Genomic DNA, 55951 nt, shown 5'->3' with positions numbered 1-55951 from the left:
GCAGTGCCCGCATTGTCTGCAAAAAATATTCCGGCCAGCAAAACATAGACGGGCAAACGCGCAGAACAACTCATAAAGGGATTGATCAATATGGTGATCAATCGCGCTCGTGGTTCTTCAATGGTACGTGTTGCCATAATCGCAGGAACATTACAGCCAAAGCCCATGACCAGTGGCACAAAGGCCTTGCCGTGCAAACCGACTTTACTCATAACCCTGTCCGTCAGGAATGCAGCACGCGCCATGTAGCCACTTTGCTCCAATATCGCTATAAACAGAAACAGCAGTACAACATTGGGCAAAAACACCAGTACACCGCCAACACCCGCCAATAATCCATCGGTAATTACTGATCGAAACAGCGTATCCGGCAAAATAAATGTGATGCCGTCGGCTACCAAAGAGACGCCTTGTTCAATCCAGTCCGCTGGATAAGCCCCCAAAGTGAAGGTCGCCTCAAAAATCAGCCATAGCGACAAAAAGAACAGCGGCAATCCAAGCCAGCGATTCAGCGTTATACCGTCCAACCAGCTATCAATCCAACTAATATCTACATGCGCTTCGTCTATCTCATGGCATAAACCATGAATATAACCATAGCGACCGGCGGTAATGAGCTCAGTAGCCGTTTCATCATGGCGTTCAGCAAGCATCTTTAATGCGTCAGCCAGTGTTTGTTGCTCCACATTAGTTAATTCAAAGCCAACATCACCTTCTGCTTCCAGGCTTTGTACCGCTTGCCAACGCGGCAAACCAGCATCCGTCAGTTGCTTAATCGCTTGTTCTATATGAGGTTCATAATCAATATGTAATGCACTGCAGGTGGATAGCAGCGACGCCATATGCTGATGACTGGCTAACAGTGAGGCCACCAGCTGATCAAGCAGCGGGACCACAGCGCTGGATTTTCGCCCATCACTGGCCAACACCGGAACGCCTAGTTGCCGACAAAGTAACCGCAGATCAGGCACCCGACGTAACCGGGCGGCTTCATCCATCATATTTAACGCCAATAACGTGGGCAATCCCTGCTCCAGCAATTGAGTCGTAAGCGCAAGATGGCGTGACAGATTGCTGGCATCTAGCACATTCAGAACAAAATCCGGCGGGCTGTTAAGTAGATAATCCCGTGCCACCCGCTCTTCTACACGATTCTGACTTAACGAGTAGAGACCTGGTAAATCCACAAAGGTAAGCGTCACGCCCTGATGTGCGCGTTGTCCTTGCTTTATATCAACCGTGACGCCCGCCATATTACCGGTGCGCTGACGAGCACCCGTTAACTGATTGAACAGCGAAGTTTTACCACAATTAGGATTACCCACCAGCGCGACCGTAAAATCTGTTTTACTCATCCTCCGTCACCTTAATGCAGGCCGCATCTTCATTACGCAGGCAGATCTGCTGTCGACCCAAGCGATAGACTCTTGGATTCCCCCAAGGGGAAACGGCCGAGAGCTGAATAGGTTGGCCGCGTAAAATGCCCAATGTTGCCAAACGTTGTCGCAGTGCATCCGATCCTGAAATATCCAGAATTTTACGCTGCTCTCCACGTTTCAAAGAATCAAGAGTCACACTAATACACCTTGTATCAAAAGCTAATGAGAATGATTATCCTCTTTATTACCTTACCAATATATGACAAATATCAACAAATGTTCATTCATTTAACCTTCTGTCATCAAGCTCATTTAGGACAAAACCCTTTCAGTGATTTATCATGCGTACTTGATTATGTGCACTGATGATGCGTACTGATTACTTTGATGAGGATATAGGCATTGCACGTGAACCACAGAAGTACACCTAACCTTGGCGCGGCCATGAAGCAGCGCCGGAAAGCGCTGGGATTAAATCTTTCACAGCTGGCCGAACTCTCTAATGTTTCCCGTTCAATGTTATCGGAAATAGAACGTGGCAATGCCAACCCCACATTCACTAATTTGTGGAATATTACACAAGCGCTGGGTGTCAGTATTGACGAGCTAGCGCATAGCAGCGCCGAAAATCAGCCCCCTGCTATAGAGCGTCAGGATGCTATCAATACGCCAAGAATGCACAGTGAAGATAAAGGATGTGAGTTAGTCGCATTAAATCCGGTCGCCACCGCCACTGAATTTGAGTGGTACCAACTCATCATCCAACCCGGTAGCCAGCTAGAGTCCGATGCGCATGTTCGGGATACACAGGAACATCTTTCCGTTATTGAAGGGCAGATGACCGTTATATTACATGACGACGTCAGTACAACTGCGGCGATGGGAGATACACTGCGTTACCCTGCAGATATTAAACATTGCATAAAAAACCCAGGGGATAAGCCGGCCCGGGCTTTTTTAGTCGTACATAAAGTGAGCGTTTAATTATTCAGGCCAGTCGAGAATGACCTTGCCGGATGCGCCCGAACGCATCACATCAAAGCCCTGTTGAAAATCTTCCACAGCAAAGTGATGCGTAATAATTGGTGTGAGATCCAGGCCTGATTGAATAACGCTGGCCATTTTGTACCACGTCTCAAACATTTCACGCCCATAGATACCTTTCAAGACTAAGCCCTTAAAGATCACCTTCGACCAGTCGATCGACATTTCACCAGAAGGAATACCCAGCATAGCGATCTTACCGCCATGATTGATCACCTCCAACATATTACGAAAGGCAGCCGGCGCACCTGACATCTCTAATCCGACATCGAAACCTTCCGTCATCTGCAGCTCTGTCATCTTCTCTTGCAGAGACTGCTCCATCACATTCACGGTATGTACCACACCCAGTTTTTTGGCCAACGACAAACGATAGTCGTTCACATCCGTCAGCACCACATGCCGTGCGCCAACATGACGCGCGACGGCCGCGGCCATAATACCGATCGGACCTGCACCGGTAATCAGCACATCTTCACCCACCAGATCAAAAGACAATGCGGTATGCAAGGCATTACCAAACGGATCAAAAATCGCCGCCAGATCATCAGATATATTATCAGGGATTTTAAACGCATTAACCGCCGGTAATGCCAGAAATTCGGCAAAAGCACCGGGACGATTGACACCTACGCCTTGCGTATTGCGGCATAGATGGCGGCGTCCTGCCCGACAGTTACGACAATGACCACAGGTAATATGCCCTTCGCCCGAGACACGGTCGCCAATCGAAAAACCTTCAACCTCACAGCCAATTTCTACAACCGTACCCACATACTCATGTCCGACAGTCATCGGCACAGGAATGGTTTTTTGCGCCCATTCGTCCCAGTTATAAATATGTACATCGGTCCCGCAAATCGCTGTTTTACGGATTTTTATTAACAGATCGTTATGTCCCACGGCCGGCTTGTCTGTCTCGTGTAACCAGATACCTTCCTGTGGATAAAGTTTTGCCAGTGCTTTCATCTCTTTGCTCCTCAGATAATACCCAGTTCGCGACCAATCCGTGTGAAAGCGCTAATCGCCTGATCCAGTTGCTCGCGGGTATGAGCCGCTGACATCTGCGTACGAATTCTCGCCTGACCTTTTGGCACAACCGGAAATGAAAAACCGATCACATAAATCCCTTCGGCAAGCAATCGATTCGACAGCTCAGCAGCCAACGCTGCATCACCAATCATCACAGGAATAATGGCGTGTCCACTGCCCGACAAAGTAAATCCGGCCTGCTCCATTTGTGTTCTGAAATAACAGGAATTTTCATTAAGCTGTGCGCGTAGTTCATCACCCTGCTCGACTAATTCCAGCGCTTTTAATGTCGCCTGCACAATAGAGGGTGCGACTGAATTAGAAAACAAGTAAGGACGTGAACGCTGACGCAACCATTCCACCACCTCTTGTTTAGCGGCTGTATACCCGCCAGAAGCACCACCCAGTGCTTTTCCCAGCGTACCGGTGATGATATCGACACGACCCATCACCTGACAAAATTCATGACTACCCCGTCCATGTTCACCCACAAAACCTACCGCATGTGAATCGTCTACCATTACCAGTGCGTTATATTTATCGGCCAGATCACAGATCCCCTGCAAATTGGCAATCACGCCATCCATAGAAAATACGCCATCGGTTGCAATCAATCGCACCCGCGCATCCTGCGAATCTCGCAAGCACTGCTCCAGTTCAGCCAGATCATTATTAGCGTACCGCAAACGACGCGCTTTACTCAGGCGCACGCCGTCAATAATACTGGCATGGTTCAGCGCATCACTTATGATAACGTCGCCTTCACCCAGTAAGGTTTCAAAAAGTCCGCCATTGGCATCAAAACAGGAGGAATACAGGATGGCGTCTTCCATCCCTAAAAAACGACTCAGTGCGGCTTCCAATTGCTTATGAATATCCTGAGTCCCGCAGATAAAACGTACCGACGACATACCAAAACCATGCTCATCTAACCCCTGCTTGGCTGCCGCAATCAACTCAGAATTGTTTGCCAATCCGAGATAATTATTGGCACAGAAGTTAATAACATCACTGCCATCCCGAAGCCGGATTTGCGGCGACTGGGCAGAGATAATTTCCCGTTCAGCTTTAAATAAGCCCTCTGCTTTTAGCTGTTCAGTTTGCTGTGCCAATTGCTGTAAAAAGTCTGAACGATTCATACCCACCTCCTGAATTCTTGTTTATAGGAATTAAATCCAATATATCAGATCAAAGAAACAGATAAACCTTAATTAGGATTTATTTCTACTAAACAGGATTTTTATCAACTCTAATCATTAGCTAGCATCTGCTTAACATCCTCACCATACAAGCTAACCCTACAATGCCGCCAATGCTGCTTTTTGTCAGCAGGATCACAGCCTAGATATGAAAAAGCTAACAATACAGATTCTGGGAGCGGTGGGGCGTTTTTACAGAGGTAATTACGGGGTTGCAAACGTCACCTAGTGATTTCCAGAACAGAAAAAGTCAGTTTGTTTGCCGGGATTGGTGATACAGACAAAGACAACAGCATGGGTTACTTAGCGAGGATACGAACCTGGTACTAAAATGACTTAAATCTGATTTTATCCGGATTCAATTAAATGCTTTTTTAATATTATCTGCTTTGCGGCCGGTAATCATCTGACGAATTAAATTACGCTCGCCGAATTTGCTAAACCATACAACAACCGGGATATGCACTGCCACCAGCAGCATGGATACATTGGCGAAGATTTCGTGCACTTCCTCAACCCATTCCTCACCCCACAAGGCATCCGTGGTCATCATCCAACCGCTAATACCGGTTAACGCCATCATTACTATCAAACAGATGATCATGGCTCCACCTAATGGATTGTGACCCTCATACAGCGGCTCTTTGCCGGCAAGCATGGCACTTATATGATGACGCACTTTGGAAGGTGTCGGAAAAAAGCTGCGAAAACGGGCATTATCTGGTCCGATAAAGCCCCACACCAAACGCAATGCAAGTGCAGCCAGCACATAGTAACCGACCCATTCATGCAGGTCATCGCCCTCTTCCAGAACCCAATAATTGAGGAGAAAGGCAGTGGAAAGACTCCAATGAAAAATACGGATCAATGGATCCCAAATAACTGGCTGCTTATTCATGTCTTCATCCTTTAACCTAGCAGGCTATTCGTCTTCGCTCTATTTTATTTTTACGATTTCAGCTGTCTCCGGGTGGAAGTAGATTTCAACCTTATTATCATTGTTGTTGCTGTCATAACCATAGATCTCATAGCAACCGCCTGTGGTTTTTTTAAATTTTTTAATACGGTAACCCTGCGCTTCGATTTTCTGTTTCATGACGTCTTCCGCGATCCAATTTGCATTTTCACCGTCAGTACATTTAGGGCCAGCCAATGCCACAGAAGAAGCAGAAAATAATAATGCGGCAATGATCAATTTTTTCATGATTTGAACTCCAGTTGATTACTTGAGTTCATTGTGCCGTTGAAACCTTAAGAGAATATTATGTGAATTATAATGATTAGCGATTTTTCCACTGCAAACGTGCCGTTAAGCCGCCGTTACAGGTATCAAGCAGCAATAACTGGCAAGATTGTAGCGAAGCGATCTGGTTTACAATAGACAATCCCAGCCCAGCACCTCCGCTATCGGCTTTATTTTCACGATAAAAGCGCTGCACTACTTTCTCGCGCGCCGCAGCAGGAATTCCCGGGCCATGATCACAAACGTCAATGACAGCCCCTTCTTCATTTTCATAAACATGAACTTCAACTAAATCACCCGAGTGAGTGTAACGAATCGCATTTTCCACCAGATTACGCACCGATATAGCTAACAGGGTAGGTTCAGAGTGGAGCAATACCTGTGGCGTGCAATTGAGTGCTAATTCAATTTGTTTAGCATCGGCGGCTATCACCAGCTCAGCAATCAAATCTTCCAAGATCGGTTCAGGATCAATGAGCGCTGGTTTGAATACTCCTTTATGTGGCTCTAAACGTGCCAGCTGCAGGAGTTGTGAAACTACCCGCTCCATCCGCATAATGGCTTCAGCTATCGGTGTGTATTGCGCCGTCGGCAACTTAGCAAGGTCCAGATACACCCGTAAAGCGGCTAACGGGGTGCGTAACTCATGCGCGGCATCGTCAGTAAAACGACGTTCCCGTGCCAGCGTAGCGACGACGCGAGAAAAAAGATGGTTCATCGCTTCCACCATGCCCGCTAACTCTACTGGTAAATTAGCGACGTTAATGGCTTCAAGATCGTCACTATCGCGCCGATCAAGCGCCTTTCGGATTTCAAGTAGCGGTCTTAATCCACGTTTTATAATGAGCCACATCGCCAGCAGTAACAGGGGTAATACGATAAGGATGGGCATCATCACCTTATGGCTAATATCATTAGCCAGATCCTCACGCACCTCTATTTTCTGTCCGGTTCGAATCCATAATTGATGCGACTCATCAAACAGTGTGTAGATACGCCAGGCTTCGTACTCACTAACGACCTCTTGGAACCCTATTGTTATTGGCGCGGATACTTGAAAATCAGCCGGGGTACTTAGCAACAGGCGCGCTGCCCCCCACGCCTGAAAGGCCAACTTACGCTCATAGGGATGCCCTGTACTAAGATTACCAACACCCTCTTTTCTTTCATCCATCAATAAGGATTCCTGCAGTTCATCTAGGGTGTTTTGCTCTTGGTGATCAACAACCAAACCATGAAAAATACGTGCAGACTGAACTAACGAAGCATCAAACACTTCCTCAATCTCATGTGAGGTATACCATGATGTCGAGATCAGGGTGAGAATGGAGCTGCTACTAAGCAGGATAAAGGCTCCCCACAGCAAGTAACTACGGATTGAATGTATCAAAGCTTAGCCACCCGATAACCGACGCCGCGTACCGTCTGAATTAATGACTTGCCCAGCTTTTTCCTCAGATTGTGCACATGCACCTCCAATGCGTTACTTTCTACCTCTTCATCCATTTTATATAACAGCTCAGCAAGACGACGACGTGTCTGCACCTGACCGCTGCATTCAACTAGACGCAATAACAGCTCATATTCTTTGCGCCCTAATGATATAGCCACTCCCTCATGAAAAACCTCACGCGCCAGCGTATCGATTTCAATATTATTGTAGTGCAGCCGCTCACTGGGCCGCCCCTGAGATCGACGATATAAAGCACGCACTCGTGCTTCAAGTTCCGCGAGAGAGAAGGGTTTCAGTAGATAATCATCTGCCCCGCTGTCTAAACCTTTTAAACGATCCTCTAGCGCATCACGTGCAGTCAAAATAAGCACGGGGCTATCGATACCCGCCTGCCGCACCTGCCGCAGCAGGTCCAGACCATCGATGTAGGGTAAATTAAGATCAAGGATAATCACATCGCTGGGCAACTGTAATGCAGCAGCCAATCCGCTACGCCCGTCCTGCATCCACTCAACATTATGCCCCTGCGCCGAAAGCGATAGATGTATCCCCTGCCCAAGCAGATTATCATCCTCAATCAACAGTAAATTCATCTATCTTGCCCCGCTTAATTTAAATAAATCGCCTTCTATCATAGTAACCGGTCAAACTTAAAAAAAGCTTAAGAAAATAAGTATCAAACTATGCGGAAGTCGCTGAGTGTTACCGGATGAGCAGTGAGTATGATTATCTGATGCGAATGTTGTTACGGAGTGTTTAAGCTGAGTGTTTATGCAGAGTGCTGTTGCTGATATCGCTGTTTTGAATTGCTTTTATAAACGTCTGCCGAAGCAACACCCGAGTTGCGTGATATGCCTTCTAGCTTTGCGATACACAGATTAAATATCTACACCTAAGCTTACCGTGCTGTTTTCCAGATTAATGTCGCCATACGTCCGGTCTGTTGCTCGCGCCGGTATGAGAAAAAACGCGCTGAATCCAGATGGTTTTTATTTAAGCCCGCTGTATCTGAACGTATTTTATCGGAATAAGTGCAATAATCACCGCCCGATACCCGATCAATTCCAGCCACACTCAAGCGCAACCTTGCCAAGCCATAAAGATCAGCCAGCCACTTACCCTGATTCACCGAAGGTAAAAAAAAGTCATCAGATTGCGCCAGATGATCACAAAACTGCTGCCGTACTTCCTCACCGACTTCAAATACAGAAGGACCGATAGCTGGGCCTAACCAGACATGCATATCCGCACCCGCAAACTGCGCTAACGTTGCTTCCAATACGCCATCGACAAGTCCTCTCCAGCCAGCATGAGCCGCCGCGACCCGTTCACCATCAGTGAAAACGGCAGGCAAACAATCAGCCGTCATGATCACACAGGCAAGATCAGTTTCACTAGTCCAGCAGGCATCCGCTTCTCGAATCACACCATCTCTTTGCGCTTCAACACACGCTGTTCCGTGAACCTGTGTTAGCCATTGCGCATCAGGCAGGGCAAGCGAACTTAACAACCGCGCCCGATTTTTTGCCACAGCTGCAGGCCTATCTCCAACATGATCACCCATGTTCAGGGAATAATAAGGAGCCTGACTCACACCGCCTATCCGCGTAGTAGAGACTACCTGAATCTGCTCAGGCGCGGCCCAGACGGGCCGAATCAGCTGCATGAGTGGATGCATTTATGGATAAATAGCTGAGGCATCATATTACTTGTCATCTTAAAAGCTGCATATTAATAGTCGTCATCGTCCACATAGTCTTTACTATCTTGCTGTAAAGCAGCTAACAACTGCTGAAAGTCTTCCGGTAAGTCAACTTCCCAGCACATCATCTCGCGTGTAGCGGGGTGCCACAGTTCTAGTTTTTTTGCATGCAATGCCTGACGTTTGAAACCCTGCAGTGTTTCCTGCATCTCTTCACTGGCTCCTTTCATCATACGGAAACGGCCCCCGTATAACTGATCACCCGCTAAGGGGTAATTAATGTGAGCCATATGCACACGAATCTGATGGGTACGCCCGGTTTCCAGTTTCAAACGCACATGTGTATGCAAACGCAATTTATGCAGCACCCGGTAATGTGTGACCGCGTCTTTACCACTTTTGACGACACCCATCTTAAGACGGTTCTTCGGATGCCGGCCAATAGGTTCATCAACACAGCCACCGCCCGTCATTACGCCTTGGGCTATCGCTTCGTATTCACGCCCCATAGAACGATCCTGCAACTGGCACACCAGCTCAGTCTGCGCCTGAATAGTTTTGGCCACCACCATCAAACCGGTGGTATCCATATCCAGACGATGCACGATACCGGCACGCGGCACCAAAGCGATATCAGGAAAGTGATGCAATAAAGCATTTAACAAGGTTCCGGTACGATGCCCTATAGCAGGATGCACCACCAACCCGGCCGGCTTGTTAACAATAATGATCTGATCATCTTCATACACAATGTCTAACGGAATATCTTCGCCAGCATGAGCTTCCATCGGCTCAACAGTGGCATTAACCCGAATACGCTCGCCACCGTAAAGTTTTTCCCGAGGTCTGACCTGTTTTCCGTCCACCGTTACAAATCCATCTTTAATCCAGGATTGCAGACGTGTGCGCGAAAATTCCGAAAACAGCTGTGCAATGACCTGATCCAGACGTTTTCCGGTTAATTCACCGGGAACTACTACTTCTAATTCAATCTTTTCTGACATCAATATCCCGATCTTTAGCGCTGATGATTTTGCTTAGCTTCAGGTTATGGTTAAATAGACCCTTAATTAAGCATTTTGGCTCAGTATACCCGATACGGCGAGTCACGCCGAGAATCGGATACTTGGAATATCAGGATTTATTACATGCGCTTGGTAAAAATCGTTGGCATCGTCACTATTTGCGTTCTGGCATCCGCCTGTTCATGGTTTGGTGGTGATAAAGAGATACCGGATATTCCGGAACAACAACTTTATGAAGAATCGATAGCTGCGCTGGAACTCGCGGATTATCAACAGGCGGTTGAAAAGCTACAGCTTCTTGAAGCTCGCTATCCGTTCGGTCGCTATTCAGAGCAGGCCCAGCTGGAACTGATCTATGCATACCATAAAAATTATGAGCCGGAAGCCGCCAGTGCTGCCGCTGATCGTTTTATTCGTTTGCATCCCTCACACGAAAATATCGATTACGCGTACTACCTGAAAGGGCTGACTGCATTTGAGCAGGACAGGACCTTCTTTGAGCGCTATCTACCTATTGATGTCAGTCAACGCGACCCTGGCGCGGCGCTATCCTCTTTCGAGAGTTTTTCAACGCTGCTGAGTCGTTACCCTGACAGCAAGTATGCACCGGATGCTAACAAGCGTATGGTTTTCCTGAAAAACCGCCTGGCAAGGTACGAAATCCATGTAGCTGATTTTTATATGAAGCGAGGTGCATTTGTTGCCGCAGCCAACCGCGGCCGTTATGTTGTCGAGAACTTAAAAAATACGCCTTCGGTATCTGATGCTTTGGCTGTTATGTATCAGGCTTATACCGAGCTGGGCATGACTGATCTGGCAAATAGCGCCAGTGAAGTATTACTGACGAATTATCCTGACTACAATCTGACAACCTATCGCAAGCAAAACAAAACGCTACTGGAAACAGCCACATTTGGTTTATTGGGCAGCAGCGAGGAACCCATTCCTCCTTCTCGACCACAAACCAACAAGCCAATTTCTGACGAACAAGGTAAAACCGAAACGACAGAAAGATCCTGGTTCGATCGAGTGACCTTTGGTGTATTTGAGTAAATTTTTTTAATCCTGAAGCAAGGAAACGTAAACGCAATGAATGCTGCCGACATTATTAAAGAAATGCGGGTTCTCGCGGTAATAGAACCTGCCCTTGAAATAGCACGCCGTATCAGCTTCATCAAACAGCGTTTACGTAACTCAGGTCTCAAAAATCTGGTTTTGGGCATCAGCGGCGGTGTTGATTCATCGACCTGCGGCAGGCTGGCACAGCTAGCCGTTGATGAACTCAATACAGAAACTCAATCAACTGATTATGCTTTCATCGCTGTACGCCTACCCTATGGCATACAGCATGATGAGGACGATGCACAACAGGCACTTGCGTTTATCCTGCCGACCGAAAACCTCACTGTTAATGTGAAGCCCGGTGCGGATGCTATACATCAGGAAGTCACGCAAACGCTAAACCAAAGCCAGCGCCTGAATGTAAGCGAAGCGGCTATCGATTTTGCTAAAGGTAATGTAAAAGCCCGCGCGCGAATGATAGCTCAGTATGAAATTGCGGGCATAGTAGGTGCTTTGGTTTTGGGTACAGATCACTCTGCTGAAAACATCACCGGCTTTTATACTAAGTGGGGCGACGGTGCATGTGACCTGGCGCCGCTATTTGGTCTGAGTAAACGACAGGTGCGTCAGCTTGCATTGGAACTCGGTGCGCCAGAAAGCCTGGTGCATAAAACACCCACGGCGGATCTGGAATGCCTTGCGCCGCAAAAAGCCGATGAACAGGCGTTAGGACTCACCTACGAAAACATTGATGACTTTCTGGAAGGTAAAAACGTAGAGGCTGAAATTCAGGAAAAGCTGATTAGCATCTATCTGAAAACCCAGCATAAACGCCAGGCTATTCCGACTATCTATGATTAACGAACACCGTTAAATAGAAAATTTTCACACGCACAGAAAGAAGAGTCAGATACGCCCTTCCAACTGATAGGCAAGTGGATCAACAACAGGCTGGCGTCCTAATAACATATCGGCATGCAGTCGTGTCGAAGCGGGAGCCAAAACCAACCCATTACGATATTGCCCCGCATTGACAGCCAAACCATCAACACCGGGGACATCACCGATAAACGGTACTCCTTCCGGCGAACCTGGTCGCAACCCCGCCCAATGATGTTCAACCTCACAACCTGCTAGCGCCGGAATGATCTGCAGAGCTGTTTGGTGTAAAGATTGATAAGCATCTTGTGTGGTATTTTTATCAAATCCCTCTCGTTCAAGTGTGGAACCCACCAGAACCCGGCCATCATTACGCGGAATAACGTAGCGACCGGCCATTAGAATAACGCGGTTAACTGTACCTATCGGGGTTTTAAAAATCATCATTTGACCTTTAACAGGTTCAATCGGCAGATTAATATTCAACGGCTTTAATAATTCGCCACTCCAGGCGCCCGCAGTAATAATGGTTTTCCCGCCGGTAATATCACCCTGAGCCGTTCGGACGCCATGAACCTTATCGTTATCCAGCAATAACCGTTGCACTTCATGGTGTTCATATAAGACTACATTAGGCGATTTATCCAAACTCGCTCTCAATGCCTTACCTAAACGCGGATTGCGAATACTAGAGACTTCCGGCATCCACAATGCACCTCCATAACCGCTACAGAAATTAGCTTCCCGCGTATAAAGATGAGCCGCATCAACTTTACTCATCGGACGGTTAAACGCCGCCGCCCAGTTCAACGCATCTGTCTCATCCTCAACATCCACCATATACATGCCTTTCTGGCGAAGCTCAGAGTCGCAGCCGGTTTCTTCGAGCAGATCCTGTGACAGATGCAAATAACTACTTTGTGACCAGGTTGCCAGCTGAGTTACCGCATCCGCATAACGCCATGGATACAACGGTGACACAATTCCACCGCCGGCCCATGTCGACTCCTGTGCACATCCAGAGCGATCCACCAGCGACACAGTAGCACCCGCTTGCATTAACTCCCGCGCTAGCATCATACCTATAACGCCTGCACCCACTATTACAAAGTCACTCATGACCAGACCGTTCCTGACTTTCAGAATAAATAAAGCAGTCTAGTGTATTTCAGGGTTCAAATGAACGAACTCTTCCTGTTGAATTCAATACCAAATGAATTGAGTAATCTGAATTATCCAAGTTCATTTCAAAGGTACCATTAGATCCCCAGTCCAAACGACCTGATGGCAAATAATTGAGTCCATCTCCTCTGTTCCATGTTGCACTAATTCCAGCTGGGAAAGAGTAAACCCGGACCGTTTCATCTACACCCTCAGTAAACACCCTGTCATCATTAACGTCATGGAATACTAAGAGTCCACTGGACCAGATTTTCGTACCCACCTGGCTTGTGCCATTACACGCGATGGAGTTAATACTCTCAAGGTTACATACACGCACCTGCCAATCTCTCTTTATAGATTCTGACCGAGCGATAGATAAAGCACTGCGTAATGTTTGCGCTGATGAAACGACTTGTGTACGCGCCAATAAACTGACGAAGGAAGGGATAGCTACTGTTATTAAAATAACCAGCAAGGCTATTGAGATCATGAGTTCGATTAATGTAAAACCACTTTGTTTATACTCTGCTCGATAAAAACGAGCATAACGAACATCCATGTTCATATATTACTCCAAACTGTCTTCCTGACACTTTAAAAACCTAACCGCGAATTCAACCGTGAATTCAATTATCTACCAGCACTCCTGAGCACTTCCCGGTCCGCTTGCAGCACGCACACCTACGTGAGTAATACTTAAAGTTCCACATTGGACATCACTTGCTTGAGCACCCTGCGGAGCAGCCTGCAAAGTAAACGCTTGGGCCGTAGGGTCTGCAGGAAAAGAAAATGTGTATCGTGCGGCTATCCCGTTCTCAGCAGTGCAACTAGCTGCAGGTATAGCGACCCCCACATAACTCATATTACTGGTGTAACGTCTCTCCATCCCCTGGGCCAGATCCAATAAGCAACCTGCTGCCGTGTTACGCCATGATTTAAGCACATACTGCTGGTAGCTGGGATAAGCTATTGAGGCTAAAATAGCCACGATAGCGACTACTATCATCAACTCTATTAACGAAAAACCTTGTTGTTTTTTCATATTAAATTATCAGTTTAATTGTAATGTTATTGAAATCATTTCCGGCAACTGATCTGACCGCTTTGGCTCTTTTGTCATAAAACGAATATTATCACCTACGGAGAGATCACTGACACGCTCCCAACTATCCATCACCCTCACTTTAATGCTTCTCGACACCACATACATAACGCCATTAACAGTGATTTTTGTCTTTTTTTTCCTATCAATCGCTTCAATTTCACCCGAAAGCAAGATTGATATTGAACTTCTGATTGTATTACCGGAAGAACCTTCTGCCCATCCTGAAGCAGGAAAAGTTAGCATCAGAACCAAAGACAACATAACTATTCTGATCATTGTCTATTCCTCATTACCGAAAGATTTGTTGCCATTTTTGACGCCCGTATCCTGGCCCACAAAAACTGTTGATTACTTTCTGACTCCCCCCCTGAATATATTTAGTGGTACAGCCATTTTCATCATCAAGCAAAGGCGTTATTTTCGAAGCGCCAGTCCCTGTTTTTATAGCAGTGATCGGAACAAGAACTTCCTCACCACCAATCGTCACAGTCACCATATCATCTTTGCCGTAAGCGCCGTCTTCATTAAGGTCAAAGGCAGAGTAAGAAAGTCGGCTACCCGTTTCTGCTTTCAAATCAAATAACCAACTATCTCCAGATGGATTACAAACTGAATCGATAGGAATACTTGAGCTAAATATCAGACGATCTCTGCGTAACAACAGTTCTGTGACTTGGCGTTCTCCAGCCTCTACACCTGATGGTGGAATCAAATCCATATACCAGCCCTTGTCTGTTGTACTTAGTGCATTATTTGAAATGACGCGGATGGTCTCGGTCGTCGTCGTATCATCATTCGTTGCTAGTGTGCCTTTGGTATCTGTAAAGGTAACACCATCTTCGTAAATAATGGATTGTTGCTGTAACTGGGAACGACCACTGGCATTACTGACAACAGAGCCTTTATCCCAGATACCGTAAATACTTTGTACACCACCCGCCGCACCATTATTATCAGTAGTTTCTATATATTTTCCTGTTCCAAAATACACCATAATGCCCACGTCACTTGAATGCTTATTCACGGAAACTTTTGTCGTGATAGGCTGGTGCTCTGTGCAAAGCTCATCGGAGCATGCTGTATAAGCTTTATAGGCCAGCCCCCAAGAAGCGATAGTTGAACCTGACAAATCAAATTTCCAAAGATTACCAAACAGGTCGCCAGCATAAAGGTAGTCAGTTTTAGAGTCATTATTGGTATCGACCAAGGTTACTCTAGGTAAACCATTAGGGCGATTTTGGCTGGTGGGGTCTTCATCCATGCCCGTGGCCGTTGTTATATTTTTCACTAAAGAGCCATTTTCAAGATCCACAATAAATACAGACGCATCACCCGTTAAGCTCGCATGACCATCCGCTTCTGTATTGTTGTAGCCACTGCCAAATATCGCATACCATTTATTATCATTTAATTTTGCAATAACGGGCTGGCTATATGAATACCCGAGCTCAGCATCATCGGCGTCGGTAAACTCCCATAAAAACACATTGTCTGCATTATCTTCACTAAAACTAACGGTATTATCACTAACTCCTTCAGGATCAGTAACATCCAAGGCAAAGATACTCTGCCCCCCCTTATTCAACCCTGAAACCAATACAGTTCGCCACTCAGCACTGGAACCGGTGTCAATAAACGCATCCTGTATCGTGGGTGTGCCATCAACATAATACTGATGACTATAATTTATCACAGACAAATTCTTCAGATCTGGTAACAAAATTCCTGGTATATAAGCCATCAATTCATCACCATCAGCCGCATCAAACGCATGCAACATGCCGTCATTTGCACCCACATAAATAACAGGTGTACGGTCTTTTAATCGGGCGGCAAATTGGGCATAAGTTTCTGATCCTGATTCAAAAGTGTCTGTATAGTTTCTGTTCGGCGCCCCTACATAAATCGGACTTGAATGAACAATATCACCGAGCAAGGAGGTTCTGGCTCTATAAGCAGTTACGGCACGCCCACGTAAATAATCGACGAGGTTAAGGTCATCATCAAAGTTATCTGCTAACAACCCTGCTATCGAAGCATTAGTAGCCGCGCTGTTAGCAGCATCACCATCAAAATAGTCGCGATTAAACCCCGTTCCGGTACTGCCTATGTTGGTAATAATGTTACGAATATCCCACGCGGGTATAAGATCGGCAGCATCCCATACTTCTGCCGGCATCTGCTCTCCATAGGTGTCACTTGCCACATCGGTGTCTAATTCAGTTAATAGCTCTCCATAAGTACCGCTCGTAGTATCGGTATCAAATTCATACGTGACTAAACTACCAACCCAATCGCCGCTATTAAAACTCGCCTGATAAATCAACGTACCTACCTGAAGACTACCGGTACTTGCAGCAGCAGAAGAAGCGGCTCCCGCACGCGCCAGAATATCGTTTATCGCAGCTTTTAACTTGGTGGTTAGCTCGTCTGCATTATTTGCATTCTCATACCCGCCCTGACCATAGGCAGCAGCATCCTCAAGCATCTGATTTTCTGTCGCAAAACCAATGGTATAAGTGAGCATGTTTTGCTGTGCAAATTTAGCGTTGTCCGTTGTGTCATCCCAACTAATACCGTCCAGATCGTTACCATTAACGTCAAACGTCTTCATATCAATTTCATTAGCAAACAGTGCAATATCATCTAAGTAGAGCGTTGCACCTTCGGAGTTACCTGAAGTATCAAAACCATCCGAATACTGAGGAAAGGACGGATACTGCGAACTGTTTGTGTTCGGGTGCTCCCCATCCCAGTCAGGTAAGCTTTTGCCGGTATTTAATACATCCGCAGGATCGTTAGTCGGATAATTCCTATCATAGGTTGGAAAACCATCAGTGATAGCTATCGTGAAATTCTTTTGGCAGCGATATTGAATAGGGCTCGTATAAGTAGTGTTTGAATGGTAATAGCTGCTTAATCCACGAAAATAACGTGTCACCTCATACAAGGCTTCAGCAAGTGGCGTATTCGTTGATGCTGACAATCCATTCAATGATGTTTGAATATCAGCAACACTACTACCACAGTTCCGATTAATCGTTGCCCCATGTCCATAACTGTAACTGCTAGGGCCATAGAAGCTAGATAAGCCAAACCTGACATTATCAAAATCAGGAATCAAATTGGAGGCCACATTGCGCGCCACATTCATTCGATAATCGTCAGGAATCGTGCTTCCTCCTCGCAAATCAGTGCCCGATGAGTACGTGTTTAACAGGTAATTAATATAAGCACCGGTATAACGGGTATTCTCACCACCGACAGGATCAGGCAGCCTTAAACATTTGGATTGACTAGCATCAGCTGTGTAAAACTTCAAAAACCCTGTGCTACAGTTATGTCTCACTCCACGCAAAGGATAAAAATTACCTTCATTGTTTGAATAAACACTTCCATAATAATAATAGCCACCAGAAGAATAATATTCCAGAGGGCGCCATTCTGTTTGATTATCAGCGGGCGGATTTGCCAGAAAATAATCCGACTCGATAATCGTATCCATACTGCCCGAATTATCTATCAGCAACATAATATTAGGTTCGGCGCTGGTAGATACACTTAACGGCGCATCTGATAAAGATAAATTACCCGCCGCTACATTGCCTACAGCCAGATGCATTATAAAAACAGCCGTAATTACACGCTTGTGGCTAAACATAAAATCCACCTCAATCAAAACGTTTAACATATTCTGTTTGCATCAGCACTTCAGAAGTAGAACTTCCGCCAAATGCTCTAATCGTGCTACGAAAACGATAATCACCCGAAATATCGTCAGGTTCAAGACTGTCTTTTTTAAAATCAGCCCACTCCAGCGTCATTTCCGGCTGAGCTGAAACACCTTCAATTACCGATGCCCCAGCACCCACAAATGCATCATCTGCATATGTTGTGGTACTACTACCCCAATTAGCAGCACCGCTCTCTAAATCAGTAACTACACTGGAAACATTATTAACGGCATCATACACATTGCCTCCACACGCAGCTAAGCAAGGATAGGTTTCAAATACAGGCTTAACACTTTGATCTCTTATCCAGCTTTCTGCATAATCCAAGGCAATTTCGCCAGAATGAAAGCCAATATGTGAATCACGCATATTTCCCACCATACGCTCCTGCATCGTTGTTCCCTGCATGGCACTTAAGCCCATGATCGACATCAACAGCAACATAATGAGCGCAATAATGAGTGTCGCTCCTCGCTCATAGCTTCTCTTGCAATTCATCATAAAAACACTACCAATTAAGGTTTATCCAATAACGCATTACGCAATGCTATCGTGGTAGCAAATGCTTGATACAAGCGCCTGTCACTGGTATCAACTGCAGCAAAAGGTGCTGCTAATGTTTGAGCCGTATCAACTGCCCCTCGTTCTCCACCAACGGCTAATATCCATACTCGGACTGCGACTACCTGAGTCCAGTCAATACCAACCGTACTACTTGGAGCAAAGCGATCAACCTGAAAATCGTTATTTGTATCCAGACCATAGCTGAAAATGATGCTTGCAACACCTTCAACAAGCGCCTGCGTCCCTGCATACAATGTTGATATACCAGACTGCCCATCAGGAGCCACGTACAATGCCAAACCGCCACCACTATCATGAGTATCGATAAATAACATTTCACTGGTCACAGCATCATTTACCTGATCATCTACTGCGCTCGGCAAACTCGCTTGCGCTGTAACTTGTGGATAACCAATTAATGCACGCTGAGCTGTATCAGTAAAGCCCGCCATGCGAAGCTCTTGCGAAACTAGTTCCAGCGCGAAACGCCCGCTCTCCTGGGCTCGGGACAGCGCATCCTGAACCTTGTAAGTCTGACTCATCGCGAGAAAGGCATTGATCACAGCACCGACAATAATCAACCCTAATACTAAAGCAATCATTAGTTCGATAAGAGAGAAGCCACCTTGCCCTCTCTTATAGCGGTGCTGATATTGCTGCTTATTTTTATCCATCATATATTCATTGAAAATTGAAAAAAAGTGAGTCCATCAATACCGCATATCGCAGCAGAACCATCCGTGCCTGCACCTCGATTATCATCCCAACACACAGTAATAATAACCTGCTCGCCATCTCCAGATATCGCTATGCTGCCATCTCCAGCAGGCAAAACTGCGAGTGACGTCAGCCATACACTCAAATCAGACGTCGCCAGTGGAGTCCCACTACAAGAATAAGAAACACTATCCGCTCCTGCGCAAGCTAAAGGATTTGCTGGAATGTCTGCGGCTATTGCTTGAGCGTAAGAAGCACTTGCCTCTCCATTAATACTAATGCGGTCTGCCATATCGTAGGCTAAAGTAATTGCCTGCGACCGAAGATAAGAGCTTTGATTCAGCTGCACGGCTCTAATCTGCAACGTAGCCATCCCCAATAAACCAACGGATAAGACAAGTAATGTAATCAGAACCTCTATCAGACCGACACCATGCTGGTATGGCAAATAACGCTGGAATTTCATTCTGTTTACATGCAGCATATTTATTAACAACCTGTCCGGGAAAGAGAAACCCGTCCTATTGCAGTGACATCAATAATGCGTTTTTCATTGCCGCTGCAGTCACTCAAACTTGCTTCTATCTGCGTCGCAACATTTACGCGCCCCGTTCCCAAAAAAGATATCTCTGCATCGGCACCTGTCTGATCAATAACAACAACTCCTTCAGGCGCATCCCATGTACGCAATGCCGTAGCAGTACCATTAACATAGACAACCCAGCCATCGACCCATGTACCAGGAGCGGCCGTGCATCCAACTATAACGCCACCAGGGCATACGTTAACCTGTTGATTACGTTTGACAGCTTCGCTTCTCGCAAACTGCAATGCTGTTACCATGCCATTTGCCAGAGCCTTTGCTTGGGTATTTCTAATCAAATCAGAGAAACCCGGAATCGCAACGGTTGTTAATATTGCCAATATCGAGACAGTCACCATCAGCTCTATTAATGTAAATCCGCGGTTTTTTATCATAATGCCATCTTGTCAATGTAATCATCAGAAATTCCTTTTCTATCGTTTACTTTTTCCATGAAAGATCAAACGCATAATACAACTTCTAAACTGTACAAAATCTAAACACACCAGCAATATGAGTATAGGCTAAAAAAAAAGATGTGAGCATTTTTTAAACAGGAGCTAGAAAGGGGAATTTAATGCGGGAAGACAATCCTTGTCTTTATGCCTGTAACTGTCAGCAGAAATTTAAGCTGTTATCTCCAGAATTTCTACTTCAAACTCTAAAGTTTTTCCGGCAAGTGGATGGTTAAAATCGACCTCCACGTTTTTTTCATCGAACGAGACAACAACACCGGGCAGCTCTCCACTGGCATCCTGAAAGCCGATAATTAACCCAGATTCCAGCTCCATACCTGCAAAATTTTCGCGCCCTACTTTTTGTACATTACTAGGGTTGGACATGCCGAATCCATGTTCTGGTGTGATTTGAAAAACCTGCCTGTCTCCCGCTTTCAACCCAAAGATAGCCGCTTCAAATCCAGCCAGCATATTGCCATCACCGACGGTAAACATAGCCGGCTTCCCCGCAAAATTACTATCGACGACATCACCGCTCTGCAATCTGATTTCAAAATACAGGGTGATGGTTGTTTCAGGACCTATTGTTTTAGGAGCTAGTATTTCAGAACCTGTCATTTGTTCACTCATCGTTATCTCCGGCGCGGGTGTTTTTGAAAATCATCGGTATTATTGTTGGCTTCAGCCTCACTCTGTTTTTCCAAAAACAGCATATCGATAATCATGATAACGGCACCGAGCGTGATGGCGCTGTCTGCAAGATTGAACGCAGGAAAGAAATAGGACTGGTAATATACTGAAATAAAATCCACTACGTATCCCAGCATAATCCGGTCATGCAAATTACCTAAAGCACCGCCAAGAATCAGTGCCAGCCCCATGCCCAGCCACCACTGCTTTTTATCGGTACGCTTTAACCAAACAACTAACACTATACTAATCGCTATCGCAATCACTACAAACAACCAACGCTGCCAACCGCTCTCATCTGATAAAAAGCTGAAGGCGGCACCGGTGTTGTACAACAGCGTCATATCCAAACCGGGAAACAGTGTTTGAGGGACACCGTAGCCTAGTGATTCCTGTGCAATATTCTTACTCAAAAGGTCTGCGACTAACACAAACACGGTTAGCCACAGCCACTTTAACGCACCCACTTTAATTTCCTTATTCGTTGCTGCCATTGATTCTTAATGTAAAAACGTACCAAATTGTTTAAATACGGTTTTTTAAGTACCCTTTTTCAAGTACATGCTTACGCAAACTCTTATATAGTTTTTATGCAAACAAGCGTGTTTCGCCTTCGCCATAAACATTGTCTACACAACGATTGCATAACTCTGGATATTCAACATGAGCACCCACATCTGCACGATGATGCCAGCAACGTTCACACTTAGCATGCTCTGATGTTTGTAGCACAACTTTTAGCCCGTCAAGCTCGGTATCTCGTGCGCCATCGGCTTCAGATAACGGTTTCAAAGCCGCTTCAGAGGTAATCAATACGAAACGCAGCTCATCGCCCAAACGCGCCAGATCAGACATAATGCTGTCATCCACGTATAAAGTAACTTCTGTCGAAAGCGATGCTTTTACCAGTTTTTCGCTACGCGCCTCTTCCAGTACTTTATTCACAGCGCTTTTAACCGCTAGAATGCGTTCCCAGAACTCACGATCGAAGACAGCATCAGCACCCAACTCAAACAGGCCTTCATACCAGGTTTCAAAGAAAACACTGTCTTTTTTGTCCTGACCCGGCAGTGCCGCATAAATTTCTTCTGCCGTAAAGCTGAGGATAGGCGTAATCCAACGCGTCAATGCTTGCGCGATGTGATAAAGCGCCGTCTGGCAAGAGTGACGTACCAAGCTATCGGCTTTGGTGGTGTATTGACGATCTTTGATAATATCCAGATAGAAGCCTCCCAGTTCCTGAACACAGAAATGATGAACCTGCTGGAACACATCCAGAAAACGATAGTTGGCGTAAGATTCTTTCACTTTCTCTTGCAAGCGTGCGGTGGCATCAACGGCCCAACGGTCTAATGCCAGCATATCTTCTGGTGCGACCAGATCAGTGACCGGATCAAAACCGTTCAGGTTCGCCAGCAGAAAACGTGATGTATTACGAATACGGCGATAAGAATCAGCCGTTCGCTGTAAAATCTGTTTAGAAACGGCCATTTCACCCGAATAATCCGTTGAAGCTACCCATAGACGCAGAATATCTGCACCTAAGGTGTCGGTCACTTCTTGTGGAACAACCGTATTACCCAGCGATTTTGACATTTTATAACCCTTCTCATCGACGGTAAAACCGTGCGTGAGAAGCTCTTTATACGGCGCATGTCCATCAATCGCGCAACCGGTCAGTAGCGATGAGTGGAACCAGCCACGGTGCTGATCAGAACCTTCCAGATATAAATCTGCACGCGGCCCCTGGTCATGCCCCATCGGGTGAGAACCCCGCATCACATGCCAGTGTGTTGTTCCTGAATCGAACCACACATCCAGGGTATCTGTAACCTTGTCATATTGACCGGCTTCATCGCCCAGCAATTCAGCGGCGTCGAGCTTAAACCAAGCTTCGATGCCTTCTTTCTCAACCCGTTGAGCGACCTGTTCGATCAACGCAACGGTATTATGATGCAGCTCACCGGTTTCTTTATTCAGGAAGAAAGGAATCGGCACACCCCAGTTACGCTGACGCGAGATGCACCAGTCTGGTCGATTAGCGATCATGCTGTGCAAACGCGGCTTACCCCAACCCGGTACAAACTGTGTCTGCTCGATAGCCGCCAACGCACTCTCACGTAGCGTGCTACCGTCATTAGCCTGCTTATCCATGCCAACAAACCACTGCGCCGTTGCACGGTAGATAAGTGGTGTTTTATGGCGCCAGCAATGCATATAACTATGCTTAATGGTCTTATGCGTCAGTAAACGCTCATTTTCGCGTAATTTCTCGATAACTTTTGGATTGGCATCCCAGATAGACAAGCCACCAAAGTATTCCAGATCATCGACATACACACCGTCTGCTTTCACCAGGTTAAGAATCTGATCAAATTCCATACCGTAACTACGGCAGGCCACGAAGTCTTCTACGCCATAAGCTGGTGATGAGTGAACAATCCCCGTGCCTGCATCCAACGCCACATATTCCGCCAGATAAATAGGCGATTCACGGTCATAAATAGGATGTTTAAAGGCGATATGCTCCAGTGCACTACCGACTGTTTTAGCTACAATCTGGCCTTCCAGCCCGTAACGTTCCAAGCAGCTTTCAGCCAACTCTGCGGCCAGCATCAGGTAACGATCACCGGTATCAACCAATGCGTATTCAAATTCAGGATGTACGTTCATCGCCTGATTGGCAGGAATGGTCCAGGGTGTGGTTGTCCAGATAACAGAGAATGCAGGCTTCTCGAGCGAAGCAAGCCCGAAAGCAGTCGCTAATTTATCAACATCTTTGCATTCAAACGTCACATCAATCGCTGAAGATTTTTTGTCTGCGTATTCAACTTCAGCCTCAGCCAATGCGGAACCACAATCAAAACACCAGTTAACAGGCTTAAGTCCTTTAAAAACATAACCACCTTCAACCATTTTTGCTAAGGCTCGAATCTCTCCGGCTTCGTTAGCAAAATCCATAGTTTTGTAGGGATTGTCCCAATCGCCCAAAAGACCTAAACGAATAAAGTCGTTTTTCTGGCCTTCGATCTGCTCTTGAGCATAACTACGACAGAGTTCACGGGTTTTATCTGCACCCATACCTTTGCCATAAGTGACTTCAACTTTATGCTCGATTGGCAAACCATGGCAATCCCAACCCGGCACATAAGGCGCATCAAAACCATCCAGCGTTTTGGATTTGATGATGATATCTTTCAAAACTTTGTTCACTGCATGACCAAGATGGATATTACCATTGGCGTAAGGAGGCCCATCATGCAGAATAAATTTCGGACGACCGGCACTCATCTCCCGAATCTTCTGGTATAAACCCATATCCTGCCATGCTTTCAGCATATCGGGTTCACGCTTAGCCAGATTGCCGCGCATTGGGAATTCCGTATCCGGTAGATTCAGTGTCGCTTTATAGTCGGTCATCACATTTATTCCAGATCATTTAAGCTGAGCAAAATAGGTTTGCGCCGCTTCTATATCATTAAAAATTTGTTTTCGGAGTTGCTCCAGCCCATCGAATTTCTGCTCTTTTCGCAAGAAGGACTCAAATTCAACACTAAGCAACTGCCCATATAAATCACCCTGATATTCAAACAGGTGGACCTCTAACACTGGCTGGGTGCCATTCACCGTGGGACGCATCCCGATATTACACACACCCTGCCCTAATAATTTCTGATCACGATACACCGTTACGGCATAAACTCCACGCAACGGAGCAGCAAACCGGTGCATCCGAATATTCGCGGTTGGCGCGCCCAGCTGCCTTGCTAGCTGCTGACCATGCATAACGCGGCCGGCGATGCGATACCTGCGCCCGAGAAGACGCTCAGCCAACTCAAAATCATTTTCTTCAAGAACACGCCTGACCCGCGTACTACTTACCCGCTCAGCATCAACAACGAAGGTTTGTGTATTAACCACTTTAAAACCGTATTGCTGCCCCGCTGATTTGAGCATTTGATAATCGCCAAGACGGTCACAACCAAAGCGAAAATCATCGCCCACAACAAAATGTTTTACATCAAGGCCTTCTAACAAAAGATTTTCAATGAACCCTGATGCCGTCATTTTTTGTAATTGAGCATTGAACGTAAGACATAACACCCGATCAACACCCTGGGCCTCCAATAGGCGTACTTTTTCACCAAAACGGGTCAGTCTTGAAGGTACATTTTCACCATCGAAGAATTCGCGCGGCTGTGGCTCAAAAATAACCACGGTAGTCGGCAGCCCTAATTCGATAGCTTTCGCTTTTACTTGCTCCAGCACACGAATGTGTCCGAGATGGACACCATCGAAATTTCCGATGGTGGCCACACATCCGCGATGCTTTTCACGTAAATTATGTAGTCCGCGAATCAATTCCATCGAATTCAATACAACCTAAAGAAAAACGCCGGATTATAGCTCACTTACTGTACAACGAGTACTGCAAATTCGCATTACGCCCGAATATGACCTAATCGAAGTCCTGCCAATAGCAAAACGCACACATAAGCAGCGCCTCCTCCAACGACCACTAACAACATCTGCCTGACTCTCATCCAGACATCTCCCGCCATCCAGATATCAGCCGGCGGGCTCAACCACACAATAACAGCGAGCAATGCAAACAACGCTAGAAACAGTCTGATTAACAGTAACATCCAACCTGGTTGCCATTTAAAAACACCTTCTTTTATCAAACCACGCAACAGCATTCCCGCATTCAAAAAAGCAGACAAAGCCGTCGCCATCGCCAAGCCTACATGCTGAAAGTTCCAGATCAATAACAAATTAAGGATCATATTAGCCACCATTGCCTGGACTGCTATTTTCACGGGTGTTTTCATATCCTGTCGCGAAAAATAACCTGGCGCCAGCACCTTGATCAGCATAAACGCTAACAATCCACAGGCATAAGCCTGCAAGCTCATTGCCGACATGGCGACATCTCTGGCCGTCAACTCGCCATATTTAAACAAGGTAATGATTAGCGGCTCAGCCAGCAAAATAAGCGCCAATGAAGCAGGCAAGCCAATCAGTAAAATCATGCGTACCGCCCAATCCAACGTATGCGCGAACTCTTTCGCCGAACGGCTTGCATGCTTACGCGCAAGACTTGGCAAAATAACGGTTGATATTGCAATACCGAACACCCCTAGCGGCAATTCTGTCAACCGATCAGAGTAATACAACCACGACACACTACCGGTTTGCAGAAAGGACGCTAATACAGTATCCAGCAAGAGATTAATCTGGGCTACCGACACGCCAAACAAGGCAGGAAGCATCAATTTAAGAATGCGCTGCACACCTTCATCCTGCCAGCCAAATACAGGCTTTGGCAGCAATTTCAGATGCGCTAAAAAAGGCAATTGGAAGACCAATTGCACCGTTCCTGCCATTAATACGCCCCATGCCAGCGCCACAATAGGTTCATCGAACATAGGGCTCAGAAAAACTGCCGAACCTATCAAACAGATATTCAATAACACCGGGGTAAACGCAGGAATGGCAAAACGTCCGTAGGTGTTGAGAATAGCGCCTGAAAATGCCGTTAACGAGATCAGTAACAAATAGGGAAATGTGATCCGCAACATTTCAGATGCGAGCTGAAATTTGTCGCTGTGACCCGTATAAAATCCAGGCGCGAATACAGCAGTAAGCACCGGTGCCGCCAACACAGCGACAATCGTAACCATTAACAAGATAAAACCCAACGTACCGGCCACCCTGTCGACCAACTGCTGAACAGCTGCGTGATCCTGGCGCTCCCGATACTCGGATAGAACAGGGATAAATGCCTGCGAGAAAGCACCTTCAGCAAATAAACGGCGCATAAAATTAGGAATTTTAAACGCGATGAAAAATGCATCCGCACTGCCGCTGGCACCAAAATAACTGGCGATCACCACATCGCGAACCAACCCTAAAACACGCGAGAATAGGGTCATTACACCCACCACACCACTGGAACGCAGTAATCCCCCTCGCTGCTTAACCTCTTCAGCGCCATCTTTATTCACATCATTCCCTTCAATATAAAACTATTTACGCCATGCATCTTATCGATTTAGAAATAAACTTTCTTGTTTTTTGTTGACAGCGAGCGAAAAAATATGAATAATCTTGCGTCTCAAATTCTGGTGATTTACCAGATAGATACTAACCCTATTTTAGAAGGAGCCGGATTGTGGCTAACTCCGCAGGATCTCGTAAACGCGCTCGCCAGTCGGAGAAACGTCGTCAGCATAATGCTAGCCTCCGCTCCATGGTTCGTACGTACATCAAAAAAGTTACTGCAGCTATCGCTGGCGGTGACAAAGCTGCCGCTAATGAAGCATTCAAAATAGCGCAGCCAATCATGGACTCCGCTGTTACTAAAGGCATTTTTGAGAAAAACAAAATTGCACGTAGCAAGAGCCGCATGAACACACGTATCAAGGCAATGGCTTAATCACCAACGTCTGTTAAAAAAACCGGCAATTGCCGGTTTTTTTGTGTCTGCTTTTTGCCGGTCTTAACGCCATCAAACCAGCACAAGGTTATCCCTATGAACCAACTCTTCCTCACTAATATAGCCCAGGGCAGCAGATATCAAAGCACTGGGTTTGCCCACAATCTTACGAGCATCTTCCGCTCCATAATTCGCTAAACCTCGCGCTACCACTTTACCCGCCTCATCCGTGAGTAACACCATCTCGCCACGCGTAAAAGCACCAGACAAACTCCGCACACCTGCTGGCAGCAAACTCTTACCGCGCTCAGTCAACGCCAAAACCGCCCCAGCGTCCAACACCAGGGTTCCCCGTGCTTGTAGATGCCCCGCCAACCACTGCTTTCTAGCCACCATAGGCGTACGCTCAGGCACCAACAAGGTTCCAAGCACATCGCCCTGCTTCAGCCGCAGCAAAACATTATCTTCCCGCCCGCTAGCGATCAGCGTAACAGCCCCCGATCGCGCCGCAAGTTTAGCCGCTCTCACCTTGGTCGCCATACCACCACGACCTAACTTACCACCGTCACCCGCCATCGCCACCAGCGACTCATCTTCTGCACGCGCTTCAGAAATTAATTCAGCCTTAGGATCAAAGCGAGGATCCGCCGTATACAAACCCAACTGATCAGTCAGCAAGATCACAGCGTCCGCTTCAATCAGATTTGCCACCAATGCAGCTAACGTATCATTGTCACCAAAGCGAAATTCATCCGTTACCACCGTATCATTTTCATTGACCACCGGAACAACCCCCATTTCCAGCAGAGTTTTGAGCGTGGCCCGGGCGTTCAGGTAACGATTACGATTAGTGAGATCATCATGTGTTAATAAAATCTGAGCCGTATGCGTACCATGGCGCTGAAAGTTAGCCTCGTACGCCTGCACCAACCCCATCTGACCAACCGCAGCCGCCGCTTGCAGGCGATTCAATTCTTTCGGGCGTACAAGCCAACCAAGCCGAGTCATACCTTCTGCCACTGCTCCAGAGGACACCAGAACAATCTCCATCCCCTGCGCTCTCAGCGCCGCTAATTGATCCACCCAGCGACCGATCGCCTCTGCATCCAAACCCTGACCATCATTGGTCAACAAAGCACTGCCAATTTTAACAACCCAGCGACGCGCCTTTTGCAATTTATCTCGACTTACTGTCACATCCATTCCTACCGGCTACACTCAGCGGACATATTCCACATCGACATCATAATCGTCATCATTGAAGTCGTCATCTTCATCGATATCAAGATCCTGGTCGCTATCACGTTTTTTACGCATAGACTGACGCAAGCGCTCGATATGCAAACGCGCCTCAGCATCCACCAAGGCACGAATCTTATTCTCTTCCACCTGCAATTCAGGATCAGCCATAAAGGCCGCTGCACGCCCATCAAGGAAGTTCTGAAGATCCATGGTCAACGGCTTCACACCGCTTTTATCAATGGCTGAAATACGATACACCGGACCTTCCCAGGCCAATGCATCAATCACCGACTGACAGCGTTCATCCTGCTCATCTGCCGGCACCATATCCAACTTATTCAACACCAACCAACGCGGCTGATCCGCCAACGTCTGACTAAATTTGGCCAGTTCCTGCACCACTATTTTTGCCGATTCAGCCGATGTTTGTTCATCCCATGGAGCCATATCAACAACATGTAATAACACTCGATTTCGCGCCAGATGCTTAAGGAAACGAACCCCCAAACCTGCACCCTCAGCAGCACCTTCAATAATGCCGGGAATGTCCGCCACTACGAAACTACGGTTACGCTCGGTACGCACTACGCCTAAGCTAGGCACCAGGGTCGTAAACGGATAATCGGCGACCTTCGGCGTTGCTGCAGAAACCGCTCGCACAAACGTTGATTTACCCGCATTAGGCAAGCCCAACAAACCCACATCAGCCAATACCTTAAGCTCTAGCTTAATGTTACGGAACTCACCAACACTACCATTACTAGTCTGTCGCGGAGCACGGTTAACACTACTTTTATAGCGCGTATTACCCAAACCGTGGAAGCCACCCTGGGCAATTTTTTCAACCTGCCCTATCTCGGTCAAATCCGCCAACACTTCATTGGTATCTATATCAATAACCGTCGTACCCACTGGCACTTTCAAGACAAGATCATCGCCTTTATTGCCCGAGCAATTACGCCCCATACCACCCTGCCCCGTCTGCGCTTTATGCACACGGGTAAAGCGAAAATCAACCAGCGTATTCAACCCGGCATCGGCTTCCATATAAATAGAACCACCATCGCCACCATCGCCGCCATCAGGACCACCCTTGGGTATATACTTCTCGCGACGGAAGCTAAGACAACCATTGCCACCCTTACCCGCTTCCACAGTGATCGTCGCTTCATCTACAAACTTCATACTCTACCTCCCAAGAACAGTCCCGCTTAAGCATAGCGCGAGTACTGATCAGAAACAAAAAAAGCCCCGCACAGCGGAGCTTTTTTCAGCAACAAAGCCAGTTTTTACGCTGGAACGATGCTGACGAATTTACGGTTTTTCGCGCCTTTGACTTCGAATTTAACCACACCGTCTGCTTTAGCAAACAGAGTATGATCTTTTCCAAGACCCATGTTGGTACCTGCATGAAAATGCGTACCACGCTGACGAACAATAATGTTACCTGCGACCACGATCTGCCCACCAAAACGCTTAACACCTAAACGCTTGGATTGTGAATCGCGACCATTTCGAGTAGAACCACCCGCTTTCTTATGAGCCATTTTCTATCTCCCGTCAACGCAGCTTATGCGCTGATTCCAGTAATTTTAACTTCAGTAAACCACTGACGGTGGCCCTGACGCGTCATGCTGTGCTTACGACGACGGAATTTAATGATCGTTACTTTAGCGCCACGACCATTACCGATCACCTCAGCAGTGACTTTAGCGCCTTCAACAGTCGGCAAGCCAACCTTAACGTCATCGCCATTGCCGACCATCAGAACACGATCAAACTCAATGCTAGTACCAGCTTCAGCTGACAATTTCTCTAGCTTAAGAGTATAACCTTCCTTCACTCGGTACTGCTTTCCACCGCTTACGATTACTGCGAACATTTACTTCTCCAATTTACGCTTATCCGGCTACTAAAACGAAGCCTACTTCTAATGGACAACCCATATGGTAGGGAGCTAAGTTGGATAAGCTCAGGGCGCGAGATTTTAAAGCAATCAGATGAATAACTCAAGCAATTTGCAGTCTGCACTGTCAATTCTTGACACTCTACTCAGCAACACCTAGCATGCCCGCTATTGCCCATATTATGATAATTAAGTGTCGCATGCAGCCATATCAATTAAATCCAGCTATAGAACCACAATTCGCATCTGTAAATGATTATATAATCAATCATTTAGGATCAAATGTTCCGCTCGTCGAAAAGATCGGACACTATATTGTCGAGAGCGGCGGTAAGCGCCTGAGACCCTTATTGGTACTTTTAGCAGCCAACGCCTGCCAATATTCAGGCAAGCATCATATTTCGCTTTCTGCGGTGATTGAATTCATTCACACGGCAACGCTGCTGCATGACGACGTGGTAGATAACTCAGATCTACGTCGCGGCAAAGATACTGCCAATGCAAAATGGGGCAACGCTCCCAGCGTTTTAGTCGGAGATTTTCTATACTCTCGCGCATTCCAGATTATGGTTGAAATCGGCAGCATGCCAATTATGGCCGTCATATCTAATGCGACTAATGTGATTGCAGAAGGCGAAGTACTGCAACTCTTAAACTGCCGCAATCCCGACACTACCGAAGACGCCTATATGCAGGTAATCATCGGCAAAACCGCCATGCTCTTTGAGGCCGCCACTGAAGTTGGCGCGATTTTGGCTAACGCCCCGAAAGAACAACAAGAAGCACTGCGCAATTACGGCCGCCATCTAGGTATTGCTTTTCAATTAGTTGATGATGTCATGGATTACCTCTCGACTGCGGAAGAAATGGGCAAAAATGTGGGCGACGATTTAGCTGAGGGAAAACCCACTTTACCTCTGATTCAGGCGATGAAAGCAGCCTCCGAAGAAGACCGACAACTCATACGAAAAACCATTCGCAAGGGCGGACTAGACGACTTAAAACCCGTCATTGAGATTGTTCGACAGACAGGTGCCATTGAGTACACTCAAGAAAAAGCGCTGGCACAAGCCGACCTTGCAATCGCCGCCCTGGCCGCATTACCTGAATCTTCTTTCAAAGAAACACTGACACTCCTTGCACATATTGCCGTTAATCGAAACGCCTGATATGCAAACAAATAATGGAACACATTTTTACTCTGTTTTGATAGCAGAATCAAAGTAGGCAGGAAATTCAAATCCTGCCTACTCTTTACTCCCTTGTAAATAATTAACTCAAATAGCTCTATTTATCGCTAACGAATAGATTTTATTCCAAAAAATTCAAGCCACAGCAATGGCCCTCAGCATCCAAGAAAGCCTACTTCATTCAAAAAACTATCATCTCAAACAAGAAAAAACGCTATTTCGATCAATTTACCTGACTCAAACCGTGCCTCCGGCACTCCAAACCGGTATAATCAATCGATATTTTTGACGACAATTTCTCTAGATAAACAGGTTCCACATGACTAAAGCTTCCTCTTTTGAACGCGAAGACCTGTTGAAATGCGGGCACGGCGAAATGTTTGGACCGGGCAACGCACGACTTCCGATCGGCAACATGCTGATGATGGATCGCATCACCAGCATTTCTGACGATGGTGGACAGTATGGCAAAGGTGAAATCATTGCCGAACTCGACATTCATCCCGACCTCTGGTTTTTTGAATGTCATTTCCCGACCGATCCGGTAATGCCGGGCTGTTTGGGACTGGATGCCATGTGGCAGATTGTTGGCTTTTATCTTGGCTGGCGTGGCAACAAAGGTCGCGGGCGCGCCTTAGGATCGGGAGATGTAAAGTTCACCGGACAAGTGCTACCCACTGCCAAAAAAGTAACTTACCATATAGAATTAAAACGTGTCATCGAACGTAAATTGGTCATGGGCATTGCCGACGGCACCGTTTCTGTCGATGGTCGTGTAATATATACCGCCAAAGACCTGCGCGTTGGCTTGTTCACGTCGACTGACAGCTTCTAAGAATATTACTCAGTCCTGCCCACCACACCGATTAAATTTATGGTGGGCTTTACGGACAATAATATCCTCTAACAAATAAAAAGCAGATCCTATTAACAGGAGATACAACATATGCGACGCGTTGTAGTGACAGGAATGGGTATCGTATCCTGCCTGGGTAACGATAAAGAAACTGTACTTGATTCATTGAAACAAGGCCGTTCCGGCATTAAGTTTCAGGAAGAGTACAAAGAACTTGGGTTTCGCAGTCATGTAGCCGGTAGCATCGATATTGATCTGGATGCGCTGATCGACCGTAAACTGCGTCGTTTTATGGGCAATGCTGCCGCGTATTCTTATCTGGCAATGGATCAGGCCATTAAAGACGCTCAACTCAGCGACGATCAGGTTTCAAATGTTCGCACAGGACTGATTGCAGGCTCTGGTGGCGCTTCCTCTGCGGATATCGTTGAGAGTGCAGATATTCTACGCACAAAGGGTGTGCGTCGAGTAGGGCCTTATCGCGTCACCCGCACTATGGGTAGCACGGTATCAGCTTGCCTGGCGACACCTTTCAAAATCAAAGGCATTAATTACTCCATTACCTCGGCTTGCGCCACCAGTGCTCACTGCATCGGCAATGCGATGGAACAGATCCAGATGGGCAAGCAGGATATTGTTTTTGCCGGCGGTGGTGAAGAACTCCACTGGTCTCTTACTGTGATGTTCGATGCCATGGGCGCGCTATCCAGCAAATACAACGATACACCGGAAAAAGCATCCCGTGCATATGATGCCAATCGAGACGGTTTCGTTATTGCCGGCGGTGCTGGCATGCTGGTATTAGAAGAACTGGAACACGCTAAAGCACGCGGTGCTAAAATTTACGGCGAATTAGTCGGCTACGGCGCAACCTCTGATGGCTACGACATGGTCGCCCCTTCAGGTGAAGGCGCAATGCGCTGCATGCTGCAAGCAATGAGTACCGTTGATGGTAAAATTGATTACATCAACTCGCATGGCACTTCAACTCCAGCCGGTGATATGCAAGAACTCAAAGCAATGAAGAACACCTTTAGCGATGAGATGCCACCTGTCAGCTCCACCAAATCACTGACAGGTCACTCACTGGGCGCCACTGGCGCGCAAGAAGCAATCTACAGTCTTCTGATGATGGAGAATGACTTTATTTGCGCCTCTGCTAATATCGACGAACTCGACCCGGAAGCGGCAGGCATACCTATCGTTACCGAACGCATCGATAACATTAAGCTAGATCGCGTGATGTCTAACAGCTTCGGCTTTGGCGGCACCAACTCAACACTGGTATTCCAACGCTTCGAAGACTAATAGAATCAGCCACAAAAAAACCGCCGATTGGCGGTTTTTTATTTTTTAAACTTATTAGCGCCTACACTTTTGTAGCTTCGGGGGCTTCAAGCTGATCCATTTGCTCAAGCAACCAGCCCACCGATTCTGCATGCACTTCATCAACACTGCGCCCAACAGAAGCAACTGGCTTACCTATACGTAATATAATAGTGCCGGGATATTTAATGAAGCTTTTTCCAGGCCAGTACACACCTGCGTTATGCGCAATCGGCACCACAGGTACTTCAGAGCTTACCGCCAACATCGCTCCACCTTTATTAAATTTGCCTCGCTCACCCACCGCCAATCGGGTTCCCTGAGGAAAAATAACAATCGGAATACCTCTACCTAAGCGGTCTTTACCTTCTGACAGCAACGCCTTCAACGCGCCACGTTTCTGGCTTCTATCCAACGCAATAGGATCCAATAAGCCCATTGCCCAACCAAAAAATGGCATTTTTAAAATTTCTTTCTTCAAAACAATACACTGAGGACGAATCAAGATTTGAAAGTAAATAGTCTCCCATTCGCTCTGATGATTAGAAATCGCCACATAAGCCCCTTCTTTCGGCAAATTTTCCAACCCTTCCACCTGCAGCTTCACACCACAGCAAATACGCAACCAGGCAATATAAAAATAGTTGATTTGAGTTACAAACTTGAAACGCTGACGAAAAGGAAGTGGCCGCGCAACAACCACACACAACACACTATAGAATACCGTGGCAGGATAAAATGCCAGATAATAAAGAGCCGCCCGAAGATACCCCAATGCCGTTTTGTCTTGCTGTACCATTAATTATCCGCCTGTTACGGGTGGGAAAAAAGCAATTTCATCCCCATCTCTGATAGCAGCACTAAGACTCGCCATCTCCTGATTAACCGCAATCAACAGATTAGGCACCAACAACACCTTCCCCCACTGATCACCTTTTGCCTTCACCAAAGAGGCCAGTAATGCCTCTACTGTTGAAAGACTCTCATCCCATGCCCAGCACTCCTGGCTCACACCTAGTTGCTCACGTACACTGGCAAAAAAAACAAGTGATATCATCATTAACCTTCTATTATCCAATGGCCGCTTTTACCACCTTTCTTTTCCAACACCTTAACCTGCGTAATCACCATCCCTTTATCAACCGCCTTGCACATATCATACAAAGTTAACGCCGCCACGGTAGCTGCGGTTAATGCTTCCATTTCAACCCCCGTCTGGCCCGACAAGCGACATAGCGTAGTAATACAAATAGCTGATTTTTCCACATCAGGCTCAAGCTCTACAGACACTTTAGTTAACATTAACGGATGACAAAGCGGTATCAGTTCACTGGTTCGCTTAGCCGCTTGAATACCCGCTATTCTGGCAACGGCCAACACGTCCCCTTTCTTATGACCACCGGACGTAATCATCTGCAGCGTTTCGGGTAACATAACTACTTCAGCATACGCACGTGCTTCACGAACCGTTATCGCCTTATCAGAAACATCCACCATATGCGCATGGCCCTGATCATCCAAATGCGTCAATTTAGTCACGCATATCACCTTTTTTCAATTCAGCATTAACGACGGGGTAAGCATACATTTGCCGCATGATTTCACTTTCGCGATGATTTAATCCAGCAAACCGCTTTTCAAAAGCGTCTTGATCTTGGGTTGTCACCTTTTCAAGCCGACCTGCGGCAATATAGTTCGAGGGGTGTAAAAAATAATTTTGATGGATTTGACGATCCAATTCAGCCGCGAGCACTTCAGGCGAATCAAAATCCTCAACGATAACATCGCCGAAATGAATATGAACCGCCCCTTTGAATCCAGTAATACCCTGCACAATACTTTCTATATCCTCATGCTGCCCCTTTTCATAGACACCGTCTTGCTCATGAGCCGCTAACTCTCTGGCCTTTGCCTGATCACAAGGATCGAATTCATAGGAAATAGAAACAGGCACTATCTTCAAACGCTTAATCGCTTCTGGAAAACTTCGCTGTTTACGCTGACTCATATAGAACATTTTCAGAAGAGCAGGGTCTGTTTTATCATTACCGTTTTTTGCCCTACCTTCGCGCTGCGCTATCCAAACCGATTCACCTTCCTGAATACTGTGATCGATATAAGCCGAAAGCTGAGTCACAGCAGCCATCATCTGACGCGGACCTTTAGGAGAACGTTTAACAATGAAACTTTTATTCAAACGCATCAAATCAGATATATAAGGCTTACTCAGAAGATTGTCGCCAATCGCAACCCGTACGGTCGGTAAATCACGCTGATAGTGAGTCCAATTGACAAAGGCTGGATCCATCGCGATATCACGGTGATTAGAGACAAATAGATAGGCTTCATCGTCTTCAAGATTATCCATACCTGAACAGCTTAGCCGGGTCGTCGATCGGGCTATCATTTTAGCCATATATTTAGCGACCATACGCTGGAACCGCTTAACGGACTGAATTTCCCCAAACTCCCGGGCAAGACCAATACGCACAACAGGCCTTAGTAACCTGGAAATCCAAGCGGGTAATGAAGGAAATTGATATTGAGTTACCGCGCCAATCAACTCATTGTCGTACAGTAAATTTTGTAATACAGCCTCTACTTCATGGTCATAATAAGGGCGTATATCTTTGAATGGGTCTTGTTGCACGTTAACTTCCATCAAGATCTCTAATCAACCAATAAAGCCCATATTTTACTCGCTAACGTGAGTTAAACCCAATGATATTGACCAAGCAACACCGAAAATAGTGCATAGCTCAACAAGGACAACAAATACTTCGTATAATTATTAATATTCAAACCGTTATACCCACAAGCGGTATATCATGTTGGCTTCTTAATTAGCCACAACTACTCACAGGAAAAGCTGATGCAAGAGATCTATCCAATTATCAAACATTTACATTTAACCAGTGTCGCACTGAGCATTCTGTTTTTCATAGCGCGCGGAATCGGCATGCTCTTTGATGCCCAATGGTTGCAAAAGAAACTGGTAAGGGTCTTGCCTCATATTATCGACACTATACTATTAGCCAGTGCCATCGGACTGACTATTATACTAAGCGAATATCCTTTTCAGGCTAACTGGCTGACAGCAAAGGTTGTCGGTTTAGTACTTTATATTGGCTTTGGCACCATTGCACTTAAGCGCGGGAAGTCTAAAGGAATACGTATAGGTGCCTTCGTTATCGCACTGCTAAGTGTGGGTTACATACTCAGCGTTGCCATCACTCATAACGCAATGCCCTGGAGCTAAGCACAGCCAGCTTTATTTTTGTTGATAAATCTGACGTAATACGGCCATAAGCTCACTGCGCCAAGGACGCTGCCTGATACCGAATGTACTCAGCAGCTTTTTACACTTCAACACTGATGAAGCAGGCCGCTCAACCTCGATATGCAAGGCACGAGAAGGCACCGGTAGTAATGAGGTCGTTTTAAGCGCCTCATACTGCCCTGCTGCTGCCAGAACAGCCTCTGTAAAACGATAACGTGTTGTCACTTCGGCGCCGCAGTAATGGTAAGTCCCCCATGCCTCAGCACCATTATGAAGCTGTTTAATGATGGCGAGTATCACTCGACCTACATCCGCCGCTGATGTAGGACAACCCTGACGATCATCAGCCGCCTCAATCTCCGTCGACGATCGTGCTTTCTCTAATGTCCTGAGTAGATAATTATCTCCACGAGCACTAAATATCCAACTCACCCGTAAAATAATATGCTTGGGATGATACTGCCTCAGAAATTCCTCTCCCTGGCGCTTACTTTCACCAAAGACCCCTAGCGGGGAAGCATCATCATCCTCAACATAACCACTGGCATAATGCCCATCAAACAAATGATCTGTTGATAAATGAATGAGAGGGATAGATAACGCGCCGCACTCAATGGCAAGATTCCTAACACCATCCCGGTTTAGACTAAAACACCGCTCAAGCTCATGCTCAGCCGCATCTACCTTATTAAAAGCCGCTGTATTGATAACATAGTCAGGCATATAAAGGTCCAGAGCATGCTGTATGGATACGACAGATCTCACGTCTAACTCTGAAGCATTCAAGGGAATCATTTTAAAGTGATTATCCTGCTTCCCCAATAGCACCAAATCATGAGCTACTTGCCCATTGCCGCCAGTCACCAGAATCTTTATCGGCAAAAGAGTTGTCCATTCTGTCATGCGAATCCGGCACCTTACCCAAAAGACTTATTTTTAACACGCCAATCAGAAAAAAAGAATAGAAACAGTCGTACGCTCCGGAAAAATCGCTAAACGTAATCTTTACTGATAAGAATACAAAAACCTAAATCAAGCTTTTTTAATATCATAAAAGCAAAAAAGCCCGCTATTGCGGGCTTTTAAAGAATAACGTCTGTTACAACGTTACATTCTGCATTAATAGTTCGCTAGAACGGTATATCGTCATCAAAATCATCAAAATTAGGAGCCGGCTGCTGAGGCTGAGGTGCCGCCTGTGGCGGTCTCTGTTGCGCAGGAGCACTCGGCTGCCGAGCTGGCTGTGGCGCGCGCTGCTGAGGAGCTGGCGCTTGCTGGCTGTATTCCTGATCCTGAGAGTAACCACCACTATTATCATTACCACCACGACCACCCAGCATTTGCATTTCGCTGGCTACAATCTCAGTCGTATAACGATCCTGACCACTCTGATCCTGCCACTTACGCGTGCGTAGCGAGCCTTCAATATAAACCTGAGACCCTTTACGTAGGTATTCACCTACAATCTCAGCCAGCTTATTAAAGAAAACAACACGATGCCACTCAGTACGTTCCTGATTTTGCCCTGTTTGTTTATCTTTCCAGGTCTCACTGGTTGCCAGCGTTATATTTGTTACAGCATTCCCTGATGGCATATATTTGACCTCAGGATCGCCACCCATATTACCTACCAAAATCACTTTATTTACACCGCGTGCCATGCTTCTCTCCGCCTCATAACCCGTTCCACTAACAAACATGAAACCCTTTATTCATTTATACAAAGCATAACACATAGCGTAGTGTGTCTCAGGTACTTTATAATCGTTCTCTTTTTTGTATTCCTATCTGGAGTAAACATGGACACTATTCTGGTTCGCGGTGCGCGCACCCACAACCTGAAAAATATCGATCTGGACATTCCGCGTGACAAACTCGTGGTTATTACCGGGCTTTCTGGCTCCGGCAAGTCATCATTAGCGTTTGACACATTATATGCTGAGGGCCAGAGACGATATGTGGAGTCCCTGTCTACTTATGCCAGACAGTTTTTATCCATGATGGAAAAACCGGATGTTGATCATATTGAGGGACTTTCGCCTGCCATTTCTATCGAGCAGAAATCTACGTCGCATAACCCACGCTCAACCGTAGGTACAATTACTGAAATTTACGATTATCTTCGACTCTTATATGCAAGAGCCGGTGAACCGCGCTGTCCTGACCATGACTTACCGCTTGCAGCTCAAACGGTCAGCCAAATGGTTGATCAGGTGCTTGGGCTTGAAGAAGGAAGCAAGCTGATGCTTCTGGCCCCGATTGTACAGGGACGAAAAGGTGAGCACTTACACACGCTTCACGACCTCAAGAAACAAGGATTTGTGCGTGCAAGAATTAACGGTATCGTTATCGATATTGATAGCGCTCCAGATTTAGATAAAAACAAAAAACACACCATTGAAGCCGTTGTTGACAGATTTAAAGTGCGCGATGATTTGCAGATTCGTCTTGCGGAATCATTTGAAACCGCCTTGAATCTGACCGATGGTATCGCGCGAATTGCCTACATGGACGGCGAAGCTGCTGATCTTGTGTTCTCATCCCGCTTTGCCTGCCCTCAATGTGGTCACAGCATTCAAGAATTGGAGCCTCGACTTTTCTCTTTCAATAATCCCCATGGTGCCTGCCCTACCTGTGATGGGTTAGGTGTGAAGCAATTTTTTGATTCAAGCAAAATCATTCAAGACCCAAGCCTGACCTTGTCAGAAGGCGCAATACGAGGATGGGATAGAAGAACCCTCTATTATTTCCAACAACTGAAAGCCGTTGCTCAGCACTATTCCTTTGATATCGACACCCCTTTTCAGGACCTTACTAAAGAACAGCAAACACTGATCCTGGAAGGAACAGGCATAGTAGAAGTACCTTTCACTTACCTGAATGATCGGGGAGATGTGATCATTAAGTCTCATCCCTTTGAAGGCGTACTAAACAACCTGCAACGCCGTTACAAAGAGACCGAATCTGAAATGGTAAGAGAAGACCTTGCCAAGTATCTGAATATGCAGTCCTGCCCATCATGTAATGGAAGCCGCTTAAGAAGAGACGCGAGACATGTATATATAGATAACCATACCTTGCCAGAACTCGTAAGGATGCCTATCGGGCTAAGTCTTGAATATTATGAAAATCTCAAGCTCACCGGAAAGCAAGGTGAGATCGCTGATAAAATTTTAAAGGAAATACGACTCCGATTATCATTCCTGGTCAATGTAGGTCTTGATTACCTATCGTTAGACCGCAAAGCTGATACATTATCCGGCGGAGAAGCTCAACGTATCCGCCTGGCAAGTCAAATTGGCGCCGGCCTTGTTGGCGTCATGTATGTGCTAGACGAACCATCCATTGGTCTTCACCAGCGCGACAATGAACGCTTACTTAAAACGCTGATTCATCTTCGCGATCTGGGTAACACCGTCATCGTCGTCGAACATGATGAAGAGGCGATCAGGCTGGCAGACTATGTCATCGACGTAGGACCGGGAGCAGGAGTGCACGGAGGTCAAATCGTAGCCTGCGGGACGCCTGAGGAAGTCATCAATAACAGCGCATCGTTAACCGGACAGTACCTGTCAGGAAAAAAATGCATCGCCATTCCGGAAAAAAGAAACCCCGTCGATACCTCTAAAATTCTCAGACTTTCTGGTGCGACAGGCAATAATCTGCAAAATGTAACACTCGAAATCCCCATCGGCCTGATGACATGCGTAACAGGCGTATCCGGATCAGGAAAATCTACACTAATCAACAATACTTTATACCCGCTGGCTGCAACCGAACTCAACCATGCAACCACACTTCAGGCGGCCCCTTATGATGCTATCGACGGCTTACAGTATCTGGATAAAGTCATTGATATTGATCAAAGCCCTATTGGCCGTACACCTAGGTCAAACCCAGCGACCTACACGGGTATTTTCACACCCATAAGAGAACTACTAGCCGGCACACAGGAAGCACGCTCTCGAGGCTATAAAGCAGGCCGGTTCAGCTTCAACGTTAAAGGCGGCCGCTGTGAAGCCTGCCAGGGTGATGGCGTGATCAAGGTCGAGATGCACTTTCTGGCAGATATCTATGTACCGTGTGACGTTTGTAAAAGCAAACGATACAACAGAGAAACACTGGAAATTCAATATAAGGGAAAAAGTATCGATGCTATCCTTAAACTCACAGTTGAAGACGCCAGAGAATTCTTTGATGCAATCCCGGCACTCTCTCGCCGCTTACAAACACTGATCGATGTAGGGTTGTCATATATAAGGCTAGGACAAGCAGCGACAACGTTGTCAGGGGGCGAAGCACAACGCGTAAAACTCGCAAAAGAACTTTCTAAGAGGGATACAGGAAAGACATTGTATATTCTTGACGAGCCAACAACAGGGTTACACTTTCATGATATTGAGCAATTAATGGCGGTGCTATCAAGACTCAGGGATCATGGTAATACTGTCATTATCATAGAGCACAATCTAGATGTCGTTAAAACCGCAGACTGGATCATTGATCTAGGCCCCGAAGGAGGCATCAACGGCGGTACTATTGTTGCCACAGGTACGCCGGAATCTGTAGCGAATGAATCGGACTCACATACCGCTCGATTTCTTAAGCCACTACTTTACAAGTAAAAACAAACAGACACAAAAAACCCGGCCTTAGCCGGGTTTTTTTATGAAGGTAGATTAACCTTCAACTTCTTCTGCTGCACCAGTGCCTTTACGGCCAACTAGTTCAACATAAGCCATAGGAGCACAGTCACCTGGGCGATTACCACATTTTAAAATGCGGATATAGCCACCTGGACGGTTCGCATAGCGAGGTCCCAGGTCGGTGAACAACTTACCAACAGCTTCTTTACTACGAGTACGGTCGAATGCCAAACGGCGATTAGCAACCGTATCTTCTTTGGCCAATGTAATCAGCGGCTCAGCTACGCGGCGAAGTTCTTTCGCTTTTGGCAAAGTAGTTCTGATCAGTTCATGTTCAAATAATGAGCATGACATGTTCTTGAACATGGCTTTGCGGTGCGAGCTGGTACGATTTAAATGGCGACCAGATTTACGATGACGCATTATAAATTCCTTACCAACTTGGTCAGTTAAAACCGCATCTTACGATGCGATTTTATCGTCGCTCTTAAGGCTAGACGGAGGCCAGTTTTCAAGACGCATGCCCAAAGATAAACCTTTGGAAGCCAGTACATCTTTAATCTCTGTCAGCGACTTTTTACCTAGATTCGGGGTCTTCAGCAACTCAACTTCTGTCCGCTGAATCAGATCACCAATATAGTAGATCTGTTCTGCTTTCAGGCAGTTGGCGGAACGAACCGTCAATTCTAAATCATCGACAGGGCGCAACAGAATCGGGTCTACTTCCGGCTCTGCAGGCTCATCTTTCGCCTGATCAGCTGCATCTTCAAGATCAACAAAAACAGACAATTGATGCTGAAGAATTGTAGCTGCACGACGAATGCACTCTTCAGGATCAATCGTACCGTTAGACTCGATATCAATAACAAGCTTATCTAGGTCAGTACGCTGCTCCACACGAGCACTTTCGACAACATAGGAAACACGGCGTACCGGGCTATAAGAAGCATCCAACTGGAGACGACCAATAGCACGAGTTTCATCTTCGTCACTAGCGCGAGTGTCAGCAGGAACATAACCACGTCCGTTGGTTACCTTAAGCTGCATATTCAGAGTCGCACCTGAGTTCAGGTGAGCAATCACGTGGTCGGGATTTGCAATCTCTGCATCCTGGTTCAACTGAATATCTCCAGCTGTTACAGCACCTGAGCCTGACTTGCTCAATGTCAATGTTGCTTCTTCGCCATTGTGTAGCGTGATAGCAACACCTTTCAGGTTCAGAAGAATCTCAATGACATCCTCCTGCACACCTTCAATTGTGCTGTATTCATGCAGAACGCCGTCAATTTCTACTTCAGTGATGGCACAGCCAGGCATTGAAGAAAGTAAAATGCGACGTAATGCATTACCCAACGTATGACCGAAACCGCGTTCTAGCGGCTCCAGAGTCACTTTAGCACGTGTGTTACTGATTTCCTGAACGTCAATATGACGAGGACTCAGAAACTCATTTACAGAACGCTGCATAGTTCCACCAATCAAGAGTTCATGAATTACTTGGAGTACAGCTCGACGATCAGCTGCTCATTGATGTCAGCTGACAATTCGCTACGCTCAGGAGAAGCTTTAAATACGCCTTCCATTTTGCCAGCATCAACTGAAACCCACTCAATTGGAGCACGCTGCGAAGCTAGAGTAAGTGCACTTTTAAGGCGCAACTGAGTCTTAGCTTTTTCACGAACTGCGACCACGTCACCTGCTTGCACCTTGTAAGATGCAATATTAACAACCTGACCATTAATAGTGATCTGGCGATGTGACACGATCTGACGAGATTCAGCACGAGTAGAACCGAAACCCATACGATAAACTACGTTATCCAGACGTCCTTCAAGCAGCTGAAGCAGGTTTTCACCTGTAGAGCCAGCCTGACGAGCCGCTTCTTTGTAGTAATTGCGGAACTGACGTTCCAGCACACCGTAAATACGACGTACTTTTTGTTTTTCACGAAGCTGTAGACCGTAATCGGACAGACGACCTCGACGAGCACCATGTACACCAGGAACAGTTTCAGCTTTACACTTACTATCCAGTGCACGGACACCACTCTTCAAGAACAGGTCTGTACCTTCACGGCGTGACAGCTTGCACTTTGGCCCAAGATATCTTGCCATTATACCGTCTCCAGTTTATACGCGACGTTTTTTCGGTGGACGACAGCCATTATGTGGAATCGGCGTTACGTCAGTAATGTTTGTAATTTTGTAGCCGCAACCGTTCAGCGCACGAACTGCCGATTCACGACCAGGTCCAGGACCTTTAACAAACACGTCTAGATTTTTCAAACCATAATCCAAAGCAGCCTGTCCGGCACGTTCAGCAGCAACCTGTGCAGCGAACGGTGTACTTTTACGAGAACCGCGGAAGCCGGAGCCGCCTGAAGTTGCCCATGAAAGTGCATTACCTTGACGATCTGTAATGGTGATAATTGTATTGTTAAAAGAAGCATGTATATGAGCTAACCCATCTACAACTTGCTTTTTAACTTTCTTACGTGTGCGATTACCTGGCTTAGCCATATTGGAAATTCCTATCGCTTAACACTTATTTACGGATCGGCTTACGTGGACCTTTGCGCGTACGCGCGTTGGTCTTACTACGCTGCCCACGAACTGGCAGGTTACGACGATGACGAATACCACGGAAACAACCGAGGTCCATGAGACGCTTAATGCTCATAGACACTTCACGGCGTAGGTCACCTTCAACTGTAAACTTGCCAACTTCACCACGAACTACATCGAGCTGCTCTTCGCTAAGCTCGTAAATCTTTGTTGCTTCAGTAACTCCAGAAGCTTCGCAGATTTTTTTTGCAGTCGTACGGCCAATCCCATAAATGTAAGTCAGAGAAATAACCGCATGCTTATTGTCAGGAATATTGACGCCAGCTATACGGGCCATTCAACTTACTCCATCTTAAATGTGCTCACATGAGCACAAATCTATAAATATGTTCATAGAAAGCGCGGTATTATACGTCTTGAATTAAATTAAAACAAGACCCGCACTCCCTACTCCCTTGTATTATTCTAACCTTGACGCTGCTTATGGCGAGGTTCCACCTTACAGATAACACGAACCGCACCGTTGCGACGTACAATCTTGCAGTTACGACAAATCTTTTTAACAGATGCACGCACCTTCATGATCCACTCCTAGCGCTCAGCGCATTAAACCCGCGCCGCCACCTTTGAGATTTGATTTTTTCATCAGGGACTCGTATTGGTGAGACATCAAATGTGACTGCACCTGAGCCATAAAGTCCATTACAACAACTACTACAATTAGCAGAGATGTTCCGCCAAAGTAGAAAGGCACATTCCACGCAACCACGAGAAACTGCGGCATTAATGACACCGCTGTGATATAGAGTGCACCAAACAATGTAAGTCGACCTAACACTGAGTCTATGTAACGAGCTGATTGCTCTCCTGGGCGTATGCCCGGGATAAAAGCACCCGACTTCTTCAAGTTGTCTGCCACTTCACGAGGATTAAACATAATCGCCGTGTAAAAGTAGCAGAAAAACACTATGCAAATTGAGAATAGAATGATGTACAAAGGCTGACCAGGACCTAAGGCCAAGGCAAAATCCTGCAACCATTCCATCCCCTCAGTCTGACCAAACCACTGTCCGACCGATGCAGGAAACAGCAAAATGCTAGAAGCAAATATTGGCGGAATAACACCAGCCATATTAACTTTCAATGGCAAGTGACTGGTCTGTGCAGCGTAAACCTGACGCCCTTGCTGACGTTTTGCGTAGTTTATAGTAATACGGCGTTGACCGCGCTCCATAAACACCACAAAACCGACAGTTGCCACCGCTAAGACAGCGATTGCCAACAACGCAAGAATATTCAAATCACCCTGTCGAGCAGACTCAAAAGACTGTCCGATAGCACTGGGAAGACCAGCAACAATACCAGCGAAAATCAAAATCGAAATACCATTACCAATACCGCGCTCAGTGACTTGCTCGCCTAACCACATCAGGAAAACAGCGCCAGCGACTAAAGTTACAACTGCAACAAAATAGAAGCCAGGTCCACCTATAAAGGCAATCCCCTGATTAGCAAGCCCTACAGCCATACCAAATGACTGAACAGTTGCTAGCAATACCGTGCCGTAACGTGTGTATTGGTTGATTTTACGACGACCTGATTCTCCTTCTTTCTTCAACTGCTCAAGCTGCGGACTCACAACCGTCATCAACTGCATAATAATAGAGGCAGAGATATACGGCATGATACCAAGCGCAAGAATACTCATGCGCTCCAAAGCACCGCCTGAAAACATATTGAAGAGACTCAGAATCGTCCCCTGATTTTGATCGAACAGTGCTGCCAGACGATCAGGGTTAATACCAGGCACAGGAATATGTGCACCGATACGATAAACCACGATTGCCAGTAGCACAAAGCGAAGACGAGCCCATAGCTCACCTAAACCGCTTTGATTGCCTGCCGGTATTGATCCTTTTTTAGCCATTTACGCCTCGACTTTGCCGCCAGCAGTTTCGATTGCAACCAAAGCACCTTTAGTCACACGAAGACCTTTAATGCTGACTGCTTTCTTAAGCTCACCTGACAGAATGACTTTTACAGATTTTATCTCTTCAGAGATAATATCCGCAGCCTTCAACGCTGCCAGATCGATTACATCTGCTTCGATATTGTTTAGTTCGTTTAAACGAACTTCAGCTACGAAACGTGCTTTACGGGAAGTGAAGCCGAACTTCGGCAGACGACGCTGCAAAGGCATCTGACCGCCTTCAAAACCCGGTTTAACAGTACCGCCAGAGCGGGACTTCTGACCCTTGTGACCACGACCACAGGTTTTCCCTAAACCAGAACCAATACCGCGACCAACGCGTTTTGGTGCAGGCTTAGAACCAGCAGCTGGACTGAGAGTGTTCAGACGCATATGACGAACTCCTCTTACTCGCCTACTACATTAACCATGTAGTGGACCTTGTTGATCATACCGCGAACTGAAGGAGTATCTTCCAGCTCAACGATATGTCCGATACGGCGCAAACCAAGACCCTTAACACATAATTTGTGCTTAGGGAGGATACCGATTGGGCTGCGGACCAGTTTTACTTTCAAAGTATTAGCCATAATCGTCTACCCCAGAATCTCTTCTACTGACTTACCACGTTTAGCGGCAATATCTTCAGGTGAGCGCATTTGCTGCAAACCTTTGAATGTTGCACGTACCACGTTGATAGGATTTGTAGATCCGTAGCATTTAGCCAATACGTTATGCACACCAGCGATTTCCAACACGGAACGCATAGCACCACCGGCAATTACACCAGTACCCTGCGAGGCTGGCTGCATGTATATTTTTGAAGCACCGTGACGCGCTTTAATAGGATACTGAAGCGTATCACCATTAAGCTCAACACGGATCATGTTACGACGAGCCGCTTCCATTGCTTTTTGAATTGCAACAGGGACTTCGCGAGCCTTACCTCGACCGAAGCCTACACGACCTTTGCCGTCACCAACTACAGTCAATGCTGTAAAAGCAAATATGCGACCACCTTTAACTACTTTGGCTACGCGATTTACTTGAACCAGCTTTTCCTGTAGATCACCATCTTTTTGTTCGTGATTTGACATCATCGACCCCTTTAGAATTCTAGGCCGCCTTCACGGGCTGCGTCAGCTAGCGCTTTAATACGACCGTGGAATTTAAATCCCGAACGATCGAAAGCAACTTTAGTGATACCTGCTTCTTTAGCACGCTCTGCAATCAGGGCGCCTACTTTAACAGCCGCTTCAGCGTTACCAGTAGTACCTGAGCGCAACGCTTGCTCAACTGTTGATGCAGAAGCCAGAACCTGACCACCATCAGCAGAGATAAGCTGAGCATAAATGTGACGCGGTGTGCGATTAACACACAGACGCGTAGCACCCAGTTCACGCATTTTCAGGCGGGAACGAAGTGAGCGACGAATACGAGCTTTTTTCTTAGCGTTCATAACCCTGCCTTACTTCTTCTTAGCCTCTTTACGACGAACAAGCTCGTCAGCATAACGAACACCTTTACCTTTATAAGGCTCTGGCGGACGAAACGCGCGAACTTCTGCCGCTACCTGACCAACACGCTGTTTATCAGCACCACGAATAATAATTGTGGTTTGGTTAGGCATTTCAGCTGTTATGCCTTCAGGCAATTTATATTCGATTGGGTGCGAGAAACCCAGGGTAAGATTGATAGCATCATCTTTAACATTGGCACGATAACCAACACCCTGTAATAACAAAGTTTTCGCAAAACCGTCGCATACACCAACAACCATATTGTTAACGATAGAACGAGCGGTACCTGACATAGAACGAGAGATTTTAGAACCATCCCGCGCAGTAAACGTCAGTACATTTCCGTCTTGTTCCATACAAACAGATGGGTGCATATGAATAGCTAACTGGCCCTTAGTACCAGTTACGCTGACAGATTGACCATCAAGTTTTAACTCAACACCTGCAGGAATAACTACGGGATTTTTAGCAATACGTGACATTGTAACCCCTTAGAATACCGTGCAAATGATTTCACCACCGATACCGGCAGCGCGCGCAGCACGATCAGTCATCACACCTTTTGAGGTGGAAACGATCGCAACACCCAGACCAGCCGCAATAGTAGGCAGCTGTTTAGTTGCCTTATAGATGCGCAGACCAGGACGACTAACTCTTTTAATATCTTCAATAACCGGCTTACCATCGAAGTATTTCAGTTCAATCGTGAGAAGAGGTTTCGCTTCGCCTTCTACAGCGTAGTCAGCAATATAACCTTCATTCTTCAACACTTCTGCAACTGATACTTTCATTTTGGAAGACGGCATGGATACAGCTGTTTTTTCAGCCATATGACCATTACGAATACGAGTACACATATCCGCTAAGGTATCTTGCATGCTCATGCATTTACTTCCTCAGTTGTGCAGCACGACGCGGTAGCAGTCACCTGCCCAGACCATCGTGCTTACCATTTAAGCAAACTGTATTACCAGCTTGCCTTCTTAAGACCCGGCACATCACCGCGCATTGCTGCTTCACGCAGTTTATTACGACACAGACCAAATTTACGGTACACACCATGTGGGCGACCAGTAATTTGACAACGGTTACGCTGACGGCTCGGGCTAGAGTCACGCGGCAATTTCTGCAGCGCAACTGTTGCGTCCCAACGTTCTTCATCAGAAGATGAAACACTTTTGATAATTTCTTTAAGCTGAGTGCGCTTTACAGCAAACTTAACAACAGCTTTGGTACGCTTATCTTCACGCGCCTTCATAGATGTCTTAGCCATTCTTCAACCCTTGTCTAAATCTTAAACGGGAAATTCAGGGCAGTCAGCAGAGCCCGACCCTCGTCGTTTGTCTTAGCAGTAGTTGTGATCGTAATATCCAGACCACGCAATTTATCCACTTTATCATATTCGATTTCAGGGAAAATAATCTGCTCTTTGACACCCATGCTGTAGTTGCCACGACCGTCAAAAGATTTCGGGTTGAGGCCACGGAAGTCACGAATACGCGGGATAGAAATATCTACCAAACGATCCAGGAAATCCCACATTTGCTTTCCGCGCAGTGTCACTTTACATCCAATCGGCCAACCTTCACGAACTTTGAAGCCAGCAATTGATGTACGTGCCAGTGTTACTACAGGTTTCTGACCAGCAATAGCTGTCATATCATTTACAGCGTATTCAAGCTGCTTTTTATCACCTAAAGCTTCACCAACACCCATGTTCAGTGTGATTTTCGTGATACGAGGCACAGCCATAATATTAGGGCTGTTTAATTCTTCTTTAAGCTGCTGCTTAACTTCGTTTGCATAAAGCGTTTTTAATCTAGACATGACACTCGCTCCTTATTTTCCGCCGCCGACGATTTCGCCGTTGGATTTGAAGAAGCGAACCTTCGTGCCGTCTTCAAGCACTTTAAAGCCCACACGATCACCTTTACCCGTTGCGGCATTAAAAATCGCAACGTTAGATGTAGCAATGCTTGCTTCTTTCTCAACAATACCACCTGGCTTACCCAACTGAGGGTTAGGCTTGGTGTGCTTTTTAACCATGTTGATACCGGAAATCATAAGGCGATCATTCTTCAGAACAAGAAGAACTTTACCGCGCTTACCTTTATCTTTTCCTGCAATAACGATTACTTCGTCGCTGCTTAAAATTTTTCGCATGATATACCTATATCGCTTCCTACTACCTGCTCATGCTCAAAAACGCCAAACCCTTTCGGGAGTGGCGTTTTGAAGACAAAAGTTCATATGAACAAAAGTCTTAAAGCACTTCAGGCGCCAGGGAAATGATTTTCATGAACTTCTCAGTACGAAGTTCACGCGTTACTGGGCCAAAAATACGCGTACCCATTGGTGCAAGGTTCGCGTTCAGTATTACCGCTGAGTTAACATCAAAGCGAATGACCGAACCATCAGGACGACGAACACCCTTACGAGTACGGACAACAACAGCGTTAAGCACCTGACCTTTTTTAACTTTACCACGCGGAATCGCTTCCTTCACAGTAACTTTAATGATGTCACCAATACCTGCGTAACGGCGGTGTGAACCACCCAGAACTTTAATACACTGCACTCGCTTTGCACCGCTATTATCAGCGACATCAAGCATTGATTCAGTTTGAATCATGTTCTACTCCAAAATATGTTAGCTGCCCGTCAATATATGACGGGCAAACCGTCAACTGGAGCGAAGGCGCGTATTCTACACCTTCGCAGCACGCTCTTCAATACTTACGAGCGCCCAAGTTTTACTCTTGGAGTAAGGACGGGTTTCTTCAATAATTACAAGATCACCCATCTGGCACTCATTTTTTTCATCGTGAGCATGTAGCTTAGAGGAGCGAGTCATGTATTTACCATAAATCGGATGCTTCTCTTTACGCTCAACCAGGACAGTGATGGTTTTATCCATCTTGTCACTGACAACACGCCCAACAACAGTGCGAGTACGTTTTTCAGCGCTCATTTATCACCTGCCTTATCTTTCAGTACTGTCTTAACGCGAGCAACGTCGCGACGAACCTGACCCAGGAGGTGAGTCTGCGACAGCTGACCAGTTGCTTTCTGCATACGCAGATGAAACTGATCTTTCAGAAGACCCAGCAATGCTTGCTGAAGCTCTTCGGAAGACTTTTCACGCAGTTCATTGGCATTCATTACATCACCGTCCGTTTGACAATGGTTGTAGACACTGGAAGCTTAGCCGTCGCAAGTGCGAATGCTTCGTTAACCAGTTCTTCAGGTACACCGCTGATTTCGAACAACACACGACCCGGCTGGATCTGCGCTACCCAATATTCTACGTTACCCTTACCTTTACCCATACGCACTTCAAGTGGCTTATTTGTAATTGGCTTGTCTGGAAAGATACGAATCCAGATTTTACCACCACGTTTTACGTGACGGGTCATAGCTCGACGAGCAGCTTCGATCTGGCGCGCAGTTATGCGACAACGGCCTGTAGCTTTAAGACCATATTCACCAAAGCTAACTTTACTACCGCGCTGAGCAAGGCCACGGTTGCGACCTTTCATTACCTTACGGTATTTCAGTCGTTTAGGTTGCAGCATTGACGTTTACCTCACTTAGAACCTTTCTTCTTAGGCGTATTTTTCTTCTCAGCACGTACCTGTTCGATACCACCAAGAATCTCACCTTTGAAGATCCAGACTTTAACGCCAATCACACCATACGTAGTGTGCGCTTCATAAGGAGCGTAATCGATATCAGCACGGAATGTATGCAAAGGTACACGACCTTCACGATACCACTCAGAACGCGCGATCTCAGCGCCACCTAAACGACCACCAACCTGAATTTTAATGCCCTTAGCACCTAAACGCATTGCATTCTGAACTGCGCGCTTCATAGCACGACGGAACATAACACGACGCTCAAGCTGACTAGCAACACCTTGTGCTACTAACATAGCATCAAGTTCAGGCTTGCGAATCTCTTCGATGTTGATGTGGACAGGAACACCCATCATAGCAGAAGTAGCATTACGCAGCTTCTCGACATCTTCACCTTTCTTACCGATCACAATACCCGGACGAGCCGTGTAGATTGTGATCTTTGCATTCTGTGCAGGACGTTCAATTTCAATGCGGCTCACAGATGCATTTTTTAACTGACCCTCAAGATACTCACGCACCTTAAGGTCATTCAGCAATTTTCTTGAATACTCAGACTTGTCGGCATACCACACAGAAGTGTGGTCTTTGACGATACCAAGTCGAATACCGGTCGGATGTATTTTCTGACCCATAACGAACTCTCCTAGCACTCAGCCTTAGTCGGACACCTTAACGGTGATGTGGGAGTTGCGCTTCAGGATGCGATCAGCGCGACCCTTGGCACGTGGCTTGATGCGTTTCATTGTCACACCTTCATCTACAAAGATGACAGACACATGCAACTCATCAATATCAGCACCGTCATTATGCTCGGCGTTTGCAATTGCAGACTCCAGCACTTTTTTGACGAGTTCTGCCCCTTTTTTCGGGCTAAAAGCTAAGATATTCAAAGCTTCTCCCACCGACTTCCCGCGAATCTGATCAGCGACTAAGCGCGCTTTCTGGGCAGAAATGCGAGCGCCAATTAATTTAGCAGCGACTTCCATCATTTAACCCCTTATTAACGCTTAGCCTTCTTATTCGCAGCATGGCCACGATAAGTGCGCGTAGCAGCGAATTCGCCAAGTTTATGACCTACCATATCTTCAGTCACAAAGACTGGAACGTGCTGGCGGCCGTTATGAACTGCAATCGTCATCCCAACAAAATGTGGGAAGATAGTCGAGCGACGTGACCAGGTTTTAATTGGTTTACGATCGCCTGCATCAATTGCAGCTTCTACCTTCTTCAACAGGTGAAGGTCGATAAATGGACCTTTCTTCAGTGAACGTGGCACAGCTGTATCCTCAAATTAGTTACTTAGCCGAACGACGACGAACGATTAATTTGTCCGTACGTTTGTTCTTACGTGTCTTATAACCTTTAGTTGGAACACCCCATGGAGTAACAGGATGACGACCGCCCGAAGTACGACCTTCACCACCACCATGTGGATGGTCTACCGGGTTCATCGCAACACCGCGAACGGTAGGACGAACACCTCTCCAACGCATAGCCCCGGCTTTACCGAGCTGACGCAGACTGTGTTCACTGTTGCCAACTTCACCCAACGTTGCACGACACTCAACCAGTACTTTACGCATCTCACCAGAACGCAGACGCAAAGTAGCGTAGGCGCCTTCACGCGCAACTAACTGAGCAGATGTACCCGCAGAACGAGCAATCTGTGCACCTTTACCTGGCTTTAGTTCGATACAGTGAATAACACTACCCAAAGGTATGTTGCGCAATGGCAACGTGTTACCCGCTTTAATAGAAGCATCAACACCGGACAGCAAATTAGCTCCGGCTTCAACACCTTTTGGCGCAATAATATAGCGACGCTCACCGTCTGCATATTTCAGCAGCGCAAGGTGCGCGGTACGGTTTGGATCGTATTCCAAGTGCTCAACAACCGCCGGAATGCCATCTTTATTGCGTCGAAAATCTACAACACGGTAATGTTGCTTATGACCGCCACCAATGTGACGTGTCGTAATGCGACCGTTGTTGTTACGACCACCGCTCTTGCTTTTCTTTTCGATCAATGCAGCTAAAGGCTTGCCTTTATGCAGCTTAACGCTAGCAACCTTAACTACGTGACGACGTCCAGCAGAGGTTGGCTTTGATTTTATAACCGCCATAACTTAACCTCTCTTATTCGCCACCAAGAAAATCAATCTCAGAGCCAGCAGCAAGACATACATATGCCTTACGAACATCGCTACGCTTGCCTAGGCCGCGTGCAGTGCGCTTGGTCTTACCCTTAGCATTTAGAACATTCACGTCAGATACTTTGACGTTAAACAACTGCTCTACTGCCTGTTTGATTTCAGGTTTGGTAGCATCTTTAGCCACACGAAAAACTACCTGCTGAGCATCGTCAGCGATAATAGTTGCTTTTTCCGAGATATGAGGACCTAACAATACTTTGTATAGACGTTCCTGGTTCATGCTAATGCCTCCTCAATTTTCTTAAGAGCAGATACAGTAACTACAACCTTCTCGAAACCAACCAGGCTAACCGGATCGATTCCTGCAACATCACGCACGTCCACATGTGGAACGTTGCGAGCAGCTAGATATAGGTTTGCTTCAACATCTTCAGTCACGATTAACGCACTTGCCAGATCAAATTCTTTCATCTTAGCAATAAACTGTTTAGTTTTCGGCGTATCGATGCTGAACTGATCAACAACTACCAGACGATCCTGGCGAACCAATTCAGAGAAAATGCAGCGCATTGCTGCACGGTACATTTTTTTGTTCACTTTTTGCGAGTGGTTACGCGGCTTCGCAGCAAACGTAACACCACCACTACGCCAGATTGGCGAACGGATTGTACCGGCACGCGCACGACCTGTTCCTTTCTGACGGAATGGCTTAGCACCACCACCAGAAACTTCAGAGCGAGTTTTCTGTGCTTTTGTACCTTGACGAGCACCAGCCAGGTATGCAGTAACTACCTGATGTACTAATGCTTCGTTGAATTCTTTACCAAATGCGGAATCGGATACTTCGACCGATCCATTAGCTCCAGCGAGATTCAGATTCATCATAACCCCCCTTAGGCGCCAGCTTTAACAGCTGGTATAACGATTACGTCACCGCCAGTTGCGCCTGGAACAGCACCCTTGATCAATAACAGGTTGCGTTCTGCGTCTACACGCACAACTTCCAGAGTCTGAATAGTAACGCGTTCAGCTCCCATATGGCCCGCCATCTTCTTGCCTTTCCAAACACGACCAGGGGTCTGACACTGACCGATGGAACCTGCAGAACGGTGAGACAGTGAGTTACCATGAGTCGCATCTTGCATGGAAAAGTTCCAGCGCTTAATAGCACCCTGAAAACCTTTACCTTTAGATTGCCCAGCAACATCAACTTTCTGACCTACTGCGAAGCGCTCAACCGTTAGTGAATCACCAACGTTGATTTCTTCATCACCCGACAAGCGGAACTCCCACAAACCACGCCCTGCAACCACACCCGCTTTTGCAAAATGACCAGCTTTTGGCTTGTTCAGGCGATTAACCTTAACAGCACCAGTAGTCACCTGCACAGCTTGGTAGCCGTCAGTTTCAACAGTTTTAACCTGTGTTACGCGATTCGGATCCACTTCGATGACCGTGACTGGCACGGATACTCCATCTTCAGTGAAGATGCGAGTCATACCCGCTTTACGTCCGATTAAACCTACAGACATCTCTTTTACCTCTGCCAGTTGTGTACGGGGCTGTTACCCACTACGGCTGCCCTTTTCAGGAGCATTCCACAAACAGCGCTTCATTAAATAAATAATTCTGCGCAGTGACTGATTAGCCTAAACTGATCTGCACTTCTACACCCGCAGCAAGATCCAGCTTCATCAAAGCATCAACAGTTTTTTCTGTTGGCTCAACGATATCCAGAACACGCTTATGCGTACGAATTTCATACTGATCACGCGCATCTTTATTGACATGCGGAGAGATCAGAACAGTAAAACGTTCTTTACGAGTTGGAAGCGGGATCGGACCATTCACCTGTGCACCCGTACGCTTTGCAGTATTTACAATTTCCTGCGCGGACGAATCTATCAGGCGATGATCAAACGCTTTCAGACGTATTCTAATTTTCTGATTTTGCATTTTGATCACACTTTTTAAAGTTTTATTACGGCCAAAGCCGACCTCCCCTCCTATTATGAAGGGGACGCAAATTCTACTCAGGAGAGCAGCCTACGTCAAGACAGATCGAGTGTTTTTTAACCAAAAACAAAAAAGCCCTCAATTAGAGGGCTTTTTATCATCTTTTTAATCTCGTATTGAGATTAAGCGATAATTTTAGCTACAACACCAGCACCGACTGTACGGCCGCC

General features: G+C 46.4%; 71 protein-coding genes and 1 pseudogene (1 of these 72 cut by a window edge). 10 read left to right on the top strand and 62 right to left on the bottom strand.

Annotated features, from left to right (window positions below; all coding sequences use genetic code 11):
* Positions 1 to 1355, bottom strand: partial view of a ferrous iron transport protein B gene (feoB, locus tag Nant_RS11865; protein WP_054341871.1) — the 5' portion only. It extends 628 nt beyond the left edge of the window; only the first 1355 of its 1983 coding nucleotides appear in the window; the start codon lies at positions 1353 to 1355; its stop codon lies off the left edge, out of view.
* A complete protein-coding gene (locus Nant_RS11860; RefSeq protein ID WP_054341870.1) occupies positions 1348 to 1575 on the bottom strand; it encodes a FeoA family protein in 228 nt (75 codons plus the stop codon). The genes feoB and Nant_RS11860 overlap by 8 nt, the downstream gene beginning before the upstream one ends.
* Positions 1576 to 1787: 212 nt before the next feature.
* Between Nant_RS11860 and Nant_RS11855 the strand changes: the two genes are divergently transcribed.
* Positions 1788 to 2363, top strand: a complete 576-nt coding sequence (locus tag Nant_RS11855) for a helix-turn-helix domain-containing protein (RefSeq protein ID WP_143773549.1) — start codon at positions 1788 to 1790, stop codon at positions 2361 to 2363.
* On the opposite strand, the gene tdh is transcribed toward Nant_RS11855, so the two are convergent.
* The 6 genes from tdh to Nant_RS11825 all read right to left on the bottom strand — a co-directional run bounded on the left by tdh (position 2364) and on the right by Nant_RS11825 (position 7943).
* Complete coding sequence (gene tdh / locus Nant_RS11850; RefSeq protein WP_054341868.1) at positions 2364 to 3392, bottom strand: L-threonine 3-dehydrogenase; 1029 nt, start codon at positions 3390 to 3392, stop codon at positions 2364 to 2366.
* A gap of 11 nt (positions 3393 to 3403) precedes the next feature.
* Positions 3404 to 4594: a glycine C-acetyltransferase gene (locus tag Nant_RS11845; protein ID WP_054341867.1), complete on the bottom strand. Its 1191-nt coding sequence runs from the start codon at positions 4592 to 4594 to the stop codon at positions 3404 to 3406.
* Positions 4595 to 5012: 418 nt separating this feature from the next.
* Positions 5013 to 5552, bottom strand: coding sequence for a cytochrome b/b6 domain-containing protein (locus Nant_RS11840; protein WP_054341866.1), 540 nt, complete (start codon positions 5550 to 5552; stop codon positions 5013 to 5015).
* 39 nt (positions 5553 to 5591) lie between these two features.
* Positions 5592 to 5858 carry a PepSY domain-containing protein gene (locus Nant_RS11835; RefSeq protein WP_054341865.1) on the bottom strand — a complete coding sequence of 89 codons (267 nt, stop codon included), beginning with the start codon at positions 5856 to 5858 and terminating at the stop codon, positions 5592 to 5594.
* A gap of 76 nt (positions 5859 to 5934) precedes the next feature.
* Positions 5935 to 7287 (bottom strand): HAMP domain-containing histidine kinase, encoded by a 1353-nt coding sequence (locus tag Nant_RS11830; RefSeq protein WP_076496043.1) that lies wholly within the window; start codon positions 7285 to 7287, stop codon positions 5935 to 5937.
* The gene (locus Nant_RS11825) at positions 7284 to 7943 is read right to left on the bottom strand and encodes a response regulator (protein WP_054341863.1); all 660 of its coding nucleotides are present in this window, start codon (positions 7941 to 7943) and stop codon (positions 7284 to 7286) included. The genes Nant_RS11830 and Nant_RS11825 overlap by 4 nt, the downstream gene beginning before the upstream one ends.
* A 92-nt stretch (positions 7944 to 8035) precedes the next feature.
* Here Nant_RS11825 and Nant_RS21910 point away from each other — a divergent pair.
* Positions 8036 to 8110 (top strand): annotated as a pseudogene (locus Nant_RS21910) (transcriptional regulator); the annotation flags it as partial.
* Between the two features lie 138 nt (positions 8111 to 8248).
* Here Nant_RS21910 and pgeF read toward each other — a convergent pair.
* Complete coding sequence (gene pgeF / locus Nant_RS11820) at positions 8249 to 9016, bottom strand: peptidoglycan editing factor PgeF (RefSeq protein ID WP_054341862.1); 768 nt, start codon at positions 9014 to 9016, stop codon at positions 8249 to 8251.
* A gap of 65 nt (positions 9017 to 9081) precedes the next feature.
* Positions 9082 to 10056, bottom strand: a complete 975-nt coding sequence (gene rluD, locus Nant_RS11815; RefSeq protein WP_054341861.1) for a 23S rRNA pseudouridine(1911/1915/1917) synthase RluD — start codon at positions 10054 to 10056, stop codon at positions 9082 to 9084.
* A gap of 144 nt (positions 10057 to 10200) precedes the next feature.
* On the opposite strand from rluD, the gene bamD reads away from it, so the two are divergent.
* Both bamD and nadE read left to right on the top strand, forming a co-directional pair.
* A complete protein-coding gene (bamD, locus tag Nant_RS11810) occupies positions 10201 to 11130 on the top strand; it encodes an outer membrane protein assembly factor BamD (RefSeq protein WP_054341860.1) in 930 nt (309 codons plus the stop codon).
* Between the two features lie 36 nt (positions 11131 to 11166).
* Positions 11167 to 12000 carry an ammonia-dependent NAD(+) synthetase gene (nadE, locus tag Nant_RS11805; RefSeq protein WP_054341859.1) on the top strand — a complete coding sequence of 278 codons (834 nt, stop codon included), beginning with the start codon at positions 11167 to 11169 and terminating at the stop codon, positions 11998 to 12000.
* A gap of 45 nt (positions 12001 to 12045) precedes the next feature.
* Here the strand turns inward: nadE and thiO are convergent, their stop codons facing one another.
* The 14 genes from thiO to murJ all read right to left on the bottom strand — a co-directional run bounded on the left by thiO (position 12046) and on the right by murJ (position 26969).
* On the bottom strand, positions 12046 to 13137 hold the full coding sequence (gene thiO / locus Nant_RS11800) for a glycine oxidase ThiO (protein WP_054341858.1): 1092 nt from the start codon (positions 13135 to 13137) through the stop codon (positions 12046 to 12048).
* Positions 13138 to 13186: 49 nt separating this feature from the next.
* Complete coding sequence (locus Nant_RS11795) at positions 13187 to 13747, bottom strand: GspH/FimT family pseudopilin (RefSeq protein WP_054341857.1); 561 nt, start codon at positions 13745 to 13747, stop codon at positions 13187 to 13189.
* A gap of 69 nt (positions 13748 to 13816) precedes the next feature.
* Positions 13817 to 14224 carry a type IV pilin protein gene (locus Nant_RS21720; protein WP_054341856.1) on the bottom strand — a complete coding sequence of 136 codons (408 nt, stop codon included), beginning with the start codon at positions 14222 to 14224 and terminating at the stop codon, positions 13817 to 13819.
* 9 nt (positions 14225 to 14233) lie between these two features.
* Entirely contained in the window at positions 14234 to 14563 is a 330-nt protein-coding gene (locus Nant_RS11785) for a hypothetical protein (RefSeq protein ID WP_054341855.1), read from the bottom strand.
* A gap of 13 nt (positions 14564 to 14576) precedes the next feature.
* On the bottom strand, positions 14577 to 17948 hold the full coding sequence (locus Nant_RS11780) for a pilus assembly protein (RefSeq protein WP_162224944.1): 3372 nt from the start codon (positions 17946 to 17948) through the stop codon (positions 14577 to 14579).
* A 10-nt stretch (positions 17949 to 17958) separates the two neighbouring features.
* Complete coding sequence (locus Nant_RS11775) at positions 17959 to 18522, bottom strand: pilus assembly PilX family protein (RefSeq protein ID WP_082400232.1); 564 nt, start codon at positions 18520 to 18522, stop codon at positions 17959 to 17961.
* A gap of 14 nt (positions 18523 to 18536) precedes the next feature.
* A complete protein-coding gene (locus Nant_RS11770; RefSeq protein WP_082400230.1) occupies positions 18537 to 19262 on the bottom strand; it encodes a PilW family protein in 726 nt (241 codons plus the stop codon).
* On the bottom strand, positions 19259 to 19768 hold the full coding sequence (pilV, locus tag Nant_RS11765) for a type IV pilus modification protein PilV (protein WP_162224943.1): 510 nt from the start codon (positions 19766 to 19768) through the stop codon (positions 19259 to 19261). Before pilV ends, Nant_RS11770 begins: the two co-directional genes overlap by 4 nt.
* Before the next feature lie 23 nt (positions 19769 to 19791).
* Positions 19792 to 20280 (bottom strand): GspH/FimT family pseudopilin, encoded by a 489-nt coding sequence (locus Nant_RS11760; protein ID WP_054341850.1) that lies wholly within the window; start codon positions 20278 to 20280, stop codon positions 19792 to 19794.
* A 231-nt stretch (positions 20281 to 20511) separates the two neighbouring features.
* The gene (locus tag Nant_RS11755) at positions 20512 to 20973 is read right to left on the bottom strand and encodes an FKBP-type peptidyl-prolyl cis-trans isomerase (protein ID WP_238377132.1); all 462 of its coding nucleotides are present in this window, start codon (positions 20971 to 20973) and stop codon (positions 20512 to 20514) included.
* A gap of 2 nt (positions 20974 to 20975) precedes the next feature.
* Positions 20976 to 21500, bottom strand: coding sequence for a signal peptidase II (gene lspA / locus Nant_RS11750; protein ID WP_420798928.1), 525 nt, complete (start codon positions 21498 to 21500; stop codon positions 20976 to 20978).
* Positions 21501 to 21621: 121 nt separating this feature from the next.
* Positions 21622 to 24453 (bottom strand): isoleucine--tRNA ligase, encoded by a 2832-nt coding sequence (gene ileS, locus Nant_RS11745; protein ID WP_054341848.1) that lies wholly within the window; start codon positions 24451 to 24453, stop codon positions 21622 to 21624.
* 15 nt (positions 24454 to 24468) lie between these two features.
* Positions 24469 to 25401, bottom strand: a complete 933-nt coding sequence (ribF, locus tag Nant_RS11740; protein WP_054341847.1) for a bifunctional riboflavin kinase/FAD synthetase — start codon at positions 25399 to 25401, stop codon at positions 24469 to 24471.
* 74 nt (positions 25402 to 25475) lie between these two features.
* Positions 25476 to 26969, bottom strand: coding sequence for a murein biosynthesis integral membrane protein MurJ (murJ, locus tag Nant_RS11735; RefSeq protein WP_082400234.1), 1494 nt, complete (start codon positions 26967 to 26969; stop codon positions 25476 to 25478).
* A 239-nt stretch (positions 26970 to 27208) separates the two neighbouring features.
* Between murJ and rpsT the strand changes: the two genes are divergently transcribed.
* A complete protein-coding gene (gene rpsT, locus Nant_RS11730; RefSeq protein WP_054341845.1) occupies positions 27209 to 27472 on the top strand; it encodes a 30S ribosomal protein S20 in 264 nt (87 codons plus the stop codon).
* Positions 27473 to 27544: 72 nt separating this feature from the next.
* Here the strand turns inward: rpsT and proB are convergent, their stop codons facing one another.
* The 4 genes from proB to rplU all read right to left on the bottom strand — a co-directional run bounded on the left by proB (position 27545) and on the right by rplU (position 30596).
* Positions 27545 to 28669, bottom strand: coding sequence for a glutamate 5-kinase (gene proB, locus Nant_RS11725; protein ID WP_244894286.1), 1125 nt, complete (start codon positions 28667 to 28669; stop codon positions 27545 to 27547).
* 21 nt (positions 28670 to 28690) lie between these two features.
* Complete coding sequence (gene cgtA, locus Nant_RS11720) at positions 28691 to 29899, bottom strand: Obg family GTPase CgtA (protein WP_054341843.1); 1209 nt, start codon at positions 29897 to 29899, stop codon at positions 28691 to 28693.
* A 104-nt stretch (positions 29900 to 30003) separates the two neighbouring features.
* Entirely contained in the window at positions 30004 to 30261 is a 258-nt protein-coding gene (gene rpmA, locus Nant_RS11715) for a 50S ribosomal protein L27 (protein WP_054341842.1), read from the bottom strand.
* Between the two features lie 23 nt (positions 30262 to 30284).
* Positions 30285 to 30596 (bottom strand): 50S ribosomal protein L21, encoded by a 312-nt coding sequence (rplU, locus tag Nant_RS11710; RefSeq protein ID WP_054341841.1) that lies wholly within the window; start codon positions 30594 to 30596, stop codon positions 30285 to 30287.
* Between the two features lie 224 nt (positions 30597 to 30820).
* On the opposite strand from rplU, the gene ispB reads away from it, so the two are divergent.
* From ispB to fabB, 3 genes are all read left to right on the top strand, one after another.
* Entirely contained in the window at positions 30821 to 31789 is a 969-nt protein-coding gene (ispB, locus tag Nant_RS11705) for an octaprenyl diphosphate synthase (protein ID WP_054341890.1), read from the top strand.
* A 340-nt stretch (positions 31790 to 32129) separates the two neighbouring features.
* The gene (gene fabA / locus Nant_RS11700) at positions 32130 to 32645 is read left to right on the top strand and encodes a bifunctional 3-hydroxydecanoyl-ACP dehydratase/trans-2-decenoyl-ACP isomerase (RefSeq protein ID WP_054341840.1); all 516 of its coding nucleotides are present in this window, start codon (positions 32130 to 32132) and stop codon (positions 32643 to 32645) included.
* Between the two features lie 111 nt (positions 32646 to 32756).
* Positions 32757 to 33974 (top strand): beta-ketoacyl-ACP synthase I, encoded by a 1218-nt coding sequence (gene fabB / locus Nant_RS11695; RefSeq protein ID WP_054341839.1) that lies wholly within the window; start codon positions 32757 to 32759, stop codon positions 33972 to 33974.
* A gap of 61 nt (positions 33975 to 34035) precedes the next feature.
* On the opposite strand, the gene Nant_RS11690 is transcribed toward fabB, so the two are convergent.
* From Nant_RS11690 to Nant_RS11675, 4 genes are read right to left on the bottom strand one after another with little or no spacing between them, the layout of a single operon-like run.
* Positions 34036 to 34791 (bottom strand): lysophospholipid acyltransferase family protein, encoded by a 756-nt coding sequence (locus Nant_RS11690; protein WP_054341838.1) that lies wholly within the window; start codon positions 34789 to 34791, stop codon positions 34036 to 34038.
* A gap of 3 nt (positions 34792 to 34794) precedes the next feature.
* Positions 34795 to 35052: a molybdopterin converting factor subunit 1 gene (moaD, locus tag Nant_RS11685; protein ID WP_202905005.1), complete on the bottom strand. Its 258-nt coding sequence runs from the start codon at positions 35050 to 35052 to the stop codon at positions 34795 to 34797.
* Positions 35052 to 35531 carry a cyclic pyranopterin monophosphate synthase MoaC gene (moaC, locus tag Nant_RS11680; protein WP_054341837.1) on the bottom strand — a complete coding sequence of 160 codons (480 nt, stop codon included), beginning with the start codon at positions 35529 to 35531 and terminating at the stop codon, positions 35052 to 35054. The genes moaD and moaC overlap by 1 nt, the downstream gene beginning before the upstream one ends.
* Complete coding sequence (locus Nant_RS11675; RefSeq protein ID WP_179078935.1) at positions 35524 to 36654, bottom strand: 1-acyl-sn-glycerol-3-phosphate acyltransferase; 1131 nt, start codon at positions 36652 to 36654, stop codon at positions 35524 to 35526. The genes moaC and Nant_RS11675 overlap by 8 nt, the downstream gene beginning before the upstream one ends.
* A gap of 210 nt (positions 36655 to 36864) precedes the next feature.
* Between Nant_RS11675 and Nant_RS11670 the strand changes: the two genes are divergently transcribed.
* Complete coding sequence (locus tag Nant_RS11670; RefSeq protein WP_076496044.1) at positions 36865 to 37251, top strand: SirB2 family protein; 387 nt, start codon at positions 36865 to 36867, stop codon at positions 37249 to 37251.
* Between the two features lie 12 nt (positions 37252 to 37263).
* Here the strand turns inward: Nant_RS11670 and rfbD are convergent, their stop codons facing one another.
* Positions 37264 to 38175, bottom strand: a complete 912-nt coding sequence (gene rfbD / locus Nant_RS11665; protein WP_054341836.1) for a dTDP-4-dehydrorhamnose reductase — start codon at positions 38173 to 38175, stop codon at positions 37264 to 37266.
* A gap of 227 nt (positions 38176 to 38402) precedes the next feature.
* Entirely contained in the window at positions 38403 to 38933 is a 531-nt protein-coding gene (gene ssb / locus Nant_RS11660; protein ID WP_054341835.1) for a single-stranded DNA-binding protein, read from the bottom strand.
* A 138-nt stretch (positions 38934 to 39071) separates the two neighbouring features.
* On the opposite strand from ssb, the gene uvrA reads away from it, so the two are divergent.
* Positions 39072 to 41897 carry an excinuclease ABC subunit UvrA gene (gene uvrA, locus Nant_RS11655; protein ID WP_054341834.1) on the top strand — a complete coding sequence of 942 codons (2826 nt, stop codon included), beginning with the start codon at positions 39072 to 39074 and terminating at the stop codon, positions 41895 to 41897.
* Between the two features lie 54 nt (positions 41898 to 41951).
* On the opposite strand, the gene rplQ is transcribed toward uvrA, so the two are convergent.
* From rplQ to rpsJ, 28 genes are all read right to left on the bottom strand, one after another.
* Positions 41952 to 42341, bottom strand: a complete 390-nt coding sequence (gene rplQ, locus Nant_RS11650) for a 50S ribosomal protein L17 (protein ID WP_054341833.1) — start codon at positions 42339 to 42341, stop codon at positions 41952 to 41954.
* A gap of 39 nt (positions 42342 to 42380) precedes the next feature.
* On the bottom strand, positions 42381 to 43385 hold the full coding sequence (locus Nant_RS11645) for a DNA-directed RNA polymerase subunit alpha (protein ID WP_054341832.1): 1005 nt from the start codon (positions 43383 to 43385) through the stop codon (positions 42381 to 42383).
* Positions 43386 to 43411: 26 nt separating this feature from the next.
* Positions 43412 to 44032 (bottom strand): 30S ribosomal protein S4, encoded by a 621-nt coding sequence (rpsD, locus tag Nant_RS11640; RefSeq protein ID WP_054341831.1) that lies wholly within the window; start codon positions 44030 to 44032, stop codon positions 43412 to 43414.
* Between the two features lie 15 nt (positions 44033 to 44047).
* Positions 44048 to 44437, bottom strand: coding sequence for a 30S ribosomal protein S11 (gene rpsK / locus Nant_RS11635; RefSeq protein ID WP_028470372.1), 390 nt, complete (start codon positions 44435 to 44437; stop codon positions 44048 to 44050).
* Between the two features lie 25 nt (positions 44438 to 44462).
* Positions 44463 to 44819, bottom strand: coding sequence for a 30S ribosomal protein S13 (rpsM, locus tag Nant_RS11630; protein ID WP_054341830.1), 357 nt, complete (start codon positions 44817 to 44819; stop codon positions 44463 to 44465).
* A gap of 128 nt (positions 44820 to 44947) precedes the next feature.
* A complete protein-coding gene (gene rpmJ, locus Nant_RS11625; protein ID WP_028470370.1) occupies positions 44948 to 45064 on the bottom strand; it encodes a 50S ribosomal protein L36 in 117 nt (38 codons plus the stop codon).
* Between the two features lie 16 nt (positions 45065 to 45080).
* Entirely contained in the window at positions 45081 to 46409 is a 1329-nt protein-coding gene (secY, locus tag Nant_RS11620) for a preprotein translocase subunit SecY (RefSeq protein WP_054341829.1), read from the bottom strand.
* Positions 46410 to 46844, bottom strand: a complete 435-nt coding sequence (rplO, locus tag Nant_RS11615) for a 50S ribosomal protein L15 (protein WP_054341828.1) — start codon at positions 46842 to 46844, stop codon at positions 46410 to 46412.
* Between the two features lie 14 nt (positions 46845 to 46858).
* Positions 46859 to 47041, bottom strand: coding sequence for a 50S ribosomal protein L30 (gene rpmD / locus Nant_RS11610; protein WP_054341827.1), 183 nt, complete (start codon positions 47039 to 47041; stop codon positions 46859 to 46861).
* 6 nt (positions 47042 to 47047) lie between these two features.
* The gene (gene rpsE / locus Nant_RS11605) at positions 47048 to 47548 is read right to left on the bottom strand and encodes a 30S ribosomal protein S5 (protein ID WP_054341826.1); all 501 of its coding nucleotides are present in this window, start codon (positions 47546 to 47548) and stop codon (positions 47048 to 47050) included.
* Positions 47549 to 47559: 11 nt separating this feature from the next.
* A complete protein-coding gene (gene rplR, locus Nant_RS11600; protein WP_054341825.1) occupies positions 47560 to 47910 on the bottom strand; it encodes a 50S ribosomal protein L18 in 351 nt (116 codons plus the stop codon).
* Between the two features lie 9 nt (positions 47911 to 47919).
* Complete coding sequence (gene rplF / locus Nant_RS11595; protein ID WP_054341824.1) at positions 47920 to 48453, bottom strand: 50S ribosomal protein L6; 534 nt, start codon at positions 48451 to 48453, stop codon at positions 47920 to 47922.
* A 9-nt stretch (positions 48454 to 48462) separates the two neighbouring features.
* Positions 48463 to 48855, bottom strand: a complete 393-nt coding sequence (gene rpsH, locus Nant_RS11590) for a 30S ribosomal protein S8 (protein WP_054341823.1) — start codon at positions 48853 to 48855, stop codon at positions 48463 to 48465.
* A gap of 83 nt (positions 48856 to 48938) precedes the next feature.
* Positions 48939 to 49244: a 30S ribosomal protein S14 gene (rpsN, locus tag Nant_RS11585; RefSeq protein ID WP_054341822.1), complete on the bottom strand. Its 306-nt coding sequence runs from the start codon at positions 49242 to 49244 to the stop codon at positions 48939 to 48941.
* A 14-nt stretch (positions 49245 to 49258) separates the two neighbouring features.
* Complete coding sequence (gene rplE, locus Nant_RS11580) at positions 49259 to 49798, bottom strand: 50S ribosomal protein L5 (protein ID WP_054341821.1); 540 nt, start codon at positions 49796 to 49798, stop codon at positions 49259 to 49261.
* A 12-nt stretch (positions 49799 to 49810) separates the two neighbouring features.
* Entirely contained in the window at positions 49811 to 50134 is a 324-nt protein-coding gene (rplX, locus tag Nant_RS11575; RefSeq protein WP_054341820.1) for a 50S ribosomal protein L24, read from the bottom strand.
* Between the two features lie 100 nt (positions 50135 to 50234).
* Positions 50235 to 50603, bottom strand: coding sequence for a 50S ribosomal protein L14 (gene rplN / locus Nant_RS11570; protein WP_054341819.1), 369 nt, complete (start codon positions 50601 to 50603; stop codon positions 50235 to 50237).
* A gap of 75 nt (positions 50604 to 50678) precedes the next feature.
* On the bottom strand, positions 50679 to 50942 hold the full coding sequence (gene rpsQ / locus Nant_RS11565; RefSeq protein WP_054341818.1) for a 30S ribosomal protein S17: 264 nt from the start codon (positions 50940 to 50942) through the stop codon (positions 50679 to 50681).
* Complete coding sequence (gene rpmC, locus Nant_RS11560) at positions 50939 to 51133, bottom strand: 50S ribosomal protein L29 (RefSeq protein WP_054341817.1); 195 nt, start codon at positions 51131 to 51133, stop codon at positions 50939 to 50941. Before rpmC ends, rpsQ begins: the two co-directional genes overlap by 4 nt.
* The gene (gene rplP / locus Nant_RS11555; protein WP_054341816.1) at positions 51133 to 51546 is read right to left on the bottom strand and encodes a 50S ribosomal protein L16; all 414 of its coding nucleotides are present in this window, start codon (positions 51544 to 51546) and stop codon (positions 51133 to 51135) included. Before rplP ends, rpmC begins: the two co-directional genes overlap by 1 nt.
* A gap of 11 nt (positions 51547 to 51557) precedes the next feature.
* Positions 51558 to 52244, bottom strand: coding sequence for a 30S ribosomal protein S3 (gene rpsC / locus Nant_RS11550; protein ID WP_054341815.1), 687 nt, complete (start codon positions 52242 to 52244; stop codon positions 51558 to 51560).
* 24 nt (positions 52245 to 52268) lie between these two features.
* The gene (rplV, locus tag Nant_RS11545) at positions 52269 to 52598 is read right to left on the bottom strand and encodes a 50S ribosomal protein L22 (protein WP_054341814.1); all 330 of its coding nucleotides are present in this window, start codon (positions 52596 to 52598) and stop codon (positions 52269 to 52271) included.
* A gap of 14 nt (positions 52599 to 52612) precedes the next feature.
* Positions 52613 to 52888, bottom strand: coding sequence for a 30S ribosomal protein S19 (gene rpsS, locus Nant_RS11540; RefSeq protein WP_054341813.1), 276 nt, complete (start codon positions 52886 to 52888; stop codon positions 52613 to 52615).
* 19 nt (positions 52889 to 52907) lie between these two features.
* Positions 52908 to 53735, bottom strand: a complete 828-nt coding sequence (gene rplB / locus Nant_RS11535) for a 50S ribosomal protein L2 (protein WP_054341812.1) — start codon at positions 53733 to 53735, stop codon at positions 52908 to 52910.
* 13 nt (positions 53736 to 53748) lie between these two features.
* A complete protein-coding gene (gene rplW / locus Nant_RS11530) occupies positions 53749 to 54045 on the bottom strand; it encodes a 50S ribosomal protein L23 (protein WP_054341811.1) in 297 nt (98 codons plus the stop codon).
* On the bottom strand, positions 54042 to 54647 hold the full coding sequence (rplD, locus tag Nant_RS11525) for a 50S ribosomal protein L4 (RefSeq protein ID WP_054341810.1): 606 nt from the start codon (positions 54645 to 54647) through the stop codon (positions 54042 to 54044). Before rplD ends, rplW begins: the two co-directional genes overlap by 4 nt.
* Positions 54648 to 54658: 11 nt before the next feature.
* Positions 54659 to 55297, bottom strand: coding sequence for a 50S ribosomal protein L3 (gene rplC, locus Nant_RS11520; protein ID WP_054341809.1), 639 nt, complete (start codon positions 55295 to 55297; stop codon positions 54659 to 54661).
* A gap of 112 nt (positions 55298 to 55409) precedes the next feature.
* Complete coding sequence (gene rpsJ, locus Nant_RS11515) at positions 55410 to 55721, bottom strand: 30S ribosomal protein S10 (RefSeq protein ID WP_054341808.1); 312 nt, start codon at positions 55719 to 55721, stop codon at positions 55410 to 55412.
* Positions 55722 to 55951: the final 230 nt, after the last annotated feature.

The organism is Neptunomonas antarctica (assembly GCF_001305295.1).
GTDB classification, from domain to species: Bacteria; Pseudomonadota; Gammaproteobacteria; order Pseudomonadales; family Balneatricaceae; genus Neptunomonas; species Neptunomonas antarctica.
The sequence above is the reverse complement of the archived record's forward strand: the minus strand, read 5'-3'. Positions and strand labels throughout refer to the sequence as shown.

What these genes read in the sequence shown, in the direction of transcription:
- Nant_RS21720 (WP_054341856.1), bottom strand. Translation starts at nt 14,224, where the DNA reads ATGAAAAAACAACAAGGTTTTTCGTTAATAGAGTTGATGATAGTAGTC.
- rpsK (WP_028470372.1), bottom strand. Translation starts at nt 44,437, where the DNA reads ATGGCTAAGCCAGGTAATCGCACACGTAAGAAAGTTAAAAAGCAAGTT.
- Nant_RS11760 (WP_054341850.1), bottom strand. Translation starts at nt 20,280, where the DNA reads ATGATAAAAAACCGCGGATTTACATTAATAGAGCTGATGGTGACTGTC.
- rpmJ (WP_028470370.1), bottom strand. Translation starts at nt 45,064, where the DNA reads ATGAAGGTGCGTGCATCTGTTAAAAAGATTTGTCGTAACTGCAAGATT.
- Nant_RS11795 (WP_054341857.1), bottom strand. Translation starts at nt 13,747, where the DNA reads ATGAACATGGATGTTCGTTATGCTCGTTTTTATCGAGCAGAGTATAAA.
- rpsM (WP_054341830.1), bottom strand. Translation starts at nt 44,819, where the DNA reads ATGGCCCGTATAGCTGGCGTCAATATTCCTGACAATAAGCATGCGGTT.
- rpsD (WP_054341831.1), bottom strand. Translation starts at nt 44,032, where the DNA reads ATGGCAAGATATCTTGGGCCAAAGTGCAAGCTGTCACGCCGTGAAGGT.
- secY (WP_054341829.1), bottom strand. Translation starts at nt 46,409, where the DNA reads ATGGCTAAAAAAGGATCAATACCGGCAGGCAATCAAAGCGGTTTAGGT.
- moaD (WP_202905005.1), bottom strand. Translation starts at nt 35,052, where the DNA reads ATGATGATATCACTTGTTTTTTTTGCCAGTGTACGTGAGCAACTAGGT.
- ribF (WP_054341847.1), bottom strand. Translation starts at nt 25,401, where the DNA reads ATGGAATTGATTCGCGGACTACATAATTTACGTGAAAAGCATCGCGGA.
- Nant_RS11770 (WP_082400230.1), bottom strand. Translation starts at nt 19,262, where the DNA reads ATGATGGATAAAAATAAGCAGCAATATCAGCACCGCTATAAGAGAGGG.
- Nant_RS11675 (WP_179078935.1), bottom strand. Translation starts at nt 36,654, where the DNA reads ATGGAAGTTAACGTGCAACAAGACCCATTCAAAGATATACGCCCTTAT.
- rplU (WP_054341841.1), bottom strand. Translation starts at nt 30,596, where the DNA reads ATGTTCGCAGTAATCGTAAGCGGTGGAAAGCAGTACCGAGTGAAGGAA.
- rplO (WP_054341828.1), bottom strand. Translation starts at nt 46,844, where the DNA reads ATGCGTCTGAACACTCTCAGTCCAGCTGCTGGTTCTAAGCCTGCACCA.
- pgeF (WP_054341862.1), bottom strand. Translation starts at nt 9,016, where the DNA reads ATGCAGCTGATTCGGCCCGTCTGGGCCGCGCCTGAGCAGATTCAGGTA.
- rpmC (WP_054341817.1), bottom strand. Translation starts at nt 51,133, where the DNA reads ATGAATGCCAATGAACTGCGTGAAAAGTCTTCCGAAGAGCTTCAGCAA.
- Nant_RS11780 (WP_162224944.1), bottom strand. Translation starts at nt 17,948, where the DNA reads ATGTTTAGCCACAAGCGTGTAATTACGGCTGTTTTTATAATGCATCTG.
- ileS (WP_054341848.1), bottom strand. Translation starts at nt 24,453, where the DNA reads ATGACCGACTATAAAGCGACACTGAATCTACCGGATACGGAATTCCCA.
- rplX (WP_054341820.1), bottom strand. Translation starts at nt 50,134, where the DNA reads ATGCGAAAAATTTTAAGCAGCGACGAAGTAATCGTTATTGCAGGAAAA.
- rplV (WP_054341814.1), bottom strand. Translation starts at nt 52,598, where the DNA reads ATGGAAGTCGCTGCTAAATTAATTGGCGCTCGCATTTCTGCCCAGAAA.
- rpsQ (WP_054341818.1), bottom strand. Translation starts at nt 50,942, where the DNA reads ATGAGCGCTGAAAAACGTACTCGCACTGTTGTTGGGCGTGTTGTCAGT.
- ssb (WP_054341835.1), bottom strand. Translation starts at nt 38,933, where the DNA reads ATGGCACGCGGTGTAAATAAAGTGATTTTGGTAGGTAATATGGGTGGC.
- Nant_RS11670 (WP_076496044.1), top strand. Translation starts at nt 36,865, where the DNA reads ATGCAAGAGATCTATCCAATTATCAAACATTTACATTTAACCAGTGTC.
- rluD (WP_054341861.1), bottom strand. Translation starts at nt 10,056, where the DNA reads ATGTCAGAAAAGATTGAATTAGAAGTAGTAGTTCCCGGTGAATTAACC.
- rfbD (WP_054341836.1), bottom strand. Translation starts at nt 38,175, where the DNA reads ATGACAGAATGGACAACTCTTTTGCCGATAAAGATTCTGGTGACTGGC.
- rpsJ (WP_054341808.1), bottom strand. Translation starts at nt 55,721, where the DNA reads ATGCAAAATCAGAAAATTAGAATACGTCTGAAAGCGTTTGATCATCGC.
- rpsC (WP_054341815.1), bottom strand. Translation starts at nt 52,244, where the DNA reads ATGGGTCAGAAAATACATCCGACCGGTATTCGACTTGGTATCGTCAAA.
- Nant_RS11645 (WP_054341832.1), bottom strand. Translation starts at nt 43,385, where the DNA reads ATGCAGCGTTCTGTAAATGAGTTTCTGAGTCCTCGTCATATTGACGTT.
- rplB (WP_054341812.1), bottom strand. Translation starts at nt 53,735, where the DNA reads ATGGCGGTTATAAAATCAAAGCCAACCTCTGCTGGACGTCGTCACGTA.
- uvrA (WP_054341834.1), top strand. Translation starts at nt 39,072, where the DNA reads ATGGACACTATTCTGGTTCGCGGTGCGCGCACCCACAACCTGAAAAAT.
- thiO (WP_054341858.1), bottom strand. Translation starts at nt 13,137, where the DNA reads ATGAGTGACTTTGTAATAGTGGGTGCAGGCGTTATAGGTATGATGCTA.
- rplP (WP_054341816.1), bottom strand. Translation starts at nt 51,546, where the DNA reads ATGCTGCAACCTAAACGACTGAAATACCGTAAGGTAATGAAAGGTCGC.
- rplR (WP_054341825.1), bottom strand. Translation starts at nt 47,910, where the DNA reads ATGAACGCTAAGAAAAAAGCTCGTATTCGTCGCTCACTTCGTTCCCGC.
- cgtA (WP_054341843.1), bottom strand. Translation starts at nt 29,899, where the DNA reads ATGAAGTTTGTAGATGAAGCGACGATCACTGTGGAAGCGGGTAAGGGT.
- Nant_RS11835 (WP_054341865.1), bottom strand. Translation starts at nt 5,858, where the DNA reads ATGAAAAAATTGATCATTGCCGCATTATTATTTTCTGCTTCTTCTGTG.
- rplN (WP_054341819.1), bottom strand. Translation starts at nt 50,603, where the DNA reads ATGATTCAAACTGAATCAATGCTTGATGTCGCTGATAATAGCGGTGCA.
- pilV (WP_162224943.1), bottom strand. Translation starts at nt 19,768, where the DNA reads ATGAAATTCCAGCGTTATTTGCCATACCAGCATGGTGTCGGTCTGATA.
- rpsH (WP_054341823.1), bottom strand. Translation starts at nt 48,855, where the DNA reads ATGAGCATGCAAGATACCTTAGCGGATATGTGTACTCGTATTCGTAAT.
- rplW (WP_054341811.1), bottom strand. Translation starts at nt 54,045, where the DNA reads ATGAACCAGGAACGTCTATACAAAGTATTGTTAGGTCCTCATATCTCG.
- Nant_RS11690 (WP_054341838.1), bottom strand. Translation starts at nt 34,791, where the DNA reads ATGGTACAGCAAGACAAAACGGCATTGGGGTATCTTCGGGCGGCTCTT.
- rpmA (WP_054341842.1), bottom strand. Translation starts at nt 30,261, where the DNA reads ATGGCTCATAAGAAAGCGGGTGGTTCTACTCGAAATGGTCGCGATTCA.
- Nant_RS11845 (WP_054341867.1), bottom strand. Translation starts at nt 4,594, where the DNA reads ATGAATCGTTCAGACTTTTTACAGCAATTGGCACAGCAAACTGAACAG.
- rplD (WP_054341810.1), bottom strand. Translation starts at nt 54,647, where the DNA reads ATGAATCTGAATCTCGCTGGAGCTAATGGATCGGTCGAAGTATCCGAT.
- rplE (WP_054341821.1), bottom strand. Translation starts at nt 49,798, where the DNA reads ATGTCTAGATTAAAAACGCTTTATGCAAACGAAGTTAAGCAGCAGCTT.
- Nant_RS11825 (WP_054341863.1), bottom strand. Translation starts at nt 7,943, where the DNA reads ATGAATTTACTGTTGATTGAGGATGATAATCTGCTTGGGCAGGGGATA.
- Nant_RS11840 (WP_054341866.1), bottom strand. Translation starts at nt 5,552, where the DNA reads ATGAATAAGCAGCCAGTTATTTGGGATCCATTGATCCGTATTTTTCAT.
- bamD (WP_054341860.1), top strand. Translation starts at nt 10,201, where the DNA reads ATGCGCTTGGTAAAAATCGTTGGCATCGTCACTATTTGCGTTCTGGCA.
- rplQ (WP_054341833.1), bottom strand. Translation starts at nt 42,341, where the DNA reads ATGCGTCATCGTAAATCTGGTCGCCATTTAAATCGTACCAGCTCGCAC.
- fabB (WP_054341839.1), top strand. Translation starts at nt 32,757, where the DNA reads ATGCGACGCGTTGTAGTGACAGGAATGGGTATCGTATCCTGCCTGGGT.
- nadE (WP_054341859.1), top strand. Translation starts at nt 11,167, where the DNA reads ATGAATGCTGCCGACATTATTAAAGAAATGCGGGTTCTCGCGGTAATA.
- rplC (WP_054341809.1), bottom strand. Translation starts at nt 55,297, where the DNA reads ATGTCTGTAGGTTTAATCGGACGTAAAGCGGGTATGACTCGCATCTTC.
- rpsN (WP_054341822.1), bottom strand. Translation starts at nt 49,244, where the DNA reads ATGGCTAAGACATCTATGAAGGCGCGTGAAGATAAGCGTACCAAAGCT.
- Nant_RS11775 (WP_082400232.1), bottom strand. Translation starts at nt 18,522, where the DNA reads ATGATGAATTGCAAGAGAAGCTATGAGCGAGGAGCGACACTCATTATT.
- rpmD (WP_054341827.1), bottom strand. Translation starts at nt 47,041, where the DNA reads ATGGCTAATACTTTGAAAGTAAAACTGGTCCGCAGCCCAATCGGTATC.
- rplF (WP_054341824.1), bottom strand. Translation starts at nt 48,453, where the DNA reads ATGTCACGTATTGCTAAAAATCCCGTAGTTATTCCTGCAGGTGTTGAG.
- tdh (WP_054341868.1), bottom strand. Translation starts at nt 3,392, where the DNA reads ATGAAAGCACTGGCAAAACTTTATCCACAGGAAGGTATCTGGTTACAC.
- murJ (WP_082400234.1), bottom strand. Translation starts at nt 26,969, where the DNA reads ATGACCCTATTCTCGCGTGTTTTAGGGTTGGTTCGCGATGTGGTGATC.
- rpsE (WP_054341826.1), bottom strand. Translation starts at nt 47,548, where the DNA reads ATGTCAAATCACGAACAAAAAGATGGTGATCTACAGGAAAAGCTGGTT.
- ispB (WP_054341890.1), top strand. Translation starts at nt 30,821, where the DNA reads ATGCAGCCATATCAATTAAATCCAGCTATAGAACCACAATTCGCATCT.
- Nant_RS11785 (WP_054341855.1), bottom strand. Translation starts at nt 14,563, where the DNA reads ATGATCAGAATAGTTATGTTGTCTTTGGTTCTGATGCTAACTTTTCCT.
- fabA (WP_054341840.1), top strand. Translation starts at nt 32,130, where the DNA reads ATGACTAAAGCTTCCTCTTTTGAACGCGAAGACCTGTTGAAATGCGGG.
- Nant_RS11755 (WP_238377132.1), bottom strand. Translation starts at nt 20,973, where the DNA reads ATGAGTGAACAAATGACAGGTTCTGAAATACTAGCTCCTAAAACAATA.